52 protein-coding genes and 1 riboswitch (1 of these 53 running past the window's edge) are annotated in these 56774 nt (G+C 62.1%); of the genes, 33 read left to right on the top strand and 19 right to left on the bottom strand.

From position 1 onward, the window contains the following. Window positions 1–496 carry the 5' end (the start) of a TolC family outer membrane protein gene (locus tag NA647_RS07600; RefSeq protein ID WP_256057127.1) on the bottom strand. Its footprint begins 944 nt before the window's first position, so the window shows 496 of its 1440 coding nt (coding positions 1–496); its start codon is at window positions 494–496; its stop codon lies beyond the left edge, outside the window. A 197-nt stretch (window positions 497–693) separates the two neighbouring features. After that, window positions 694–800: riboswitch (TPP riboswitch) on the top strand. Between the two features lie 102 nt (window positions 801–902). Between NA647_RS07600 and thiC the strand changes: the two genes are divergently transcribed. Both thiC and cytX read left to right on the top strand, forming a co-directional pair. Further along, the gene (gene thiC, locus NA647_RS07595; RefSeq protein WP_272889601.1) at window positions 903–2783 is read left to right on the top strand and encodes a phosphomethylpyrimidine synthase ThiC; all 1881 of its coding nucleotides are present in this window, start codon (window positions 903–905) and stop codon (window positions 2781–2783) included. 440 nt (window positions 2784–3223) lie between these two features. Then, window positions 3224–4525: a putative hydroxymethylpyrimidine transporter CytX gene (cytX, locus tag NA647_RS07590; RefSeq protein ID WP_256057126.1), complete on the top strand. Its 1302-nt coding sequence runs from the start codon at window positions 3224–3226 to the stop codon at window positions 4523–4525. On the opposite strand, the gene NA647_RS07585 is transcribed toward cytX, so the two are convergent. Next, on the bottom strand, window positions 4491–5231 hold the full coding sequence (locus NA647_RS07585; RefSeq protein WP_256057125.1) for an RsiV family protein: 741 nt from the start codon (window positions 5229–5231) through the stop codon (window positions 4491–4493). The two genes, cytX and NA647_RS07585, sit on opposite strands and share 35 nt — an antisense overlap. Window positions 5232–5447: 216 nt before the next feature. Here NA647_RS07585 and nudF point away from each other — a divergent pair, with 216 nt between their 5' ends. From nudF to NA647_RS07535, 10 genes are all read left to right on the top strand, one after another. Beyond that, on the top strand, window positions 5448–6065 hold the full coding sequence (nudF, locus tag NA647_RS07580; RefSeq protein ID WP_256057124.1) for an ADP-ribose diphosphatase: 618 nt from the start codon (window positions 5448–5450) through the stop codon (window positions 6063–6065). Continuing rightward, the gene (locus tag NA647_RS07575; RefSeq protein ID WP_256057123.1) at window positions 6062–6508 is read left to right on the top strand and encodes a DUF1249 domain-containing protein; all 447 of its coding nucleotides are present in this window, start codon (window positions 6062–6064) and stop codon (window positions 6506–6508) included. Before nudF ends, NA647_RS07575 begins: the two co-directional genes overlap by 4 nt. Before the next feature lie 197 nt (window positions 6509–6705). After that, entirely contained in the window at window positions 6706–7515 is an 810-nt protein-coding gene (gene cpdA, locus NA647_RS07570) for a 3',5'-cyclic-AMP phosphodiesterase (protein ID WP_256057122.1), read from the top strand. Between the two features lie 187 nt (window positions 7516–7702). Further along, window positions 7703–8320, top strand: a complete 618-nt coding sequence (locus NA647_RS07565) for a YqiA/YcfP family alpha/beta fold hydrolase (protein ID WP_256057121.1) — start codon at window positions 7703–7705, stop codon at window positions 8318–8320. Between the two features lie 18 nt (window positions 8321–8338). After that, on the top strand, window positions 8339–10225 hold the full coding sequence (gene parE, locus NA647_RS07560; protein ID WP_256057120.1) for a DNA topoisomerase IV subunit B: 1887 nt from the start codon (window positions 8339–8341) through the stop codon (window positions 10223–10225). Beyond that, a complete protein-coding gene (locus NA647_RS07555) occupies window positions 10222–11205 on the top strand; it encodes an esterase-like activity of phytase family protein (RefSeq protein ID WP_256057119.1) in 984 nt (327 codons plus the stop codon). Before parE ends, NA647_RS07555 begins: the two co-directional genes overlap by 4 nt. Further along, on the top strand, window positions 11202–11729 hold the full coding sequence (locus NA647_RS07550; protein WP_256057118.1) for a retropepsin-like aspartic protease family protein: 528 nt from the start codon (window positions 11202–11204) through the stop codon (window positions 11727–11729). The genes NA647_RS07555 and NA647_RS07550 overlap by 4 nt, the downstream gene beginning before the upstream one ends. Further along, a complete protein-coding gene (locus NA647_RS07545; RefSeq protein WP_256057117.1) occupies window positions 11726–12106 on the top strand; it encodes a bleomycin resistance protein in 381 nt (126 codons plus the stop codon). The genes NA647_RS07550 and NA647_RS07545 overlap by 4 nt, the downstream gene beginning before the upstream one ends. Next, on the top strand, window positions 12106–14358 hold the full coding sequence (gene parC / locus NA647_RS07540) for a DNA topoisomerase IV subunit A (protein ID WP_256057116.1): 2253 nt from the start codon (window positions 12106–12108) through the stop codon (window positions 14356–14358). Before NA647_RS07545 ends, parC begins: the two co-directional genes overlap by 1 nt. Before the next feature lie 193 nt (window positions 14359–14551). Beyond that, window positions 14552–15238: a PqiC family protein gene (locus NA647_RS07535; RefSeq protein ID WP_256057115.1), complete on the top strand. Its 687-nt coding sequence runs from the start codon at window positions 14552–14554 to the stop codon at window positions 15236–15238. Window positions 15239–15424: 186 nt separating this feature from the next. Here the strand turns inward: NA647_RS07535 and NA647_RS07530 are convergent, their stop codons facing one another. Beyond that, window positions 15425–16987 (bottom strand): AhpA/YtjB family protein, encoded by a 1563-nt coding sequence (locus tag NA647_RS07530; protein WP_256057114.1) that lies wholly within the window; start codon window positions 16985–16987, stop codon window positions 15425–15427. A 195-nt stretch (window positions 16988–17182) separates the two neighbouring features. On the opposite strand from NA647_RS07530, the gene serB reads away from it, so the two are divergent. Continuing rightward, window positions 17183–18397 (top strand): phosphoserine phosphatase SerB, encoded by a 1215-nt coding sequence (serB, locus tag NA647_RS07525; RefSeq protein WP_256057113.1) that lies wholly within the window; start codon window positions 17183–17185, stop codon window positions 18395–18397. Window positions 18398–18480: 83 nt separating this feature from the next. Here the strand turns inward: serB and NA647_RS07520 are convergent, their stop codons facing one another. The 5 genes from NA647_RS07520 to NA647_RS07500 form a co-directional block, all read right to left on the bottom strand. After that, on the bottom strand, window positions 18481–20547 hold the full coding sequence (locus NA647_RS07520; RefSeq protein WP_256057112.1) for an EAL domain-containing response regulator: 2067 nt from the start codon (window positions 20545–20547) through the stop codon (window positions 18481–18483). 62 nt (window positions 20548–20609) lie between these two features. Continuing rightward, a complete protein-coding gene (locus NA647_RS07515; protein WP_256057111.1) occupies window positions 20610–22439 on the bottom strand; it encodes a molecular chaperone in 1830 nt (609 codons plus the stop codon). Between the two features lie 149 nt (window positions 22440–22588). Further along, entirely contained in the window at window positions 22589–23491 is a 903-nt protein-coding gene (asd, locus tag NA647_RS07510) for an archaetidylserine decarboxylase (RefSeq protein ID WP_256057110.1), read from the bottom strand. Between the two features lie 11 nt (window positions 23492–23502). Continuing rightward, entirely contained in the window at window positions 23503–24318 is an 816-nt protein-coding gene (locus tag NA647_RS07505) for a rhodanese-like domain-containing protein (RefSeq protein WP_256057108.1), read from the bottom strand. Window positions 24319–24591: 273 nt separating this feature from the next. After that, the gene (locus NA647_RS07500) at window positions 24592–26106 is read right to left on the bottom strand and encodes an HDOD domain-containing protein (RefSeq protein WP_256057107.1); all 1515 of its coding nucleotides are present in this window, start codon (window positions 26104–26106) and stop codon (window positions 24592–24594) included. A 161-nt stretch (window positions 26107–26267) separates the two neighbouring features. Here NA647_RS07500 and motA point away from each other — a divergent pair, with 161 nt between their 5' ends. Both motA and motB read left to right on the top strand, forming a co-directional pair. Beyond that, window positions 26268–27119 (top strand): flagellar motor stator protein MotA, encoded by an 852-nt coding sequence (gene motA / locus NA647_RS07495; protein ID WP_256057106.1) that lies wholly within the window; start codon window positions 26268–26270, stop codon window positions 27117–27119. An 8-nt stretch (window positions 27120–27127) separates the two neighbouring features. Then, window positions 27128–28120 carry a flagellar motor protein MotB gene (gene motB, locus NA647_RS07490; RefSeq protein ID WP_256057105.1) on the top strand — a complete coding sequence of 331 codons (993 nt, stop codon included), beginning with the start codon at window positions 27128–27130 and terminating at the stop codon, window positions 28118–28120. A gap of 65 nt (window positions 28121–28185) precedes the next feature. On the opposite strand, the gene rsgA is transcribed toward motB, so the two are convergent. Beyond that, a complete protein-coding gene (gene rsgA / locus NA647_RS07485) occupies window positions 28186–29208 on the bottom strand; it encodes a small ribosomal subunit biogenesis GTPase RsgA (protein WP_256057104.1) in 1023 nt (340 codons plus the stop codon). 127 nt (window positions 29209–29335) lie between these two features. Here rsgA and NA647_RS07480 point away from each other — a divergent pair, with 127 nt between their 5' ends. Both NA647_RS07480 and orn read left to right on the top strand, forming a co-directional pair. Then, window positions 29336–30145: a class I SAM-dependent methyltransferase gene (locus NA647_RS07480; protein ID WP_256057103.1), complete on the top strand. Its 810-nt coding sequence runs from the start codon at window positions 29336–29338 to the stop codon at window positions 30143–30145. Between the two features lie 28 nt (window positions 30146–30173). Continuing rightward, window positions 30174–30716: an oligoribonuclease gene (gene orn, locus NA647_RS07475; RefSeq protein WP_256057102.1), complete on the top strand. Its 543-nt coding sequence runs from the start codon at window positions 30174–30176 to the stop codon at window positions 30714–30716. A gap of 76 nt (window positions 30717–30792) precedes the next feature. Here orn and NA647_RS07470 read toward each other — a convergent pair whose 3' ends face one another. The 3 genes from NA647_RS07470 to NA647_RS07460 form a co-directional block, all read right to left on the bottom strand. Beyond that, on the bottom strand, window positions 30793–31434 hold the full coding sequence (locus tag NA647_RS07470) for an oxidoreductase (protein ID WP_256057101.1): 642 nt from the start codon (window positions 31432–31434) through the stop codon (window positions 30793–30795). A 20-nt stretch (window positions 31435–31454) separates the two neighbouring features. Then, entirely contained in the window at window positions 31455–33134 is a 1680-nt protein-coding gene (locus NA647_RS07465; protein WP_256057100.1) for a C13 family peptidase, read from the bottom strand. Between the two features lie 74 nt (window positions 33135–33208). Beyond that, window positions 33209–33664 carry a MaoC family dehydratase gene (locus NA647_RS07460; RefSeq protein WP_256057099.1) on the bottom strand — a complete coding sequence of 152 codons (456 nt, stop codon included), beginning with the start codon at window positions 33662–33664 and terminating at the stop codon, window positions 33209–33211. 167 nt (window positions 33665–33831) lie between these two features. Here NA647_RS07460 and NA647_RS07455 point away from each other — a divergent pair, with 167 nt between their 5' ends. The 3 genes from NA647_RS07455 to NA647_RS07445 all read left to right on the top strand — a co-directional run bounded on the left by NA647_RS07455 (window position 33832) and on the right by NA647_RS07445 (window position 35714). Next, the gene (locus NA647_RS07455) at window positions 33832–34194 is read left to right on the top strand and encodes a CidA/LrgA family protein (RefSeq protein ID WP_256057098.1); all 363 of its coding nucleotides are present in this window, start codon (window positions 33832–33834) and stop codon (window positions 34192–34194) included. Continuing rightward, complete coding sequence (locus tag NA647_RS07450; RefSeq protein ID WP_256057097.1) at window positions 34191–34910, top strand: LrgB family protein; 720 nt, start codon at window positions 34191–34193, stop codon at window positions 34908–34910. Before NA647_RS07455 ends, NA647_RS07450 begins: the two co-directional genes overlap by 4 nt. Before the next feature lie 213 nt (window positions 34911–35123). After that, window positions 35124–35714, top strand: coding sequence for an LON peptidase substrate-binding domain-containing protein (locus NA647_RS07445; protein ID WP_256057096.1), 591 nt, complete (start codon window positions 35124–35126; stop codon window positions 35712–35714). A gap of 10 nt (window positions 35715–35724) precedes the next feature. Here the strand turns inward: NA647_RS07445 and NA647_RS07440 are convergent, their stop codons facing one another. Further along, window positions 35725–37044: a bifunctional DedA family/phosphatase PAP2 family protein gene (locus NA647_RS07440; protein WP_256057095.1), complete on the bottom strand. Its 1320-nt coding sequence runs from the start codon at window positions 37042–37044 to the stop codon at window positions 35725–35727. Window positions 37045–37302: 258 nt separating this feature from the next. Here NA647_RS07440 and NA647_RS07435 point away from each other — a divergent pair, with 258 nt between their 5' ends. The 11 genes from NA647_RS07435 (at window position 37303) to lipB (ending at window position 47440) form a co-directional block, all read left to right on the top strand. Beyond that, window positions 37303–38568 (top strand): glutamate-5-semialdehyde dehydrogenase, encoded by a 1266-nt coding sequence (locus NA647_RS07435; protein ID WP_256057094.1) that lies wholly within the window; start codon window positions 37303–37305, stop codon window positions 38566–38568. Beyond that, complete coding sequence (nadD, locus tag NA647_RS07430; RefSeq protein WP_256057093.1) at window positions 38568–39227, top strand: nicotinate-nucleotide adenylyltransferase; 660 nt, start codon at window positions 38568–38570, stop codon at window positions 39225–39227. Before NA647_RS07435 ends, nadD begins: the two co-directional genes overlap by 1 nt. Window positions 39228–39241: 14 nt before the next feature. Then, window positions 39242–39601, top strand: coding sequence for a ribosome silencing factor (gene rsfS, locus NA647_RS07425; RefSeq protein ID WP_021209688.1), 360 nt, complete (start codon window positions 39242–39244; stop codon window positions 39599–39601). 9 nt (window positions 39602–39610) lie between these two features. After that, window positions 39611–40078 (top strand): 23S rRNA (pseudouridine(1915)-N(3))-methyltransferase RlmH, encoded by a 468-nt coding sequence (gene rlmH / locus NA647_RS07420; RefSeq protein ID WP_025243223.1) that lies wholly within the window; start codon window positions 39611–39613, stop codon window positions 40076–40078. Window positions 40079–40094: 16 nt separating this feature from the next. Further along, a complete protein-coding gene (gene mrdA / locus NA647_RS07415) occupies window positions 40095–41984 on the top strand; it encodes a penicillin-binding protein 2 (protein WP_256057092.1) in 1890 nt (629 codons plus the stop codon). Beyond that, complete coding sequence (gene rodA, locus NA647_RS07410; RefSeq protein WP_272889599.1) at window positions 41981–43126, top strand: rod shape-determining protein RodA; 1146 nt, start codon at window positions 41981–41983, stop codon at window positions 43124–43126. The genes mrdA and rodA overlap by 4 nt, the downstream gene beginning before the upstream one ends. Before the next feature lie 47 nt (window positions 43127–43173). Further along, a complete protein-coding gene (mltB, locus tag NA647_RS07405; protein ID WP_256057294.1) occupies window positions 43174–44157 on the top strand; it encodes a lytic murein transglycosylase B in 984 nt (327 codons plus the stop codon). Continuing rightward, a complete protein-coding gene (locus NA647_RS07400) occupies window positions 44154–45146 on the top strand; it encodes a septal ring lytic transglycosylase RlpA family protein (protein ID WP_256057091.1) in 993 nt (330 codons plus the stop codon). Before mltB ends, NA647_RS07400 begins: the two co-directional genes overlap by 4 nt. Before the next feature lie 61 nt (window positions 45147–45207). Then, entirely contained in the window at window positions 45208–46365 is a 1158-nt protein-coding gene (locus NA647_RS07395) for a D-alanyl-D-alanine carboxypeptidase family protein (protein ID WP_256047521.1), read from the top strand. A gap of 60 nt (window positions 46366–46425) precedes the next feature. Next, window positions 46426–46710 carry a DUF493 domain-containing protein gene (locus NA647_RS07390; protein ID WP_256057090.1) on the top strand — a complete coding sequence of 95 codons (285 nt, stop codon included), beginning with the start codon at window positions 46426–46428 and terminating at the stop codon, window positions 46708–46710. A gap of 73 nt (window positions 46711–46783) precedes the next feature. Continuing rightward, on the top strand, window positions 46784–47440 hold the full coding sequence (gene lipB / locus NA647_RS07385) for a lipoyl(octanoyl) transferase LipB (protein ID WP_256057089.1): 657 nt from the start codon (window positions 46784–46786) through the stop codon (window positions 47438–47440). 94 nt (window positions 47441–47534) lie between these two features. Here lipB and lipA read toward each other — a convergent pair whose 3' ends face one another. From lipA to leuS, 6 genes are all read right to left on the bottom strand, one after another. Further along, the gene (lipA, locus tag NA647_RS07380; protein WP_256057088.1) at window positions 47535–48587 is read right to left on the bottom strand and encodes a lipoyl synthase; all 1053 of its coding nucleotides are present in this window, start codon (window positions 48585–48587) and stop codon (window positions 47535–47537) included. 390 nt (window positions 48588–48977) lie between these two features. Next, the gene (locus NA647_RS07375; protein ID WP_256057087.1) at window positions 48978–50282 is read right to left on the bottom strand and encodes a lytic murein transglycosylase; all 1305 of its coding nucleotides are present in this window, start codon (window positions 50280–50282) and stop codon (window positions 48978–48980) included. A 60-nt stretch (window positions 50283–50342) separates the two neighbouring features. Continuing rightward, window positions 50343–50492, bottom strand: a complete 150-nt coding sequence (arfA, locus tag NA647_RS07370) for an alternative ribosome rescue factor ArfA (RefSeq protein ID WP_256047526.1) — start codon at window positions 50490–50492, stop codon at window positions 50343–50345. A gap of 240 nt (window positions 50493–50732) precedes the next feature. Next, the gene (gene holA, locus NA647_RS07365) at window positions 50733–51761 is read right to left on the bottom strand and encodes a DNA polymerase III subunit delta (protein ID WP_256057086.1); all 1029 of its coding nucleotides are present in this window, start codon (window positions 51759–51761) and stop codon (window positions 50733–50735) included. A gap of 39 nt (window positions 51762–51800) precedes the next feature. Then, window positions 51801–52406, bottom strand: a complete 606-nt coding sequence (lptE, locus tag NA647_RS07360) for an LPS assembly lipoprotein LptE (RefSeq protein ID WP_256057085.1) — start codon at window positions 52404–52406, stop codon at window positions 51801–51803. A 44-nt stretch (window positions 52407–52450) separates the two neighbouring features. Further along, on the bottom strand, window positions 52451–55057 hold the full coding sequence (gene leuS / locus NA647_RS07355; RefSeq protein ID WP_256057084.1) for a leucine--tRNA ligase: 2607 nt from the start codon (window positions 55055–55057) through the stop codon (window positions 52451–52453). Window positions 55058–55311: 254 nt separating this feature from the next. On the opposite strand from leuS, the gene NA647_RS07350 reads away from it, so the two are divergent. Together NA647_RS07350 and NA647_RS07345 are read left to right on the top strand one after the other, a co-directional pair. Continuing rightward, a complete protein-coding gene (locus NA647_RS07350; protein ID WP_256057083.1) occupies window positions 55312–55764 on the top strand; it encodes a hypothetical protein in 453 nt (150 codons plus the stop codon). Between the two features lie 69 nt (window positions 55765–55833). Next, window positions 55834–56607, top strand: coding sequence for a YdcF family protein (locus NA647_RS07345; RefSeq protein WP_256057082.1), 774 nt, complete (start codon window positions 55834–55836; stop codon window positions 56605–56607). The last annotated feature ends 167 nt before the right edge of the window (window positions 56608–56774 follow it).

Genomic DNA, 56774 nt, shown 5'->3' with positions numbered 1-56774 from the left:
AAGCCGATTCCTCGGCCTTGGCGGCGGCGAGATTATCCTGTGCACGCAGTACCGCGAAATAGCCCTGAGCGGTCAGGCGGATCAGGTCCTGCTCGGCAATGGAATACTCCAGCGCTGCCTGCTCGCTGATGGCTTCGGCCGCTTGCAGCTGGAACCAACGCTCGGCGCGGAAGATCGGCTGGCTCAGGGTGGCCTGATAGACGGTGCCACTGCGCGACAGAGAGCGTGAGCCGATGTCGGTGTCGACATCGGTGCGGGTATTGCTCATCTCCGCGCCCGCGCTGAGATTCGGTAGCAAGCCGGCACGAGCCTGCGGTACGACTTCCTGAATCGCCTTGAACTGGGCGCGCGCCGCCGCGAGATCGGCATTGTTCTCCACGGCCTGGCGGTACACGCTCACCAGATCGGTGCGATTGGAGAGCGGAGGCGCGGTCTCGGCCCAAACCAGGCCCGACGAGGCGGCCATGGTCAGTGCCAGCGTGAGTCTACGCAGCATGTGCGTCTTTCCCTGAAGCGGAGTGATGGGCAAGGCTATGCGCGGTCTTGCGGCCGGTCAAGCGGCTTGGCGGCGCCCTCCGCCTGCCCGCTATGGGCGGTCTGGCAGGCTCGGTGAGATGTGGCAAATGTGACCCGGCGGTCGCGACATTCGCGGCTCGGCGTGGCTTTCCTCCGGACTCTTGTTTAGACTCGGTCGCGTTCTTGTCGGGGTGCCTTGAAGCGAAGGCTGAGATCGGAAAGTTCCGGATCCCGTTGAACCTGATCAGGTTAAGGCCTGCGTAGGGAACAAGATGTGCTCGCCAGTTCTCCAGCGAGTCTCTCGGCGCCAATCCCGGCGCACCCCGATGCCCTTTTCCCGCCGTGTTTTTCAGGTTCGCTCCGACAACTATCGAGGAGCCAGTCTGATGCGTGCAGAACAACAACATCTCAGTGAGTCCGCCCAGGTCGACCAGCAGTCGATCCAGCCTTTTCCCCGTTCGCAGAAAATCTACGTGCAGGGCTCGCGTCCGGACATTCGCGTGCCGATGCGCGAGATCAGTCTCGACGTGACACCTACTGCGTTCGGCGGCGAGATCAACGCCCCGGTCACCGTCTATGACACCTCCGGTCCTTACACCGATCCCAATGTGCAGATTGACGTGCGCAAGGGCCTGGCCGACGTGCGCAGCTCCTGGATCGAGGATCGCGGCGATACCGAAAAGCTGCCGGGGCTGAGCTCCGAATTTGGCCAGCGTCGCCTGGACGATGCCGAGCTGACTGCCATGCGCTTTGCTCACGTGCGCAACCCGCGCCGTGCCAAGCCGGGCAAGAACGTCAGCCAGATGCACTATGCGCGGCAGGGCATCATCACACCCGAGATGGAATTCATCGCCATCCGCGAGAATATGAAGCTGCAGGAGCACCGTGCCGCCGGCCTGCTGGATCAGCAGCACGCGGGTCAGAGCTTCGGCGCCAGCATTCCCAGGGAAATCACGCCTGAGTTCGTGCGTGACGAAGTGGCGCGCGGTCGCGCCATCATCCCCGCCAACATCAACCACACCGAGCTTGAGCCGATGATCATCGGCCGCAACTTCCTGGTGAAGATCAACGGCAACATTGGCAACTCGGCGCTGGGATCGAGCATCGAGGAAGAAGTCGCCAAGCTGACCTGGGGCATCCGCTGGGGCTCGGATACGGTGATGGACCTGTCCACTGGCAAGCATATCCACGAGACCCGCGAGTGGATCATCCGCAACTCGCCTGTGCCGATCGGCACGGTGCCGATCTACCAGGCGCTGGAGAAGGTCAATGGCGTCGCCGAGGACCTGACCTGGGAGCTGTTCCGCGACACCCTGATCGAACAGGCGGAGCAGGGCGTGGATTACTTCACCATCCACGCTGGCGTGCTGTTGCGCTATGTGCCGCTGACCGCCAAGCGCGTCACGGGCATCGTTTCGCGCGGCGGCTCGATCATGGCCAAGTGGTGCCTGGCGCATCACCAGGAAAACTTCCTCTACACCCACTTCGAAGACATCTGCGAAATCATGAAGGCCTACGACGTCAGCTTCTCGCTGGGCGACGGCCTGCGTCCGGGCTCCATCGCCGACGCCAACGACGCTGCACAATTCGGTGAGCTGGAAACCCTCGGCGAACTGACCAAGATCGCCTGGAAGCACGACGTGCAGTGCATGATCGAAGGTCCCGGCCACGTGCCCATGCACCTGATCAAGGAGAACATGGACAAGCAGCTCGAATGCTGCGACGAGGCGCCGTTCTATACCCTCGGCCCGCTGACCACTGACATCGCGCCAGGCTACGATCACATCACTAGCGGCATCGGCGCCGCCATGATCGGCTGGTTCGGCTGCGCCATGCTCTGCTACGTCACGCCCAAGGAGCACCTGGGCCTGCCGAACAAGGATGATGTCAAGACCGGCATCATCACCTACAAGATCGCCGCGCATGCCGCCGACCTCGCCAAGGGCCATCCTGGCGCGCAGATCCGCGACAATGCCCTGTCCAAGGCACGTTTCGAATTCCGCTGGGAAGATCAGTTCAACCTGGGCCTGGACCCGGACACTGCGCGTGCTTTCCATGACGAAACCCTGCCTAAGGATTCGGCCAAGGTCGCGCACTTCTGTTCCATGTGCGGGCCGAAGTTCTGCTCGATGAAGATCACCCAGGAGGTGCGCGAGTACGCTGCGGAGAACGGCCTGACCGACGAGCAGAAAGCCATCGAGGCAGGCTTTGCCGAACAGGCCGAGCGCTTCAAGGATGAGGGTTCGGTGATCTACAGGCAGGTTTAAAAGAAGTAGAAAAGCGCTGAAGGCTGGAGGCCGGACGAAAGCGCAGGGTGCGTTGTACGCCCCCTGCGAACCGCCCCCGATCTGCTGGTCGTAGGAGCGAGCTTGCTCGCGAACAGACTTGATCGTTCGGCGCAATCAAGCTTCGCGAGCAAGCTCGCTCCTACGATTTTGTGCCGGACAGCGGCATAGCTCCGAGATAGGGACACGACGCTCCAGCGTCACGGAGGGCGCTGGAGTGTCCGCGATAGGCAGTCCCACGCAGAGCGTGGGACTGATCAATCTGCATGTCGTAGGCGCGAGCTCGCTCGCGAACAGCTTGAAAGCTCCGCGCAGTAAGGCTTCGCGAGCAAGCTCGCTCCTGCACGGCAACGATTTTTTCGCTTGCCTGGCTGGGTGAATTTACCCGCCAGGTCATCAACGATCCTTTGAGAATTCCATCCGTGAACACGCCTGGCCGTTATTCCCCCCATCAAAGCGTTGCCCCTGAACACCGTGTGTTCGGCGGTCGTGACATGTTTTCCCTGTGGTTCTCCCTAGGCGTCGGCCTGATGGTGCTGCAGCTGGGTGCTTTGCTGGCGCCGGGGCTGGGTATGAGTGGCGCGCTGCTGGCAATCGCCTGCGGAAGCGCGGTCGGCGTGTTGCTGCTAGGGGCGGTCGCGGTGATTGGCACCGATACCGGCCTGTCATCGATGGCTGCCCTGAAGCTCACGCTGGGCAGTCGCGGTGCGGTGCTACCGGCGTCGTTGAACCTCGTTCAGCTGGTCGGCTGGGGTGCGTTCGAAATTATCGTCATGCGTGATGCAGCCAGCGTGCTGGCGACTCGCGCATTCGGCGAAGGCAGCCTGCTGAACAGTCCAGCATTGTGGACTTTGTTCTTCGGCGGCCTCGCCACGCTGTTGGCCGTCACCGGCCCTCTGACCTTCGTGCGTCGGATATTGCGCAAATGGGGCATCTGGCTGCTGCTCGGCGCCTGTGTCTGGCTGACTTGGAACCTATTCGACAAGGCCGATTTGGCCGCGCTCTGGGCGCGTAAGGGCGACGGTTCGCTGCCCTTTGCCTTGGGATTCGATATTGCCATTGCCATGCCGCTCTCCTGGTTGCCGCTCATTGCCGATTACTCGCGCTTCGGCCGCGCGGCTGTGCGTGTTTTCCGCGGCACGGCGCTGGGGTTCTTTGCCGGCAACTTCTGGCTGATGAGTCTCGGTGTTGCTTACACCCTGGCGTTTGCCAACAGCGGTGAAGTCAACGCATTGTTGCTGGCGTTGGCCGGCGCAGGACTGGGTATTCCGCTATTGCTGATACTGCTCGACGAGTCTGAAAACGCCTTTGCCGACATCCATTCGGCTGCGGTTTCGGTCGGCGTCCTGTTGCCGCTCAAGGTCGAACACCTGGCGCTGGCGATCGGTGCGGTCTGCACGCTTATCGCCTGGTTCGCGCCGCTCGCTGAGTATCAGAATTTCCTGTTGTTGATCGGCTCGGTATTCGCGCCGTTGTTCGGCGTAGTGCTGGTCGATCATTTCATTCTTCGGCGTCGAGGCCGCTTGGCCGCTCCGGCTGCCGGTCTGCGCTGGGAAACCCTGTTGGCCTGGGGCTGCGGAGCGGCTACTTACCACGTGCTCGCCAGTGCCTGGCCGGAAATCGGTGCCAGCCTGCCGGCGCTATTTCTCTCCGGCGGGCTGCTGCTTGTGCTGAGCCGACTCGGTCGCGCTACGGCAGGTATTGCGGTTTCAGAATCGCGCTGAGTTCGGAGTAGGAAATTTCCAGTTCTGGATGGCCGCTCGAATAGGGCGCGATACTGTAGACGTCATATTTGAGCAGCACTTTGTCGCTTAGCAGGGCGACATTCGCGGTTCGCTGGAACGGCCATTGGCGAGAAAACTCGACATCGTGCTCGTTCGCCAGCAGCCACTGCTGATGCGCTTTCGCGGCGGCGCGCCAGAAAGCGCCTTCTTTGCCGGGAAGCAGAACGTCTGCCAATTCCAGTTCGCGGTCCTGCTCCCGATCATAGTTGATGAATCCGCGACCGGGCATGCCATGGGCGCCCCCGGTATACAGATAGCTCGACAGCTCGACCACAAGCAGCGAGCCATGCTGTTCTCGCAGCTTGGCCTGCAGATAGCTGCTCCAGCTGCGCTCCGCGCTAAGCAAGAAGTCATCCTGGTACAGCTCCAGGGTCGCTGGAATCTGCGCGTCCGGGCTGTTGATCGTCATCCTGCGCAACCGCTGATCGATCAGCGCGTTCAATGCCGGCTCGTCGGCGAACAACAGGGTGTCGATGTTGACCAGTGGGCAGCGATCGTCCTGCTCGGGGCAACCGGCGGGGCGCTGCTCGCTGACGATCTGCCGAACCTCGACGGGTGGCTCGCTCCGAAAATGCTGACAGGCGCTGAGTAGCAGGCTAAGAACGGTCAATACGAAGACGTGGCGAAAAGGCTTCAATGGGTTCATGGCTCTTGTGTTGGCTGCAGTGCGGTTTCGAGTACCGGCGGGTTGTGAAGTTCGTAACTGGGCATTTGGTAATTTTTCCGCGTGCGAGCGGTCTGCAAAGGGCTGCGCCTGAATAAACGGCGCGCTAGGATGACAACAGAGAGACCGCTCACGCCGTGACGGTTGTAGTCTTCTGGCGCCAGGCTGGCGCTGGACAATCCGATATGTGAGTGATTCATGACTGATATTTTCAAATCCGGCCCGGATGATGTCGAGATCGTAGAGCGAGAGCAATGCTTCAGCGGTTTCTATCGTCTGGACCGCCTCCAGTTGCGTCATCGCCTGTTCAATGGCGACATGGGGCGGCAACTGGAGCGTGAGCTGTTCGTTCGTCACGATGCGGTCTGCGTGCTGCCGTACGATCCTCGTCGCGACGAGGTCGTGCTGATCGAGCAGTTCCGGGTCGGAGCGGTGGGCAAGGTCGATAACCCTTGGTTGATCGAGCTGGTCGCGGGACTGATCGACAAGGACGAGCAGCCTGAAGAGGTGGCGCGTCGCGAAGCGATGGAAGAGGCGGGGTTGGAAGTGGCTGATTTGTGGCCGGTGACCACCTACTTCCCGTCGCCTGGTGGCAGCACTGAGCGAGTGCACCTTTATTTGGGGCGTTGTGACAGTTCCAATGCCGGTGGGGTGTTCGGCCTGGATGAGGAAGGTGAGGATATCCGTGTGCATGTTTGGTCGTTGCAGCGTGCATTGCAGGCCGTACGCGATGGCGGTATCGACAACGCCGCGAGCATCATTGCATTGCAGTGGCTGGCCCTGAATCGCGATGAAGTCAGGGAGGCGTGGGCATGAGACGAACACCTGAACGCTACCGTGTCGACCTGTTGGAATTGCAATCGGCCTGCGAGGCGAACTACCTGCGGCTGATGCGGCTGCTGCCCGATATGCGCATCCAGCCTGACGTTCGCCGTATCGCCATGAGCCAGGGCGACCGGCTATTGGGCGTACTGGCATTGAAGGTAGTGGAAAGCTGCCCCTATACCACGACCGTGCAGATCAGCCAGCAGGATTGCCTGCCCTGGCTGCCGGTGCCACAGATGGAGGTGCGGGTCTACCACGATGCGCGCATGGCTGAAGTCATTCGCGCCGAGAATGCTCGACGGTTCCGGGGCATCTACAGCTATCCCAACGCGCAGATGCACCAGCCCGACGAGAAAAATCAGCTCAACCTATTCCTCGGCGAATGGCTTGGCCACTGCCTGGCTTGCGGTCATGAGCTCGAGCCCGTGCTTTAAAAGCAGCCATAAGCTTCAAGGAAAAGCAGGAAAGCTTGACAGCCCTTCGGCGCCAGCCCGGACTGATTCGCTTGCAGCTTGCAGCTTGCAGCTTGCAGCTTGCAGCTGATCTGTGATGCATGCCCGCATCGCGCGGTTTACCCCCGCAACCGCCAGCCACCATAATTCTGTTGCGATTTCGCCAAAGGAGACGGGTCTTGGCTGCGCCCCTCATTGAAAAAGACTCGGTGCTGCTGGTGCAGCTGACCGACAGTCATCTGTTCGCCGAGGCGGGCGGCAAACTGCTAGGCATGGATACGGGCGAAAGTCTGCAGCGCGTGGTCGATCGGGTGCTTGCCGAGCAGCCTTGCGTTGACCTGATTCTGGCCACTGGCGATCTATCCCAGGATGGCTCGCTTGCGTCCTACCAGCGTTTTCGTCAGCTGTCCGAGCGTATCGATGCACCGGCACGCTGGTGTCCGGGCAATCATGACGAGCTGCCGGCCATGCGGGAGGCCGCTCGCGGCAGCGAAATGATGGAGCCAGTGCTGGATATCGGTGCGTGGCGGGTCATCATGCTCGATACGCTGGTACCGGGTTCGGTGTTCGGCATGCTTCACGATGATCAGCTGGAATTGCTCGAACGGACCCTGCGGGACGCACCGAAGCGTCATCATCTGGTCTGTCTGCATCATCACCCGGTCACCATCGGTAGCCGCTGGATGGACAGTATCGGGCTGCGCAACCGCGACGCGCTGTTCGCAGTGCTCGACCGCTTCCCTTGTGTTCAGGCCGTGCTTTGGGGGCACATTCACCAGGAATTCGACGACCAGCGCGGCGACATCAGGCTCCTGGCAACGCCGTCGACGGGCGTGCAGTTCGCTCCGGGCAGCGAGGAATTCCAGGTCGATACGCTGGCGCCGGGCTATCGCTGGTTGCGTCTCTATGACGACGGACGTCTGGAAACAGGCGTCTCTCGAGTGGTCGGCATGACCTTCAAGGTAGATCACAGCATCAAAGGTTATTGAATCAGCTACAAGCTGCAAGCCAAAGCTACAAGCAGGGACGAATAGAAAGCTTCGGCACCAGCCCACACACTGATTCGCTTGCAGCTTGCAGCTTGCAGCTTGCAGCTTGCAGCTTGCAGCTTGCAGCTTGCAGCTTGCGCGCCTCGCCTAGTAGCCTTTCCGTCTTTTGCCAGCTCAGCGAACCAGTATGATCCGCACGCAACCCGCCATCCTCTATATGCACGGCCTCAACAGCTCCCCGCTGTCGCAAAAGGCCAGCCAATTATCCGTTGCGCTGCAGCGCATTGGTATGAGTGCTTGGCTGCGAGTGCCGGCGTTGCATCATCATCCGCGCCAGGCCATTGCCCAGCTCGAATCGGCAATCGCCGAGCTGGGACGTCCCGTGCTGGTCGGCAGCTCCCTCGGCGGATACTATGCAACGCACCTCGCCGAGCGCCACGGGCTCAAGGCGCTGCTGATCAATCCGGCCGTGACGCCGCACCGTCGCTTCGATGGTTACCTCGGGCCGCAGACCAACCTCTACACGGGCGAAGTCTGGGATCTGACCGAAGATCATGTCGTTGCCCTGACCGAGCTGGAAGTGGCGCCGCCGCGGGATGCCGATCGCTATCAGGTCTGGCTGCAGACGGGCGATGAAACGCTGGATTACCGCCACGCGGCGGATTTCTACAAGGGATGCGCGTTACGCATCCAGGCCGGCGGCGATCACGGTTTCCAGGGGTTCGCTGAGCGAATCCCCGCGTTGCTGGCCTTCGCCGGCTTCGATCCGGGCATCTTTGCAGAGCTCGATTTCTCCGAATCATAAGGACATCAAGAGACGCACATGTCTTATACCGCCGAAGCCATTGAAGTCCTCTCCGGCCTGGATCCGGTGCGCAAGCGTCCGGGCATGTACACCGACACCTCGCGGCCCAATCACCTAGCTCAGGAAGTCATCGACAACAGCGTCGACGAAGCGCTGGCGGGCCACGCCAGCTCCGTGCAGGTGATCCTGCACCAAGACAATTCTCTTCAAGTGATAGACGACGGTCGCGGCATGCCGGTGGATATCCATCCCGAAGAGGGTGTCTCGGGCGTCGAGCTGATCCTGACCAAGCTGCATGCCGGCGGCAAATTTTCGAACAAGAACTACCAGTTCTCCGGCGGCCTGCATGGGGTGGGTATTTCCGTGGTCAACGCGTTGTCGACGCGGGTAGAAGTAACGGTCAAGCGCGACGGCAATGAATACCGTATGGCCTTCGCCGACGGTTTCAAAGCCAGCGAACTGGATGTCATCGGTACGGTTGGTAAGCGCAACACCGGCACCAGCGTGCATTTTTGGGCGGACCCGAAATATTTTGATTCTGCGAAGTTTTCGATCAGCCGGCTCAAGCACGTGCTCAAAGCGAAAGCGGTGCTTTGTCCTGGGCTGAATGTCAGCTTCGAGGATAAGAACACCGGGGAGAAAGTTGTATGGCATTACGAGGATGGGCTGCGCTCGTATCTGACCGATGCGGTTAGCGAGTTCGCCCGTCTGCCTGATGAGCCTTTTTGCGGCAGTCTGGCCGGTAACAAGGAAGCGGTCGATTGGGCGCTGTTGTGGTTGCCGGAAGGTGGCGACAGCGTCCAGGAAAGCTACGTCAACCTGATCCCGACGGCGCAGGGCGGCACTCACGTCAATGGTCTGCGCCAAGGGCTGCTGGACGCCATGCGCGAGTTCTGCGAGTTCCGCAATCTGCTGCCGCGCGGCGTCAAACTGGCGCCGGAAGACGTCTGGGAGCGGATTGCCTTCGTCCTCTCGACGAAAATGCAGGAACCGCAGTTTTCCGGTCAGACCAAGGAGCGCCTGTCTTCCCGCGAAGCGGCGGCATTCGTTTCCGGCGTGGTCAAGGATGCCTTCAGTCTGTGGCTCAACGCTCATCCCGAACTGGGCCTGCAGCTGGCCGAACTGGCCATCAGCAACGCCGGTCGCCGACTCAAGGCCAGCAAAAAGGTCGAACGCAAGCGCATTACTCAGGGGCCGGCGCTGCCTGGCAAATTGGCCGACTGCGCTGGGCAGGACCCGGCGCGCTCCGAGCTGTTTCTGGTCGAGGGTGATTCGGCTGGCGGCTCCGCCAAGCAGGCGCGAGACAAGGAGTTTCAGGCGATCCTGCCGTTGCGCGGCAAGATCCTCAATACCTGGGAGGTGGACGGCGGCGAGGTGCTGGCTAGCCAGGAAGTGCACCACATTGCTGTGGCCATCGGACTGGATCCGGGTTCGTCCGACTTGTCGCAACTGCGTTACGGCAAGATCTGCATCCTGGCCGACGCCGACTCGGACGGCCTGCACATCGCCACGTTGCTCTGCGCGCTGTTCGTTCAGCATTTCCGCCCATTGGTAGAGGCCGGCCACGTTTATGTCGCCATGCCGCCGCTTTACCGCATCGATCTGGGCAAGGATATTTTCTATGCCCTGGACGAGGCCGAGCGCGATGGCATCCTCGACCGTCTGACGGCAGAGAAGCGCCGCGGCAAGCCACAGGTCACCCGCTTCAAGGGCCTCGGCGAAATGAATCCACCGCAGCTGCGCGAAACCACCATGGACCCGAACACGCGCCGGCTGGTGCAGCTGACGCTCGATGATTTCAACGGTACCCGTGAAATGATGGACATGCTGTTGGCCAAGAAGCGCGCGGGCGATCGCAAGAGCTGGCTCGAATCTAAGGGCAACCTCGCCGAGGTGCTGATTTGAACAAGCGCTGGATCGCTCTGTTGTTTGCGCTGACGACGCCAGCCTGGGCCGTCGCCGCCGCTCCCGAACTGTCGCTGATCAGCGAGCACCCTGTCGAAGGGATCGCTCAAGGCAACTTGTCCGGGCTGGCCTGGTGCGGCGATGGGCTGTGGGCGGTATCGGACCGTGAGGACGACGTCCTGTATCGCCTCGATGCCAGCGATACCGTCTGGCGGGCGGAAGCCGAGCGCTTTGAGTTGCCGCCCGTGCCGAATACCGGTTTGTCATGGGGGGTGCGCATGCGTGCCGCCGTTACCGGCCTGTTGCGCGGTGGCGAAATGGATTTTGAGGGCCTGAGTTGCGACCGTCTGGGCAACCGCTATCTGGTTAGCGAAGCGCACGCCGCTGTGCTGCGTGTCAGTCCGGCAGGCACGGCCGAGTGGCTTAACCTGCCCGCCGGTGTCGTTCGTCAGGCGCGCGCGAGTGGAATGCTGCTCCAATTCAACGCCATGTTCGAGGGTGTCGCTGTCGATCCGGATGCCAATCGCCTGTGGCTGGCGGCCGAGCACAGTCGCCGTGGCCTGCTGGTGATGCATCGCAAGCAGAGCGTCTGGGAGTGTACCGGCGGCTGCGTATTGCTGGCCGAAGGAGGGCGCGAGTCACCGCCAGCGGCGAAGAACGAAACCGATCAGCCACGAAGATTCTCCGGCCTCGCGTTCCACGCGGACAAGTTGTTCACCCTGGAACCTGTCCCCCACCAGATCTGTCGGCGTAAGCCGGCAACCGGCCATAGCGAGGCGTGTTGGTCCTATGCCGCTACGGCGTTGGCAGACTCCCGTCGCTACAACACACCGTTCGGCAATGCCGAGGCCCTGTCGATAGATGCCGAAGGCGCCTGGATCGGTGTCGACAATAATCAGCTCACGCGCGCCGATGGAGAAAAGCGTCCCATCGTCTGGCGCTTCGCCGCGCCCAAAGGCGGCTGGGGTGTCAAGCAGTGACACAGCCTGCCGGTCGTCGCGCCGGCCGCGTCATGCTGGTCCTGGCGTGGGGTGCGGCTCTGTTGCTGGCCACTCGTTTTTTTGCCGACTGGGAACAAAGTCGCTTCAACCCCAACCGCGAGCCTGTTTCCGTCGTGCAGGGCGGCCAGATCGAGGTTCACTTGGAGAGCAATATCCAGGGCCACTTCGTCGCTGATGGGCTGATCAATGGCGAGCCGGTTACCTTCCTGCTGGATACCGGCGCCACCGACGTTGCCATACCGGCAGAACTGGCCGAAGCGTTGGATCTCGCGCGCGGCGCGCCGGTGCGGTTGCAGACAGCCAACGGTCAAACCACTGGCTATCGCACGGTGCTCGACAGCCTTGCACTTGGCGATATCGTTCTGAAGGACGTGCGTGCGCTCATCGCGCCAGGCTTCGGCGGCGAGCAGGTGCTGCTCGGCATGAGCGCCTTGAAACAACTCGAATTCACCCAGCGCGCCGGCACTCTGGTGCTGCGCCAACACGCCACGGATCGACCATGAGCCCACTCATACAGGCGATAGTACCGGTACTGGCCTCGCTGGACCTAGATGAAAGCCGGGCCTTCTACAGCTCCTTCCTGGGCTTTCGCACGCTGCTGCAAGCCGCTGATTACCTGATTCTGGAACGCGACGGGTCCGAACTGCACTTCTGGCTCTGCGCCGAGCGGCACCTGGCGGAAAATACCTCCTGCTACGTGCGTACCGGCGATTGCCAGGCGTTGTATGAAGAGTTCAGCCAGCGCGGCCTGGCCTTGAAGGCCCCGGTGCTGCGGCCCTGGGGCATGAAAGAACTGTACGTTATCGACATCCACGGCAACCTGCTCAAGTTCGGCGAGACAGCCGTGAGTCATCCAACTTTTTCTGAAGAAAACTGCTGATGAGCGAAACTATCGACCTGAGCCTGGATGGCGTGGAGCGGCGCTCCCTCGCCGATTTTACCGAGCAGGCCTACCTCAACTACTCCATGTACGTGATCATGGATCGCGCGCTGCCGCATATCGGCGATGGCTTGAAGCCGGTGCAGCGGCGCATCGTCTATGCCATGAGCGAGCTGGGACTGAACGCCGATTCGAAACACAAGAAGTCGGCGCGTACCGTCGGCGACGTACTCGGTAAGTTCCACCCCCATGGGGATTCGGCCTGCTACGAAGCCATGGTGCTGATGGCGCAGCCGTTCAGCTATCGCTACACGCTGGTCGATGGCCAGGGCAACTGGGGTGCGCCCGACGATCCGAAGTCGTTCGCCGCCATGCGCTACACCGAGGCACGCTTGTCGCGCTATTCCGAGGTGCTGTTGTCCGAGCTTGGGCAGGGCACCGTCGACTGGGTGCCGAACTTCGACGGCACACTCGACGAGCCGGCGACCCTGCCGGCGCGCCTGCCCAACCTGCTGCTCAATGGCACGACGGGCATCGCAGTGGGCATGGCCACCGACGTGCCGCCGCACAATCTGCGCGAAGTCGCCGCGGCCTGTGTGCGCTTGCTCGACGAGCCCGGCGCGACTGTCGAGCAGCTCTGCGAACACGTTCAGGGACCGGATTATCCGACCGAGGCGGAAATCGTCACGCCGCGTGCGGACCTGTTGAAGATCTACGAAACCGGGCGCGGTTCGGTGCGCATGCGCGCCGTGTACCGGGTCGAGGATGGCGATATCGTCGTCACCTCGTTGCCGCATCAGGTCTCCGGCGCCAAGGTGCTGGAACAGATCGCCACCCAGATGCAGGCCAAGAAGCTGCCCATGGTCGCCGATCTGCGTGACGAATCGGATCACGAGAACCCGTGCCGGATCGTCATCATCCCGCGCTCCAACCGGGTCGATGCCGATGAACTGATGCAGCACCTGTTCGCTACTACCGAGCTGGAGTCCAGCTACCGGGTCAACACCAATGTCATCGGTCTTGATGGCCGGCCACAGGTGAAAAACCTCAAGACGCTGCTGTCAGAGTGGCTGACTTACCGCATCGGCACCGTTCGCCGCCGTCTGCAGTTCCGGCTGGACAAGGTCGAAAAACGCCTGCACCTGTTGGAAGGCTTGCTGGTTGCTTTCCTCAACCTCGACGAGGTGATTCACATCATCCGCACCGAGGATCAGCCCAAGCCGGTGCTGATGGCGCGTTTCGAACTGTCCGACCTACAAGCCGACTACATCCTCGACACTCGCCTGCGGCAGTTGGCGCGGTTGGAAGAGATGAAGATCCGCGGCGAGCAGGACGAACTGGCCAAGGAGCGCGACAAGCTGATGGCGCTGCTCGGCAGTGAGACCAAGCTGAAAAAGCTGGTTCGCAAGGAGCTTTTGGAAGACGCCGAAACCTACGGCGACGACCGCCGTTCGCCAATCGTGGCGCGGGCCGAGGCCAAGGCGTTGTCGGAAAACGAACTGCTGCCGTCCGAGCCGATCACCGTGGTGATTTCCGAGAAGGGCTGGGCGCGTTGCGCCAAGGGCCACGATATCGATGCGACAGGGCTGTCCTACAAAGCCGGCGATGGTTTCAGGGCGTCCTCCGTTGGTCGCTCCAATCAATATGCTGTGTTCATCGACTCCACCGGCCGTAGCTATTCGCTGGCAGCGCACTCGCTGCCGTCTGCGCGCGGTCAGGGCGAGCCACTCACCGGGCGGCTGACGCCGCCGCCGGGCGCCAGTTTCGAATGCGTGCTGTTGCCCGATGACGAGGCGTTGTACGTGATCGCGTCGGATGCCGGTTACGGCTTCGTGGTCAAGGGCGAGGATCTGCAGGCCAAGAACAAGGCGGGCAAAGCGCTGCTGTCCTTACCGGCAGGCGCACGCGTAGTCGCGCCGCGCCCGCTGAAGAGCAGGGATCAGGATTGGCTGGCGGCCGTCACCACCGAAGGACGGCTGCTGGTGTTTCCGGTCCGCGACCTTCCGCAATTGGGCAAGGGCAAAGGCAACAAGATCATCAGCATCCCTGGCGATCGTGTTGCAAGTCGTGACGAGTACCTGACCGACCTTGCCGTGCTGCCCGAGGGGGCGACCCTGATATTGCTGGCCGGCAAGCGCACTCTGTCGCTCAGGGCTGATGACATCGAGCATTACAAGGGCGAACGCGGGCGGCGTGGAAACAAGCTGCCGCGCGGCTTCCAGCGTGTTGACTCGCTGCTGGTCGAGGTGTGACGGGGTCAGCAGCGCTAGAGGCTGGCTTCCGCTGGCTGTTTAACGGAAGATAGCGGCCTCCAAAATTCATCCTTCTCGATGCACTGCAATCGTCGGTCGCATCGAGAGCCGAAAAGACAATCGGCACTGTGGGCCAACCATTGACGGCAGATGTGTGCTGGCGGGCGGGCCCGGTGCAAAGAAAGAGACGAACGTGCGGCGTTTCATAACTGTATTGCTGCTGGCCGGCGCCAGCCTCACTGGCTGCGTCACTCAACCTGTACCCATGTACCGCCTGGATAACGGAGTCGTCGAACTGCCGACAAAGGACGATGGCGCTGCGGTGATGCTAGGTCCGGTTGTGTTGGCAGATTACCTGCAGCGCGATGTGCTGTTGCAGCGTTTGCCCGACGGCAGTCTGGCCACCGAAGGGCAGCAGGCGCGTTGGGCCGGTAGCCTGCAGGACGATATCGATCAGCTGCTGTTGCGCCAGCTGGCCTCGCAGCTGAAAACCCAGCGTTTGGAGCTGAGCCCGGGTAGCAAGGGCTTCGCGCCGGATGTGCAGGTTGGAGTGGAAATCACGCGGCTGGATTCCGGCCCAGAGCATCCTGCCGTGCTGGAGGCTCAGTGGCGTCTACTGGACAAGCAGGGCAGGCGGCAATCCAGTCGTCTGGTGCGGCTACAGGAAGAGCACCAGGGCAGCACGATCGACCAGGTGCGCGCCCAAAGCCTCCTCTTGCAGCGGCTGAGCGAAATGATGGCGAGCGCTATCGAGCCGGTAGTTGTCGCCCAAACGCGTGTGAGGCGTCAAATCAAAGCGCCGAGCAAGGCCGAGCCCGCGCCACCGACAATCCCTGCGGCCGAGCCGATCAGGACCGATTTGGAAGTATTTCGCTTCTAGTTATTCAAGTCAGTCGTGTAGACCAAAGGCCGAGCTTGCTCGGCCTTGATGAATCGATGGCCGAATGAATTCGGCCCTACGGGATCGGTCGTTGTGAGGTTGTCCGTCGGACGATCTGCAACTGTTCGTAGGGCCGAACTTGTTCGGCCTTGAAGGGCCGCGCCCGTCCTACCAGTACCCGTGATTTCAGCTACCGCGATTGCGCAACTCGTGCATGCGCGCGAGCTGACGCTCGAGCAGGGAGGGATAGGGTTCGAGCAGGCGCTCGACGCAGCAGGCGCCCTCTGGGCTGGCGATCGGGCGGATGCGTGCGCGTTGCCGGATCAGGTTGTCTTCACCGATACCGCGCTCGACCAGCAGCAGGTTACGGCTGTGCTGCGACATGGCCAGCGCTGCTTGTGCCGGCTCGCTGAGCAGCAAGTCGCCCTGGCTGAGGTCGTAGAGCCCTTCGCCTTGGGTCAGGCCCAGTTGCAATTGCAGTGTGATGCCGCTGTCGGCGACTTCGATCTGCAAGGCATGCCCAAGCGCGCGCATCAGCTCGCCGCAGCACAGCGCGTGGGTCAGGTAGTTCTGTTCGTCGTCCTGACTATGGAACAACATCAGGCTGCTGCCATCGTTGAGCGTGTGCAGCTCGGCCTGGTAAAGGGTCGCGGCCTGTTGCAGGCAGTCCCGGTAGCGTTGCAGTAACTCGGTAAGCCGTGCGCGCGGCAGGCGGCGAAGTTGCTCCTGAGCGCCGAGCTGAATCGCCAGCACGCCGCTTTTGGCCGCTGCGACTGGCGCTGCGGGTAATGCTGTTGCAGGTGCGCGAGTCGGCGTAGATGCCGCTTCTGGCTTGGTTTCTTTCAGCGGCGGGTCGTCATGGAGGGGGTCGAAGTCATCGGATTCGATAGGCGCGTCTGGCCGGTAGTCGTCGGCGCGCGGGTAGTCATGTTCATTTTCGAGACGATCATCCTCGAGATGCTCGTGGTCGGCATCAACGATCATCACCGGCAGGTCGATATGCGCCGAGTAGATATCCTGCATGCTGTCGTCCAGCTCGATCTCCGGCTCGGGCTCTTCCGGCACCAGGCGGGCCTGCAGTTGCCGCGCGAGATCACCGATCTCATCCTGCCGGCCCGCACCGGGAACGGGATCGTCCGGATCGCGCAGCCATAGGCGCAGCTGCATCAGAGGCAGCGAGAGTTGCCGGCCCAGGCGCATGCTGAGCATCAGGGTCAGCGCCAGCAGGATCATGCTGAGCAGGCCCATGCTCTGCAGGCTGATGGTCATCGGTTGCTGAAGCTGGCGCATGTCGAGGCTGATGCGCAGATGCCCGGCGATCACTTCCTGGAAGCTGATGGGGGTGGAATAGAGGCCTTCCTCATCGCCCAACAGGTTTCGCGGCGGGCGTGTGCCAGACTCCGCCAATATGCGGTTGTCGACGCTGTAAACCGCCGCGTGCGCCACCAGGGGGTTTTTCACCAAGTTACTCAGCAGCACGTTGAGGCTGAGGATGTCATTGGCCACCAGCAGATCGGTCGCCGAGGCGGCTGTCTGGGTGATCAGGCTCTGACCCAGCGCATCGGTATGCTGCTCCATGGCGTGCTTGAACTGCATGCCCATGACCCAGGCATAGATGATCAGCGCCAGGGTGAGCAGCAGCAGCGTGTGGCTGACCACTCGCAGCACCAGCGGAACACGCCGCTGGCGCAAAGCGCGGTAGATCAGCAAAAAGAAATTGTCGGGTTTGACTGATGCGGGCCGGTTCACAGAGCGCGGCTCTACTCTTGAGGAAAGTGCCGCGCAGTATACGGAAAGCGCACTGGCGGCTGAAGGTCCCTCGGCCAAAGCAGACGAATTGCAGGATGCCGGCGTCGACTCGTAGGAGATGGCAGTCCAGCGCGGCGCGCTGCGGTGGGCCGGCTGTTGTAGAATGCCGGCCTTCTTTGCCATAGGAGTTGAGCCTTGCGCGAAATCGTCCTGATCAACATCACCGGGGAAGACCGCCCCGGGCTGACCGCGGCCATTACCGGCGTGCTCGCCCAGGGGGGCGTGAATATCCTCGATATCGGTCAGGCCGTGATTCACGACACCCTGTCGTTCGGCATCCTGGTCGAGATCCCGGATACCGAGGGCGCTTCCTCGGTGCTCAAGGACGTGCTGTTCATGGGCTACAAGCATGATCAGCAGGTGCGCTTCACCCCGGTTGCTGAGGAGGACTACCAGCAATGGGTCGCCGGCCAGGGCAAGTCGCGGCACATCGTCACGCTGCTGACCCGCAAGGTCACCGCTGAACAATTGCAGCGAGTCAGCTCAATCACCGCCAAGTATGGCCTCAACATCGATCACATCGACCGTCTCTCCGGTCGCCAGCCATTGGATATGCCAGAGGAGCTTGGTAAGGGTTGCATCGAGTTCTCGGTGCGCGGTGAGCCCGCCGATACGGCAGCCCTGCGTGCGGAGTTTCTTAGCGTGGCGCAGGAGCTGAACGTCGATATCGCCTTTCAGCGCGACTCGGTGTTCCGACGCAATCGCCGGCTGGCGGTGTTCGACATGGATTCGACGCTGATCGAGGCGGAAGTGATCGACGAACTGGCCAAGGTAGCCGGCGTCGGCGATCAAGTGGCGGAGATTACCGAGCGTGCGATGCGCGGCGAACTGGACTTCCGCGCCAGCTTCACGGAGCGCCTGGCGCTACTCGAGGGTCTGGAAGAGCGCGCGCTGGCTGAGGTCGGTGCTAGCTTGCGGCTTACCGAGGGCGCCGAACTGCTGTTTGCCGAGCTGAAGCGGCTGGGCTACAAGACCGCGATCCTGTCCGGTGGCTTCACCTATTTTGCGCGCCAGCTGCAAGCTAAGCTTGGCATCGACTACGTGTACGCCAACGAACTCGAGATCGTCGATGGCAAACTTACTGGCATCGCCCAGGAGCCCATCGTCGATGCTCAGCGCAAGGCCGATCTGCTTCGTGAACTGGCCGAGCGGGAAGGCTTGCGCCTGGAACAGACCATCGCCGTGGGCGACGGCGCCAACGATCTACCCATGCTCGGATTAGCCGGGCTGGGTGTGGCGTTCCGGGCAAAACCCTTGGTCAAGCAGTCGGCCAAGCAGGCGATTTCTACCCTGGGGCTGGACGGGATTCTTTACCTGCTGGGGTTCAGGGATCGGGAAGGGACGGAGTAAAGGCAGCTGGAAGCCAGAAGCCAGGATAGGTAGTTGGGCGGCTTGACTGATTACTGACAGGCCGCAAGCTGACCAGCTTCCAGCTATTCGTCGTCCGAAGAGAAATCGTAGTCCATCGACTGGCTCGGGCCTTGCAAATACTGCCCTTGAATGTAGCCGACACCGGCTTGCCACAGCGTGGCCAACACGGTGGCGCTGTCGACGAAGGGGACAACGGTCTGTTTTTTCTGTTCGTGAAGGTCGGCCAGCAGCTGCTTGAGTGCTTCCTGGTTTTCCTGGCGGCTCAGGTCCTGCGTGTAGGAGCCGTCGATCTTCACGAACTCGACATCGAGGTGCTTGAGCGTGTTGAACGGATTCAGCACGCAGCCGAACTGATTCAGGGCGATGCGACAGCCCAGTCCGGTCAGCCCCTGGTTGAGCGCCTTTGCCTGCTTCAGATAGGCGACAGCGTCGTTTTCATCGAGCTGGAACACCAGCGAATCAGGTGGTAGACGCGACGCCTTGAGCGCAACCCCGAGCCAGCTGAGTAATGACGGATCCTGCAAGCTGGCGCTCGACAGGTGGACGAACAGTCGTGTGCTGTGGCCTTTGCTGCGGTGCTCGGCGAGCAGCTTGATCGAGTTGAGCAGTACCCAGCGGTCGATCCGAGTAGCCAGTCCTGCCTCTTTCGCGGCGCCGAGGAAGTCCGCCGGCGGTACTTCCACACCTTGCGGGTCGAGCAGGCGCAGCAGGACTTCGTAATGCTCGTGGCTGTCACCACGCAGGCTGATGATCGGTTGAAATAACAGACGGAAGCTGTTCTTTTCGAGCGCCTGCTGCAGCATCGCCAGGACGTTGCCGCGGCTGGCGGCGGCGGCCAGCTCGTCGGCCGGATTGTAGATGCTCAGCGCATTGCCATCGGTGAGTTCTTCGGCACAGCGGTGGGCACGGTCGATCACGTCGCGAGCCTTGGCTGTCTGTTCATCGAGCGCGGCGGCACCGATGCTGAGGCTGGTCTGCACGGTGCGACCGCCGATTTCGAAGAGATGGCCCTCGACCTTGCGCAGCAATTTAGTCAGCGGTTGCTCGAGTTGCTGCGGCGTAGTCTCGGGTGCCAGCACCGCAAACGCATCGTCACCGAAGCGAGCCAGCTCGGCCGTCTCTTTGAATTGCTCACGCAACAGCTGGGCCAACTCGGCCAGTAGACGGTCCGAGTCGCCCAGGCCGATCTCGGCTTGCAGACTGGCGAAGCGGTCGACGCGGATGTAGGCGAGGCTCGAACGCTGGCCGGCATTTACCGCGCGCTCGATAGCGGCATCCAGCGATCCGAGGAAATGGTTGCGGTTGTACAGTCCCGTCACCAGATCCTGGCTGCTGATCTCGCGCAGTTTTTCCAGCTCGGCATTGTCGCCTTCTGCACGGATGACCACCTGTATGCACGGTTCGCCGTCGTAGCTGGCCGGTGAAAAATGCATGCGCGCCTTGAAGTTGCCGCCATCGGCGCGAATGCCGCCACACACCAGTTCGGCGCTGCCTTGCAGGCTTTGATAGTTCTTCAGAAAGCCTTTGAATTCTCCCTGATCGCAGGAAGCGATCAGGTCGATCATCGGCGTGCCTTCGAGTTCGTCCACATCTTCGTAGCCGAACAGGTCGAGGTAGGCTCGGTTGGCGTAGATATGCATGCCGTCGTGGACGTAGGCGATGGCGTCCACCGAGCTGTCGAGCAACAGCTGGCAGCGCTTCTCGGCTTCACGCAGTGCCAGCTCCGCGGAGCGGCGTGCGCGGCGTTCTTCGAGGTTTGCCAGTTCACGTTTGGCGATCAGGATCAGCCACTCGTCCTCACCCTGAGGCAGTGCGCCTTGCGCACCCAGCGCGAGGGCTTCGGTGATCGCGTCGGCATCGTTACCGTCGATCAGCTGGATGATCGGGATGTCCTTGGCTTGCTTGCGGATGGCGCCTATGGCTTCAGCGGGGTCGAGGTTGACGCTGGTGGGCGCGTTGATCAGTAGATCCCAGGTCTGCTGCAGCGCATCGGCAAGATCCTCACTCGATGTGAGACGGTGCACGCGTGTCGCCTGGCCCGCGTTGCGAAACAGGCTGACCAGTCGCTCGGCTTCATTCTGCGAGTCCTCGAGGATCAGCAGGCGGATGGTTTTCTTTTGCGGGGCCATGGCAGCAGCTTTGGAACGCGCCGTAGACGGGGCGTGGGGGCTAAATAACGATGAGCCGCAATCTACAGCGTGTTCCAGAGTGAGTCAAAATCTTCACCCCGTGGCGCTGCCTGGGTTGTCTTGGCTGTGATCGGCTTCTCCTGGGGAGTGGTCCCCAGGCCTACTCGCTGGAATTCGAACTGGTTGTAACTGCTGGTCCCCGACTGGCGGCGGCAGAGGAGCGCGCGCTCCTCGTCGCCATTCTGGTTGATCTGCACCTTCTGCCCTTCCTGAAACGGCAGGCGCGGCACGATGAGGGCTGCCGGTCGGGAGATCACGCTGATTTCCGGTAGCAGCAAGGCGCGCAGATACTCGCTGCCCTGCTCGGTCTTGCGCAGCAGACGCAGGCCGCAAGGTTGGGCATGCGGCGCGATGAGCTCAACGCCCATCTGTGGTCCGTGTCCGCGGACTTGGCGGATCCAGCGCACCACCGCGACGCTCCAGGCCTGGCTGGTCGAATCCTGCAGGCCGAGCAGTTCGCCTGCCTGGAGTTGCGCTGGCACCTCGCCCGGCCAGGATAGGCAGTAGCCGCCGGGGCTGTGGTCAACCAGCTGCACCTCGAAAGTCGGGTACGACGCGTCTGCCGGCGGCTTTTCAGGTTTGTCCTCGGGGGTCGTAGGCGCAGCGGTGTTTGCCAGGACGGGGCGGACGAACTCGATGTGGTCGCTCGGCAGAATGCCGTCCTCGTTGATCGCCTGCGCGTCGAAAGCGACGGCCCAGACATCGGGCGCCGCATTGTTCAGTTTGTACTTGGCGGACTGAGCGGCTTCCGGCCGTTTCAGCAGATCGGCGAACGACCGTTGCCCCGCCAGGTGGTAATGCAGTGCACTCATACCGATGCACAGTTTCATCCGGCCTTGCGCTGGGGTGCGCTGGAAGCTGCGCTCGGAAATATCTCCCCAGGCGGCGCATAGATGTTGCAGGAGATCGGGGCTCAAGCCTTCAGGCATTGCAAGCGCGCTGTTCCCGGGCGGCTGCGATGGGGATTGCAGGTATAGCTGGATGGCATTGACCAGGCCATGCGGATCGATGCCGAGCAGGTGGAGCCGCTCTTCGGCGGCAAACAGCGATCGATAGCGCGGCGGGTGATCGACGCGCGACGACAGGCAGAACAGGCTCGACGGACTTTGCCCGGACTGCAGAAGAATCAGTGCGCTCCATGGCTCTAGCACCTCAGCCAATTGCGCGATGTTCTGTTGGCGCATCTGGTTGCAGCGGGCGCTGCCAATCATGAGCGCGACGATGTAGCTCTGTTCGATGCTCAGGCCTTTGACGCGATAGCCGAGGTCGTCACGCACGAGGGTGCGGTGCACGCCACGCTCGCTAGCGATGGCGTACAGCTGGTGAAGTTCGAGCCATAGCCCATCGGGTGTCGGGCTGTACAGCTGCGTCGAGCGAACCAGCATCGCGCAGAGGCTGCGGACCGCCCGCTGCAGGGCAATAGTGAGCAGTTGCTGGGATTCGCGTCCGGGCTGAGACGATAGCTCGACGGAGATCAGCTTGTAACCGGTGGCGAGGTGGTTCTGCAGCGCCTGGCACAGGCTGGCGACCTTACGCGGCTGTTCACTGAGGACGATCGGCTGATTGACGAAGTAACGTTCCAGGGCCTTGCAGACCATATGGATTTCCGGTCGCAACAGTTCGAGCAGTTGCAGCCGGCCCTGGGCGGTGGTGCGGAGTCGGTTGAGTTCCTGGATGGCCTGGTACAACTGTCGCGCGGTTTCGCCCAGGTTTGCCTTGGGCAGGCCGGAAAGCCAGCGCCGGACGCCGCGTATGCTGGGTTCGCAGAAAGACAGCCCCTGGCAATCCGGCGTCGGTACGCGCAACAGCGATGGCTGACTCTGGTTATCCAAACGGTGAACTCCGTGGCAAATCCGACGCACTGCCTGGGCTCGGCAATGATGACAGGATTTGCTACCTGTGATGTCAAAACGCAATCTTCGGCTGACATCATAACGAACACAGAGACGTTGGCTAGCCGCAACCGACCATTGGTTTGGCTTTAAGGCTGTGTGAAATCGTCCACTGGAGTGACGACCGAGGGTATTGGCTTGGCCTGTCCCAGGCCTTCGCCCATGCATACCGGCGTCAGTGCCGTAAGCTGTTCGGCCCAGCTGACCTGATCCGGACCGAACAGCAGAATCACCGTGGAGCCCAGTTTGAAGCGGCCCATCTCCGCGCCTTTTTCCAGATGAATCGGCGCGCGTGCCGTTTCGTCGTAACGGGTGGTCTTGAGGGTGCGTTTGGGCGGCGTGACCAGCCCGGCCCATACAGTCTCGATACTGGCGACGATCATTGCGCCGACCAGCACCATGGCCATCGGCCCGCGGTCGGTATCGAACAGGCAAACCACGCGCTCGTTGCGCGCGAACAGCTCCGGTACGCCTTCGGCGGTCACGGTGTTCACCGAGAAGATGCGGCCCGGTACGTAGACCATTTCGCGCAGGGTGCCGGACAGCGGCATATGCACGCGATGGTAATCCTTGGGCGACAGGTACACGGTGGCGAAGTCGCCGCCCATGAAGGGGGCCGCGCGCTCATGGTCGCCGCCGAGCAGCTCCATCACGCTGTAGCTGTGGCCCTTGGCCTGGAATATCCGGCCCTGCTCGATCCGGCCCAATTGGCTGATGGCGCCATCGCAAGGGTTGAGGATCGCGCCTGGCGTCGGATCCAGCGGGCGGGCGCCGTCTTTCAAGGCGCGGGTGAAAAACGCGTTGAAGTGCTCATAGGCCGTCGGGTCTTCGGTCTGTGCCTCACGCATGTCCACCTGAAAATGCCGTACGAACCATTTGATGAAGGTGTTCTTCACCCATGGCAGGCGGCATTCGGCGAGACAGCCGGCGAGGCGCGAGATCAGGTGGTGCGGGAGCAGGTACTGACTGAATACGAACAAGCGATCTTTCATGGATGACCTTTTCATTGCTGAATCGGGGTGTCGGGCAGGTTGCCCCATTCGCCCCAGGAGCCTGGATATCCCTTGACCTTTGGATAGCCCAGGGCTTTGGCCAGAAGGTAGGTGAAGCCGGAGCGGTGATGCGTCTGGCAGTGGGTGACGATTTCCTTGTCCGCGGTGATGCCGAGCGCGACCAGCTGCTCGGCGATGTCTTCGCGAATGCGCATGGCGCGGGACGGGTCCATCGCCGCGGTCCATTCGAAATTGATCGCACCGGGGATATGGCCGCCGCGTGCCGCCAGCACCTTTTCGCCGCGGTACTCTTCGGGCGAACGCGCGTCCCAGACAACCAGGTCCGAAGCGCCGAGCCGGCTCTCGATGTACTCGCGGGTCGCGCTCGGGCTTTCATTGAGCTGGAGAGCGGCTGAGTCGCCTGCGGTGTCAGGAACCTCTTGCGACAGCGGGCGTTGTTCGGCCAGCCAAGCATGTAGGCCGCCGTTTAGGTAGTGGTGGCCTCGATGGCCGATGACGTCCAGCAGCCAGATGAAACGCCCGGCCCAACCGCCGCCTTCATCGTCATAGACGACATAAACCGCATCGGCGCGATGCCCCAGCCCGCCGAACAGCGATTCCAACTGGTCCTTGCCGGGCAACTTTCCCGGTGCTGGCGGCAGGCCGAGCTGGGTCCGCTTGGGATCGACGAATCGCGCGCCGGTGATGTGGCCTTCGGCGTAGCGGTTCGCACTGGTCAGGTCGACCAGGATCAGCTCGGGGGCATCCAAACGTTCGGCCAGATCGACCGGTTCGATTACCAGAGGCAGGTTTGAAAAGGCGGACACGGTAAGTCTCGGGCTGTCAGAAAGGAGCCAGTCTACAGGCTGTTGAAAACGTAGGCGAGGCAGGCAATACAAGGCGCAACGACCAGCGGGAGTAACAGCCGCAGGCTGGCCCGAAGGGTGAGCACAGCCAATCAAAACAGCCGAAGAAGCGGGCCGGGCTCGCGTACGAGTTTAGGTGTTCTAAATGAGCATTTTGACTGGGCTCGCAACCGAGGCTGTTTTTAACGCCGTATTGCCAACGCAGGTAGTTTACAACGGTCTGCTGGCGAAAAATCAGCGGCCGCGCTTGCTAAACGTTGCCAGGGCGCGCTCGATGCACTGGACGGTCTTGGTGAACGCCTGCACGCCCGTTTCGCTGAACGCGGTATTGCCCTGATCGGCCACCACCAGCATGACCACCCGACCCTCCTGACCCACGGAGCGCAACAGGACATGCTCGCTGGGAAACAACGCTTTCAGCGCGCCCGGTAGCAAGGCGGAGAATTGCGCCACGTTGTCGGGCGTAAGTCGCAGCAGGGCGGGCTTTTCCAGCAGCCTGCGCAACACCTGGCTCTGATCCGGCTCGAGAATAAGTCGGGAGGCCTCGCGCGGCAGGCCACTGGCTTGCTGGCTGACCAGGCGCTGTTGCCTGCGGTCGACGATCATCAGCAGCACCCGCTGCATGCCGGCACAGGTCAGTGCTTTGCACGCAGTGGCGGTGAGCTGGATGACATTGTCGTATGGGCAGGGCTCGCTGAGCAGTTCACGGCAATGCGTGCGCCATTGGGTCAGCGCTTCGGTATTGGGCAGTTTGGAAACCTTTTCGACCTGAAACACCGTTTGCCACGGCCACAGCAGGGCCTGGGCCGGATGCCAAAGGTCGGTCTTCCCGATCATCTGCGCACTGGCCGCGGCCTGCTGGTGCACCATTTGCTGCAGTTCGGTCAGCGGGACCTGCAAGTACAGCCCGGCGAGCCGCTGCCAGCGCAGGCTGTGAATGCCGCTCCAGCTGTGGTGTGCCGAAAGCGCCAGGCCGTTGGCCAGCACGATGGTATTGCTCGGCAGCGTGAGCCAGCGACGCAGCTCCGGATCGGCATCTAGCATTTGTTGCTGATGCAGCGGATGTTCGTTATCGCGGGCGACGTGCAGCGCCTTGATCAGCATTCGTCGATTTTGGCTGAGCAACCGATAACCTTGGGCGATCCATCCGGGCAGCCCCCAGTGCTCGGCGACCGCCACGCAAAGTTCCAATAACGGGATGCCCAGCAAGGCCTGTTCGACCTGAGGCGCCGGCTCGCGCCTGATCAGCACGCGCTGTTCCCAGGCTTCGAACAGTTCCGGATGAGCCGCGACGAGCGTCCATACGGGAGCGAGGAATAGCAGGCTGCTCCAGTGTATTTCCTGCCAGAGCCGTGCGAGGCGGGCGGCGAACAGTCCGTTGGCCTGTTGGCTGGCGTGTCGGCTGATGAGCACCATCTGCCGCAATGGCGCAGGGATTTCGCTGGGCCGGGCTGCTGGAATCCCCGCGATCAGTGCTTCGGCTCGTTTCAAGCCGATGCGGCTGAGCGCGACTTCGAGGCTCTCTGCCGGCTTGCCGGCCGCCGCCGCGCTGCGGTTGGCTTCGCGAATCACGCTGAGCGCCAGGATCGGACTTTCCTGAATCAGCTCGGCGATCTGGCGCATGGACTTGCTGCTGTCGCGCATTGCCCGCTGAACTCTTGCATGCGGGTCGGCGAAGGCAGGCAGCACAACGGCGTCCAGTGCCTTGATCCAGTCGGGGAGAGTGCGTGGGAGAGGGGGTGTGGTCATGGCGCTACCGAACTGGCATTTCATCGGGTTGGCCTTTAGTCTGGCGCAAAAGCTCCGATAACCAGAACAATTCTTTCATACGCCCCGCCTGTGACCCCGGAGCGCGCGATGTCGCGTGGCTTGTTTCAGGTGCCTTGTGATCAGGTTTAGACGTACCTCTTATGGCAAAGATTATTGGCATCCTCGTAGTAATCGGCAGCGTGCTCGGCGGTTTCATCCTCTCCGGCGGTAAAGTCGGCGCGCTTATCCATCCATTCGAGGTGATGATTATTGGCGGCGCCGCGCTGGGTGGCTTCTTGCAGGCCAACCCCGGCAGCACCACCAAAGTGGTGTTCAAGAAGTCGCTGCAGATGTTCAGCACACGATTCACTCACAAGTACTACCTGGAAGTGCTGGGGATGCTTTATGAAATCCTCAACAAGAGCCGCCGCGAAGGCATGATGGCGATCGAGGCCGATATCGAAGACCCTAGCGCCAGCCCTATTTTCAGCAAGTACCCAGCGATCCTGAAAGACGAGCGAATGATGGCGTTCGTTTGTGATTACCTGCGCATCATGTCGTCCGGCAACATGGCTCCACACGAACTGGAAGGGCTTTTCGACATGGAGTTGAATAGCCTAAAGGAAGAACTCGAACATCCTTCGCATGCCGTAGCCAAGATCGCCGACGGCTTGCCCGCGATGGGGATCGTGGCTGCGGTTCTCGGTATCGTGATCACCATGTCCATCTTGGCATCCGCCACTAACGCAGAAATCGGCGAAAAGGTCGCCACGGCGCTTGTGGGTACTTTTCTTGGGATTCTCGCCTCCTATGGCTTTTTCGGTCCGCTGGCCGGGGCGCTCGAGCATGATGCCAAGGAAGAGCTAAATCTTTACGAAGGCATTAAGGCTACCCTGGTCGCTTCCGCATCCGGCATGCCGCCGACGCTGGCTGTGGAATTCGGTCGCAAGGTGCTCTTCCCTGCGCACCGGCCAAGCTTTGCCGAGCTTGAACAAGCGATGCGTGGCAGCTAAGCGCAATCATGGACAATACCCAACCAATCATTGTCAAGCGGGTCAAGAAGGTCGCGGGCGGCCACCATGGTGGCGCCTGGAAGGTCGCTTTTGCCGACTTCGCGACTGCCATGATGGCGTTCTTCTTGGTGATGTGGCTGATGTCCTCGGCGACGCCGGAACAGAAGCGCGCTATCTCCGGCTATTTCCAGGACCCGATCGGCTTTACCGAAAGCGCCAGTCCACATGTGATCGATCTGGGCGGTACGCCGACGCCGGCGCCGGACCGCACGCTCAATGATGTGGTCGACCCGGCCATGCAACAGACCGAAGCGGCGCTCGACGCTGATCAGGCGCAAACCTTTGCCGAGCAGTTGGAGCGCGAGCGGCTAGAGCTACTGTTGCAGGAGTTGCAGAACAAGATCGATGAAAATCCCGACCTGACCCGTTTCAAGGACCAGATCCTGTTCGAAATCACCCAGGACGGCTTGCGGATTCAGATCATGGATGCTGCTAATCGCCCGATGTTCGCCCTGGGCAGCGCCCAGTTACAGCCTTACTTCGAGGACATTCTGCTGGCGATGGCCGACACCATTCATGCAGTGCCGAACAAGATCAGCATCAGCGGGCACACCGATGCCAAGCCTTACTCGGGGCGAAGTGACTTCGGCAACTGGGAGCTGTCGGCAGGGCGTGCCAACGCGGCGCGGCGTACGCTTGTCGCCGGTGGCTATCCGGAGGATCAGCTTGCACGCGTGGTGGGTTATGCCTCATCGGCCCTGTTCGATCGGGATGATCCGCTGAACCCGGTCAATCGCCGCATCGATATCTTGGTGCTGACCAAGAAGGCCCAGCGCGACATCGAGGGGGAGCAGTCGGATGCGGATGTGTCGGGCGCTGCGGCAGAGGGTCCGGCTCCGGCCATCGAAGTACCCGATCCGCTGCCGCCGGCGCAATTGCGCGAACGATTGAATATCTTCGAGGAAGGCGTGCTGCAGTTCGATGAGCCTGGGGAGCGGTAAAGCAGCTCCAAGCTGCAAGAAAAGCCGTCCGGCCTAGGCTTCAAGCTTCAAGCTCAGAGCTGATTTTATTCCGTCAGCCCGCTGATGATGTAGCGATAACTGGCCATGCGTTGTGGCTGGATCTGTCCTTGTTCCAGCGCCTTCAGCAGGGCGCAGCCTGGCTCGCGGTCGTGCTTGCAGTCGCGAAACCGGCAACGCCCCAGAAGGTCCTGGAACTCTACGAACCCGGCTTCCACGTCGGCTCGGCTGACATGCCCCAGGCCGAATTCGCGGATGCCGGGTGAGTCGATCAATTCGCCGCCGCCGGGAAAATGGAACAGCCTTGCGGTGGTCGTAGTGTGGGTGCCTTTGCCGGTCATTTCCGACAGTGCGCCTACGCGGGTGTCGACGCCCGGCAACAGACTGTTCACCAACGATGATTTACCCACTCCTGACTGGCCGACGAACACGCTGACATGGCCGTCGAGCCGCGCTTTCAGTGCATCCATGCCCGCGCCGTCGTGGGCGGAGACTTCCATCAGCGGGTAGCCCAGTTCGCGATAGACCGAGAGCAGCGCGTTGAGTGCGCCTTCGTTTTGCACATTGATCAGATCCGCCTTGTTCAATAGCAGCAGCGGCGTGATGCCTGCGTGCTCGGCGGCAATCAGATAGCGATCGATGAGATTGGCGTGCGGTTCGGGCAACGGGGCGAAGACGATCACAATCAGATCGACGTTAGCCGCGACCGGCTTGAGTTGGCCACGCGTATCGGGACGGCAGAGTTCGGATTGGCGCGGCAGCTGCGCAACGATGACGCCGATGCCCTGATTGCCCGGCCGCCAGACCACACTGTCGCCCGTGACAAGGGCCGGCAGGTTGGCGCGTAGATGACAGCGAAATACCTGGCCGCGGTGCTCGCCTTCTTGCGCCTCGACTTCGACCTGCACGCCGAAGTGCGCGATGACCAAGCCCGTCTGCTCCGGCCCCAGGTCGCCGCCTTCCAGTTCTTCCACTGCGCGTGATTCCCGCCGCGCCGCACGCGAGGCGCGCTCTTCCTGGATCTTCTCGATGCGCCAGCTTTGCCGGCGGTTGAGTTGGCGTTTGGCCATTTGCGTAGGGTGCCCAGGCTTGGAAAGTAGGCGAGTCTAGCATGCCGGCAGTTGCGTGCCTTGGGCCTGTATGGCGCGGTTCGGGACGGTTAGACTCAACCCAACACCTCGCTCGTGACATGTCCTCATGCCTGCCTTTTCATCTGCGCGATTTCCCGCCTTGTTGGCGTTGCTCAGCCAGCTGTCGTCGCTGCTCATCAGCTGGCTGCTGTTGCTGGCACTGGCTCGGTTCGCGGGCTGGCATGTCAGTCTGCTGACTGCCGCCTGGCTGCAGGGTTCGCTTGCCGCGCTGCTCGGGCATTTACTCGGCCTGTCACGCTGGTGGCTGCCGATCAATCTCGCCTTCGTGCCGGGTTTGGTGCTGTTGCAGGACCATTCTCTGCCGCCCTGGTCGTTGCTGGTCGGCTTCCTGATGTTGCTCTTGCTCAACGGCAATGCGCTGATCGAGCGAGTGCCGCTGTACCTGACCGGCACGGCGGCCGAGCGCCGCCTGGTCGAGCGACTGGCGGGACTGCCGGACGGCTTCCGCTTCATCGATCTGGGCAGCGGGCTCGGCGGTACGTTGGTACGGCTGGCGCGGGCTTACCCGTCGGCGCACTTCGTTGGCGTCGAGACCGCGCCGCTAACATTCGCGCTGTGCTGGCTGCGCTGTCTGTTCCAGCGCAACTGCCGGGTGCGGTTTCGCAGTTTCTGGCGCGAGCCGCTGGACCGCTACGATGTGGTCTATTGCTTCCTGTCGCCCGCGCCCATGCCGGCGCTGTGGCGCAAGGCGTGTGCGGAGATGCGGCCGGACGCGCTACTGATCAGCAACAGTTTCGAAGTGCCGGGGATCGAGGCGCAGGAGAGCCTCCCGGTCGATGACTGGCGCCACTCGCGCTTGCTGATCTGGCAGCCCGGCGCCGTTGCGCAGCCTGACGGGCGCCCCGTCAGCGGCTAAACTGCGCGCCACAGCCAAGGAGCTCATTATGCAGAATCCGCAGAATCTCATCTGGATCGACCTAGAAATGACTGGTCTGGATCCTGATAACGACGTCATCATCGAAATGGCTACTATCGTCACCGATAGCCAGCTAAATGTACTGGCCGAAGGGCCGGTCATCGCCGTTCACCAGAGCGACGAGATTCTTGCCGGTATGGATGAATGGAATACGCGCCAGCACGGCGGTTCCGGGCTGACTCAGCGAGTACGCGACAGCAGAATCTCTACCGAAGAGGCCGAGGCGCAGACGCTGGCGTTTCTCGAACAATGGGTACCGAAGGGCAAGTCGCCAATCTGCGGTAACAGCATCTGCCAGGACCGGCGCTTTCTGTACCGCCGGATGCCTCGCCTGGAAGCCTATTTCCACTACCGCAACCTGGACGTCTCCACCCTCAAGGAGCTGGCCGCGCGCTGGGCCCCGGACGTTCTGGCCAGCTTCAAAAAGGGCAACACGCATCTGGCGCTGGACGACATTCGCGAATCGATCGCAGAGCTGCGTCACTATCGGGAGCATTTCATTCAAGGCTAAAAGTAGCTTGAAGCTTGAAGAAAAGTTTGACATGGCATTTGCAGTGCTCTGGACTCTTCCAGCTTCCAGCTTCTTCTTACCGCCCCAATCGCCGCAATTCGTCCGACTCGACCACTCGAGTGCCTTCTCCGTCTTCCAGCGCCAGGCGCCAAAGTGCGCGGGCGAGGATGCAGGCGGAGATGCCGCGATACTTGCCGGGCAACAGATAGGAGAGCGGGGCGGTCAACCGTTCCATGGGGCGCACTTCCATGCGCGGACCCAGCAATTGGGCTGGGCGGGCTATGGTCAGTTGCGGCCAGTTCTGAGCGCGCAGCGCTTCTTCCATCTCGCCTTTGACTTGGCAATAGAAGATCGAGCTGTCCGGGTTGGCGCCTAGTGCGCTAATCACCAGCAGGTGCCGTGCGCCTAGTTCGCGGGCGCGTTTGGCGAATTCCACGACCAAGTCGTGATCGATGGCGCGGAAGGCGTCCTGGCTTCCCGCTTCCTTGATGGTACTGCCCAGACAGCAGAACGCGGTATCGAGCTCGCCCGACAGCTGCGGCAAGAGTGTCTGCAGAGGGCCGACCGGGTTTTCCAGCCGAGGGTGCTCGGCCAGCGGCTTGCGGCTGGGGGCCAGAACGCACTCCACCGTGGGTTCGTTGAGCAGGCGGTCGAGCAGATGCTCGCCGGTCAGCCCGGTGGCGCCGGCAAGCAAAATACGCTGTGGCGTCAAATACATGGTTTGGCTTCCTGTAACGATCAGTCGGTCGACGTGGACGGTTGTTGGGTCAGTACACGCCAGTGTTCGACAACCTGCTCCGGTGCCCAGATTTGTGGTTCCGAAGCATGATAGTGGTCGGCTTGCTCCCGTTCGGCAACCTTCGCCTGCGCCAGTGTGAACGCTTGCAGAATGTCGCTGGTTTCCTGCAGGGCTTCGGCGAACAGGGCACGGCCGAAATAGGTGAAGTCGCTTTCCTCGGAGCAGCCGAAGGACACCCGGTCAGCACGCGCGGCGGTGATCACCAGGGTGTTCTGGCTTTTCAATGGCTCGATGAAACCGCCGGAATAGCAGGCGGAGATCACCACCAGCTTGTTGCGATCGGCGAGCGGGGCCAGCAATCGTGCCAGCTCGGCTGCCGGCAGGTCTTCCAGCGCCAGCCGCGGCTGCGCTACCGCAAGCTCGTGATCAGCCGAGCCGTGGCTGGTGAGGTAAATGAAGATCAGGTCCTCTGTACCGCTGCGCTCGGCGAGCGTCTGGATGGCCCGTGAAAGATTCTCGCGCGTGGCCAGTGGACGGTCGGCGATATGGTCGCGGTGGTTGGCCAGGCTGGTTTGGCCTCGGGCGGCGAAACGCTCGGTTAGCAGCTTGTCGATGTAATCGACTTCGCGAAGGAACACGCTTTGCCTGCCGTCACCGGCGAAGGTCAGGCTGTAGAGCTCGACGGCCGGCGTCGAGGGCGGAACCGCGTCGAGCGCCTCGGCGAGTAAACGCCCCTGATTCAACAGGCCCAGCTCTAGCGGGTCGCTCAGGTGCTTGCCGTTGCTGTCCTCGATGAGGCGGCCGGTGCGCCATGTGCCGGATTGGCTGGTGCCGTCGGCACGGGTAAGGGTGCCGGTGCCTTCGAAACGTCCCGTACGGAAATCGCCCTGGTAGAGGCTGCCGTCCGGCTGCTCCAGACGGCCCTTGCCGTGATACTGCCACTGTCTGAACTCACCGCTGTAGCGCGTACCGTCGATGCTGGCGTACTCACCTTTGCCGCTCAGTTCGCCCTGCTTGAAGGTGCCTTTCCAGACGTCGCCGTTAGCGTCCTCATAGCGGCCTTGCCCATGAAACAGGTCGTTCTCGAATCCGCCCAGGTAGTGCTCGCCGTTGCTGTCGCGATAGGTGCCTTCACCGTTCAGGCTGCCATTGACGAAGGTGCCGATGAACACCCCGCTCGCGTCACTGCGGGTACCTTCTCCATGGGGATGGCCGGCGGCGAATTCACCTTCGTACGTGACGCCGTCGGCGCTCTGCAGCTTGCCCGTGCCGTGATAGAGGTCGTTTTTGAATTTACCTTCGTAGCTCAGGCCCGGCTCGCTATAGCGGCCCGTGCCATTGAGGCTGCCGCGCTCGAAGCGGCCTTCATACACGCCGCCTGTCGCATAGCTGAAGCGCCCTTGGCCATCGAACAGCCCCTGTTTGAATTCACCGTCGTAGCGGTCACCATTAGCGCCTTGCCAGCGGCCCTGGTCGTGCCATTGGCCGTCCTTGAATGTGCCGGCGTAGTAGCTGCCGTTGGGGTAGTCGATGCGTCCCTGGCCCTGCAAAAGACCATCGACGACTGCGCCCCGGTAGCGCCCTCCATCCGGCAGCACGGCATCGGCGGGCAGCAGCGGTTCGCCCTCACCGCACGCGGTGAGAAAGCTGATAAACAAGAGCGGGATGAGGTGGCGCATGCGGTCATCCATGGACGAGATGCCCGCAGTATGCCGCAAACGGGACGGGGTGCGGACCGGCGCACCCCGTCGGGTCAGAGGACGCAGAGCGCCAGGGTTTCGGCGATGTAAGCGGGTTTTTCCACGCCTTCGATCTCCATCACGGCGCGGCATTTGAGCAGCCATTGCCCCGGGTTCTTCTCGTGCGCGTCCAGCAGTGTCGCCGCCACGCGAACCCGCGACCCGACCCTGACCGGCTGGATGAAGCGCAGGCTGTCGAGGCCATAGTTCACGCCCATCTTGATGCCTTCGGGCCGGATCATCAGGTCCTCCATCAGCATTGGCAGTAACGACAGCGACAGGAAGCCATGCGCGATGGTCCCGCCGAACGGCGTCTGTGCGGCCTTCTCGGGATCGATATGGATGAATTGGTGATCGCCCGTGCAATCGGCGAATTGGTCGACTCGCTGCTGGTCGACAGTGAACCATTCGGAGCGGCCAAGCTCCTTGCCAATGTAGTCCTTGAGTTCTGCTACGGGTACCTGCGGCATATGTCCTCCGGGTTTTTGTTCTAGTTGAGTTAGATCAGCACGAGCCTAGTGACGAATCAACCAAGCATGGTTGCCGCGAATGGTGGGTCATAGGCCGAGTCGGCCAGTGACAGGGCTCGTTGTGGAAGCGGACGTATAATCCGGCGTCTTTTGCTTCGGAGGCTTTCATGCTGCTACGCGGGCTAACCTGGCTGGTGCTGTTTCAATTGCTCGGCACCGCACTCAACGTGCTGATGCTGCCGATATTGCCGGGGCCGATCATTGGTCTTCTGCTGCTGTTCGTGGCGCTGCTGATGCGCGGCCAGGCCGGCGAGTCGCTGCAATTGGCGGCCAGGAGTCTGTTGCGTTATCTGCCGCTGCTGCTGGTGCCGCCAGCTGTGGGCGTGATGGCCTATACCGAGGCGATCCTCGAAGATTTCTGGGCCATAGTCGGGGTGTTGGTGGTTTCTCTGGTGGTGTCGCTGGTATTCACCGGCTGGTTGATGCAAACACTGATTCGCCGCCAGCAGCGCAAGGCGGAGCGGGCATGATCGCTCTGCAATGGCAGGCGGCCTGGGAGGCGGTGATTCACCATCCGCTATTCGGCGTGGCGATTACCCTGGCGGCTTTCCAGTTGGCGTTCGCCGCCTACGAAAAGACCCGCTGGGTGTTTTTACAGCCTGTGCTGGTGTCGATGGTGGTGGTTGTCGGCATACTGCTGGCCTGTGGTCTCAGCTATGACGAATACCGTGACAGTGCACAGATGCTCACCGTGCTGCTCGGTCCCGCGACGGTGGCCCTGGCCGTGCCGCTGTATCTCAATCTGCGGCGGATTCGCGAGCTGTTCGGACCGATCATGCTCACCCTGCTGTTGGCCGGCACTGGCGCTACGGCGCTGGGCATGGCGCTGGCTTGGGCCTTTGGCGCCGATCAGATGATCCTGATGACGCTGGCGCCCAAGTCGGTGACCTCGCCCATAGCCATGCTGGTGGCCGAGCAGATCGGTGGCGTGGTGGCGCTGGCGGCGGTGTTCGTGATGATCACCGGCATCATCGGCGCGATTGTCGGTCCGGAACTGTTGCGTCGATTCGGCGTTCAGCATCCAGCAGCCCGTGGCATGGCGATGGGCTTGACCGCTCACGCGGTAGGCACCGCGCAGGCGCTGCAGGAAGGCGACGAGTGCGGTGCTTTCGCGGCGCTGGCCATGAGTCTGATGGGTGTCATGACGGCGGTGCTGCTGCCACTGGCCGTGTTGCTGTTGTCATAGGGTCTGTTGACGTTTCGTCGCGAGCCGCGTTGCTGTGACAAATGTCGCCAGGCCGGGCGGCGTTCCGCAAGGTGCGGGACGCAGGTAATGGCCTGGCCGGCCGCGTCGTTCCCTTGCCAAGCCCCGCAACGCCGTATGGCGTCATTCGTCGCGCAACCCGAACCGGCGCCGCCGCGGCCGTGACGAAACGCCAACAGACCCTAAGGAGTTCGAATGAAGCTGCCGTTGTTTCCGCTCGATACCGTGTTGTTCCCCGGCTGCACCCTGGATTTGCAGATATTCGAGGCACGCTATCTGGACATGGTCAGCAGTTGCCTGAAAGCGGGGCACGGCTTTGGTGTGGTCCGCATCATCGAGGGCAGCGAGGTGGGCCTGGCGGCGAGCGAATACGCGCTGACCGGTTGCGAGGCGCTGATCCGCGACTGGCAGCAGCGCCCCAATGGCTTGCTCGGCATCCGCGTCGAGGGTGGTCGTCGTTTCGATGTACATTCGGCCGAGGTGCAGCGCGACCAGCTGACGGTCGCCGACAACAGCTGGCGTGACGAAATCGATGAGCGCCCCTTGGGCGACGAGCATGCCGATCTGGTGACGTTGCTCGAAGCCCTGGGTCAGCATCCCGTGGTCGAAACGTTGGGCATGGGTGGAGCGGTGCAGGGGCAGTGTTCGCTGGCGCATCAACTGGCCTATCTGTTGCCTTTTCAGCCAGAGCAGAAAGTCGAGCTGCTGCAGCTGGACGATCCGCGGTTGCAACTACAGCGCATTCAGCGTTGGCTCGAACAACTGCAGGGTGATGCCGGCGAATAACGGCGGTGCGTTATAGATAGCGATATAGCAGCATGGCGCCTGGCAGTGCCCAGATGGTGAATGCGCCGATCAGTCCTAGTGTCGCTGGCAGAATCAGCCACCAGACTTTAGGCGCGAGCGCCGCCATGGGCGTACGCCATTGCACGATGACCAGGCTCGCCGCGCAGAAGGCTGAGGCGAGTAGGGCGCCGGCGATCACATCGGTAGGCCAGTGCACGCCCAGGTAAACCCGTGACAGCGCGATGGCGGTTGCCGGCAGTCCGCCCAGCAGGACCCAGGCAAGACGCAGGCGCGGCGGCTGTCCGCGCCCGGCGAGTACTCCAAGGGTAAGGAAGAACGCGAATGCCGCCGAGCTGTGCCCGCTGGGAAAGCTGTAAGTGCTCAGGGGCTCGACCAGAATGTCCGGTCGGATCCGCCCGAACGTCGCCTTCAGCGCGCCGTTCGCCAGCGCGGTGCCCAGCAGCGTAAGAATGGCGAAAACTGCCGCGCGAGTCTGTCTCAGGGCGAGCAGCAGCATGCTCAACAGCACTGCCGCCCACAATTGTGTGTGGTAATCACCAGCACGGGTTACCACCACCATGAAACGGTCGAATATCGGGCTGCGCTCACCCTGCACGACCGCCATCAGACCCTCGTCGAACTCGACCAGGTAAGGCCAGCCGATGAACAGGCCGATCAGGATTGCAGTGCTCAGGGCGGCAGCCAGCGGCGTAACCCAGCGCACCTGATGCAGGCTGCAATGCACCACGCCGCCGATGAGCAGCAACAATGCGCCAATGACGATCCCTGCCTCGCCCCAGAAACCATCCGGTAGTGGCAATCGTACGGCGGCGCCGGCCGTCCAGCCTGGCAGCAAATAGGCCATCGACCAGCCGGCCGCGGCGAACAGGCTCACCAGCAAAAAACGCCCGAACGGCATGTCCAGCATGCCAGCGGTAAGCGGCAACATGGGCCGCAGGGGGCCGATGAAACGCCCAACGAGAAGGCTGGCAATGCCGTAACGGCCAAAATACAGCTCGGCTCGGGTCAGCCATTCCGGATGGTTGCGCAGGCCGCGCATGCTGCGGATGTTCTGGTGATAACGGCGTCCCAGTCCGTAGGACAGCAGATCGCCCAGCAGGCCGCCGGCGTAGCCCAGTAGCAGTGTCTCGCCGAGACTCAGAACGCCACTACCGGCAAGCACGGCGATGGCGAACACCAGCACGGTGCCGGGCATCAGCAGACCGACCACGGCCAGACATTCCAGGCAGGCCACCAGAAACAGACTCAGCCCCAGCCATTGCGGATGTTCGGAAAGCCAGCTGGTGAGCGCGGTGAGCCATTCGGGCATCGAAGGTTTTCCTTTTTGTCGAGACGGTTTCGACCCGGTTGTGGGTGTTCCGGTTTCAATGCGTTGCATGATAACGCCGGAGGTGTGAGTGCTCGGTTCCGGCCAGCGACGGCTTGATCTCGGGGCTGCTGGCCAATGAGCGGCGGTGGATTGTGCAAGCACTGATGCGCTTGCCTGCCATTCGCCCGGCGCCGCTGTGCGCGGGGCGCGTGGGTGGCTATAATCAGCCGCTTTCCCTCCAGTCAGGCCAGCCAGACTATGACCGAGTCCGTAATCGACTACATGACCCGCCTCGGTCGCGCCGCGCGAGAGGCGTCGCGCGTGCTCGCCCGTGCCACTACCGCACAGAAGAATCGCGCACTGCATGCCGCCGCCGCCGCGCTCGACGCTGCGCGCAGCGAGCTGGTCGAAGCCAATCAGCGAGACCTGGCGGCAGGGCGCGCCAATGGTCTGGACGAGGCGATGATCGATCGCCTAGCGCTGACCCCAGCGCGTATCGACGACATGATCGAGGGCCTGCGCCAGGTCGCGACCCTGCCGGACCCCATCGGCGAAATTCGCGACATGCGCTACCTGCCGTCCGGCATTCAGGTTGGCAAGATGCGCGTGCCGCTCGGGGTGGTCGGCATCATCTACGAATCGCGGCCGAACGTGACCATCGACGCCGCCAGCCTCTGCTTGAAATCCGGCAACGCCACCATCCTGCGTGGCGGCTCGGAGGCGATCCATTCGAATCAGGCGATCGCTCGCTGCATCCAGCTGGGTCTGGCCGAGGCCGAATTGCCGGCCGCTGCGGTGCAGGTCGTTGAAACCACCGATCGTGCCGCTGTCGGTGCGCTGATCACCATGCCGGAATTCGTTGATGTGATCGTTCCGCGTGGCGGCAAGGGCCTGATCGAACGCATCAGTCGCGACGCCAAGGTCCCGGTGATCAAGCACCTGGACGGCATCTGCCATGTGTTCATCGACCAGGCCGCCGATATCGACAAGGCTATCCGCGTCGCCGACAACGCCAAAACCCAGCGCTACGCACCCTGCAACACCATGGAAACGTTGCTGGTACACGCTGCCATTGCCGGCCGCGTACTGCCGCCGCTGGCCGCTATCTACCGCGACAAGGGTGTCGAATTGCGCGGCTGTCCGCGCACCTGCGAGCTGCTCGGTGGTGATGTGCTGGCCGCGAGTGAGGAAGATTGGTCCACCGAATACAACGCGCCGATCCTGTCGATCCGGCTGGTCGATTCCCTGGGTGAGGCCATCGAACATATCAACCGTTACGGCTCGCAGCATACCGATGCGATCGTCACGGAAAACTTCACCGATGCCCGCCGTTTCCTCACCGAAGTCGACTCGGCGTCGGTGATGGTCAACGCCTCCACGCGTTTCGCGGACGGCTTCGAATACGGTCTGGGTGCAGAAATCGGCATTTCTACCGATAAGCTGCACGCACGCGGACCGGTTGGTCTGGAAGGGCTGACCAGCGAGAAATACGTGGTCTTCGGCGACGGCCACGTGCGTACTTGATGAGCATTGCCCGCACGCCACGGCGCATCGGTGTTCTCGGTGGCACCTTCGACCCGGTGCACATCGGGCACCTGCGCGGGGCTGTGGAAGTGGCCGAAACGATCGGGCTCGACGAGGTGCGCCTGGTTCCGAATTTTCGCCCACCACACCGGGAAACGCCGAACAGCTCCGCGCAAGACCGGCTGGCCATGGTCCGGCTGGCTGCGCAGGAATTGCCGCCGCTCACTGTCGACTCGCGCGAACTGGAGCGCGACAAACCGTCGTACACGCTCGACACGCTGGAGTCGCTACGTGAAGAGCTGGAAACTGAGGATCAGCTTTTTCTCATCATGGGTTGGGACGCGTTCTGCGGCTTGCCCAGCTGGCATCGCTGGGATGAGCTGCTCGACCACTGCCACATTCTCGTCATGCAACGGCCTGACGCCGACAGCGAAGCCCCTGAAGCTCTCCGTGATCTGCTGGCGGCGCGCAACGTGAACGATCCGCTGGCGCTGGCCGGCAGCAGCGGGCAAATCGCCTTCGTCTGGCAGGCACCTCTCGGGGTCTCTGCCACGCGAATTCGTCAATTTCTGGCCAGTGGTCGATCGGTCCGTTTTCTGGTTCCCGACGCCGTACTGGCCTATATCAACGCGCACGGACTTTACCGGGCGTCGAACTGAGGTTGTTTCAAGTTATGCAAAATGATTCGTTAGTCCAGCTGGCCGTGAGCGCCCTGGAAGATCTGAAAGGCGCCGACATCACCACTATCGATGTTCGTGGCAAGACCAGCGTCACCGATTTCATGGTCATCGCTAGCGGTACGTCCAGCCGCCACGTGAAGTCGCTGGCCGATAACGTACTCGAGAAGGTCAAGGAGCAGGGCGTGCGCCCGCTGGGCAGCGAAGGTCTGGACGGCGGCGAGTGGGCGCTGCTCGACCTGGGCGATGTCGTCGTTCATGTCATGCAGGTACCGACTCGTCAGTTCTATGACCTTGAACGCCTTTGGCAGGGCGCCGAACAGAGCCGCGCCCAGCATGCGGGTGAGCAGGAATAAGGTAGATCCGTGCGAATCAAGCTGATCGCGGTAGGTTCGAAGATGCCGCGCTGGGTCGAGGATGGCTGGCATGAATACGCCAAGCGTCTGCCCTCGGAGCTGCCTCTGGAGCTGCATGAAATATCGCTCAACACACGCGGCAAGAATGCCGACGTAGCGCGGTTGATTCGCCAGGAAGGCGAAGCCATGCTGGCGAAGGTGCAGCCCGGCGAGCGCATCGTCACCCTGGAAGTGACGGGCCGACCGTGGAGCACCGAGCAGCTGGCGGCCGAGTTGGAACGTTGGCGGCTCGATGCGCGCAACGTCAACCTGATGGTTGGCGGGCCGGAGGGCCTGGCCCCTGAGGTCTGCGCGCGTAGCGAACAGCGCTGGTCGCTGTCGCCGCTGACATTGCCGCACCCGCTTGTACGCATTTTGATCGGCGAGCAGATCTATCGCGCCTGGACATTGCTGTCGGGCCACCCTTACCACAAGTAGTACGGCCAAACCCAAGATGTCCCAGCCGATACCCCTCAAGGACCACGAAAAGGATGCCCGTCTGGTGCGCCAGCGCGTGCTTGTGGGTGCGGCATTCGTGCTGCTGCTCACCGGCGTGCTGATCGCGCGTATGTATTACCTGCAGGTCGTGCAGTATCAGCACCATTCGACGCTCTCGGAAAACAACCGCGTCCATGTCCAGCCCATTCCGCCGAACAGAGGGCTGATCTTCGATCGGACCGGCAAGATCATTGCTGACAACCGTCCGAGTTTCAGCCTGACGGTGACGCGCGAGCGCGCCGAGGACTGGCGCAAGACGCTGGACACCGTGGTCGAGGTGCTCGAGTTGTCGAGCGAGGAGCGCGAGCTGTTCGAAAAGCGCGTGCTGCAAGGGCGTCGACCCTTCGAGCCGGTGCCGATCATGTACGAACTGTCGGAGGAGCAGATCGCGCGCATCGCCGTCGACCAGTTCCGACTGCCAGGCGTCGAGGTCGCGGCGCAATTGGTTCGGCATTACCCGCAGCGCGAGCACTTCGCGCACTCGGTCGGCTATGTCGGGCGCATCAACGAGGCGGAGCTCAAGCGGCTCGATCCAGTCAATTACAGCGGCACCCATCACATCGGCAAGACCGGCATCGAGCGATTCTATGAAGACTCATTGCATGGACAGGTGGGTTACGAGGAGGTGGAAACGAATGCGCGCGGGCGCGTGCTGCGGGTGCTCAAACGCACCGATCCGATTCCGGGCAAGGACATCACCCTGACGCTCGACCTGGACTTGCAGGAGGCCGCCGAAGCCGCGCTGGCGGGGCGCCGCGGGGCTGTGGTTGCATTGCAGCCGGCAACCGGTGAGGTGCTGGCAATGGTCAGTCAGCCGAGTTTCGATCCTAATCTGTTCGTTACCGGCATCAGCTTCAAGGCCTATGGCGAACTGCGCGATTCCATCGACCAGCCGCTGTTCAACCGCGTGCTGCGCGGCCTGTATCCGCCTGGGTCGACTATCAAGCCGATGATGGCGGTGGCAGGTCTTGATGCCGGCGTGGTAACTGAAAACAGCAAAGTGTTCGATCCCGGTTTTTTCCAGCTGCCGAATGTGAAGCACAAGTACCGCAACTGGAACCGGGGCGGCGATGGCTGGGTAGATCTGGAAACGGCGATCTATCGCTCAAACGACACCTATTTCTACGACATGGCCCATAAGATGGGCATCGATCGGATGCACGAGTACATGACTCGTTTCGGCATCGGTCAACGTGTGTCGCTGGACATGTTCGAAGAAACTGCGGGCCTGATGCCGTCCAGGGAATGGAAGCGTGCGCGTTACCGCCAGCCCTGGTATCCGGGCGAAACCGTCATTCTGGGGATCGGACAGGGCTATATGCAGACCACGCCATTGCAGCTGGCTCAGGCGACCTCGTTGATGGCCACTCATGGCAAGTGGATTCGGCCGCATCTGGCGAAAAGCATCGAGGGCGTGTACCCGGTCGATCCGGAGCCGATGCCGGATATCGAGTTGCGTGACCCAGACTACTGGGATGCCGCCATCGACGGCATGGTAGCGGTTCTGCACGGCGCTCGCGGGACTGCGAAAAAGGTGGGCGATACGGCTAGCTATCGTATTGCCGGTAAGAGCGGTACCGCACAGGTTGTTGCCATCAAGCAAGGCGAGCGATACGACAGCGAGAAGCTTGCCGAACGGCATCGTGACCATGCGCTGTTCGTCGCGTTCGCGCCGGTGCATGACCCGCAAATTGCGGTGGCGGTGATGGTCGAAAACGGTGAGTCCGGCTCTGGTGTCGCCGCCCCGGTTGCCAAGCAGGTCATGGATGCCTGGTTGTTGAACGAGGCGGGCGAACTGAAAGCCGAGTATGCGCCGCCACTGACGGCCGAGGTGGAAAAGCCATGAGCGGGACGTTTGATCGTACGTTGTCGACCACCGATGTGATGCGCCGCCGCGCGACGCTGTTGCAGCGCATGCACATCGATGGCGTGCTGCTGTTGCTCCTGCTGTCACTCGCAGCGGGCAGTCTATTCGTTCTTTATTCGGCCGGCGGCAAGAACTGGGATCTGCTGATCAAACAGGCCTCCTCGTTCGGCATAGGTCTGACGGCCATGCTGCTCATCGCTCAGCTGGAACCGAGATTCATGGCGCGCTGGGTGCCGCTCGGCTATCTTGGTGTCGTTGCGCTGCTCTTGGCGGTGGAGTTCGTGGGCTATACGGCAATGGGCGCGACCCGCTGGATCAACATTCCTGGTGTGATTCGCTTCCAGCCGTCGGAATTCATGAAGATCATCATGCCGATGACCATTGCCTGGTACCTGTCCACCCGCGCACTGCCTCCCGGTATCAAGCACACCATCATCAGTCTCTGCCTGATCCTGGTGCCCTTCGTGCTGATTCTCAAACAACCTGACCTGGGCACCTCGCTGCTGGTGCTGGTTTCCGGTGCCTTCGTGCTGTTCATTGCCGGGCTGCGCTGGCGCTGGGTCCTAGGCGCGATTGCGGCGCTCGTGCCCATCGCTGTCGGCATGTGGTATTTCGTCCTGCACAACTACCAGAAGCAGCGTGTGCATACCTTCCTCGATCCTGAAAGCGATCCGCTGGGGACTGGCTGGAACATCATCCAGTCAAAGGCGGCGATCGGCTCAGGCGGCGTCTTCGGCAAGGGCTGGCTGCTCGGCACCCAGTCGCATCTGGATTTTTTGCCGGAAAGCCATACGGACTTTATCATTGCGGTCCTGGCCGAGGAGTTCGGCCTGGTTGGCGTCTGTCTGCTGCTATTGCTCTATCTTCTGCTGATCGCACGGGGGTTGGTCATCACGGTTCAGGCACAGACATTGTTCGGCAAGCTGCTTGCCGGCGCGCTGACCATGACGTTCTTCGTTTACGTCTTCATCAATATCGGGATGGTCAGCGGATTGTTGCCGGTCGTAGGGGTCCCGCTGCCCTTTATCAGTTTTGGTGGCACTTCATTGGTGACCCTGCTATCAGGGTTCGGGGTTTTGATGTCGATCCACACCCATCGCAAGTGGATCGCGCAGGTTTGAATAGAGTGAATTTCTTGAATCCATTACGACGTGGCTGGTTGGCACGAGTGCTCTGCGGAGCGGGTCTGTTCGGTGTGGTTGGCGGAGTTCCGGCGGCGTTAGCGGCAGACTATCAGGGCGAAAAGGTCGCCGAATTCGTGCGTGAAATGACTCATGACTACGGCTTCGCCAGCGAGCAGTTGCTTGAAATACTGGCCGAAGCGGAGCGTAAACAGGCAATTCTCGATGCCATCTCTCGCCCAGCGGAGCGCGTGAAACCCTGGAAGGAATACCGGCCAATCTTCATCACCGATTCGCGCGTGGCTCAGGGCGTCGACTTCTGGCGTGAAAATGAGGCTGCGCTAACGCGGGCCGAGCAGGATTACGGCGTGCCGGCCGAAGTGATCGTCTCGATTATCGGCGTTGAGACTTTCTATGGCCGCAACACCGGCAGCTATCGTGTCATCGACGCGCTGACGACCTTGGGCTTCGATTATCCGCCGCGCCAGCCATTCTTCCGTCAGCAGCTCAAGGAGTTTCTGCTGCTGGCTCGCGAAGAACAGGTCGATCCGCTGGCCTTGACTGGCTCCTATGCAGGTGCGATGGGGCTACCGCAATTCATGCCGAGCAGCTTTCGCGCCTACGCCGTGGACTTCGATGACGACGGTCGTATCGACATCTGGAAGAATCCGGTCGATGCCATCGGCAGTGCCGCCAATTACTTCAAGCAGCACGGCTGGGTTGCCGATGCACCTGTGGTCGCCAAGGCTACGGTCAATGGCGAGCGGTACGGTGATGGCCTGACCGAAGGACTCGAACCGGTCAAGAATGCTGCCGAGCTACGCCAGCTCGGCTGGCAGTGGCAGACCGAGGCGGAACTCGCAGACGACACGGCCGTAACCGCCTTCCGACTGGACGGCGCTGAGGGTGATGAATACTGGGTAGGCTTGCCCAATTTCTACGTCATCACACGTTACAACCGCAGCGTGATGTACGCCATGGCAGTGCATCAGCTTGCCGAGCAACTGGCCCAGGCACGAGGCGTGCAATGATTGCTCGTCTGCTGGCGGTGTCTGCCGTTCTCGTGCTCGTGGCGGGTTGCGCCTCTTCACCGACACCGCCACAGCCTTCGACGCCTGCGCCGAGCACGGGTATCAGCGGCCCTGATAACTATTCACGGCCACACAAGGACGGCGCGCCTTGGTGGGACGTCGACGTTTCGGCCATTCCGGACGCGACGCCCGTGCCGCATAACGGCCCGTTCAAAGCCAATCCCTACACCGTATTGGGCAAGACCTATTATCCGATCGGTGATGGACGCAACTATCAGGCAACCGGTACGGCATCCTGGTACGGCACCAAGTTTCACGGTCAGCCCACCGCCAATGGCGAGAAGTACGACCTATACGGCATGAGCGCAGCGCACAAGACGTTGCCGCTGCCCAGCTACGTCCGGGTGACCAACGTCGACAATGGCAAGGCCGTGGTGCTGCGGGTTAACGATCGCGGCCCGTTCTACTCGGACCGTATCATCGACCTGTCCTTCGCCGCGGCGAAAAAGCTAGGCTATGCGGAGACAGGAACCGCCCGGGTCAAGGTCGAAGGTATCGACCCCGAGCAGTGGTGGGCCGAGCGCGGCCAGTCTGCGCCGATGGTCCTGGCGCAGCCGCAGAAGGTCGCCGGTCAGCCCGCTGGTCGCTCGCTGTCACAGCCTGTCGAACAGTACACTCCTCCGCCAGCGCAGCATGCCGGCGCTACCTTGCCGGTGCAGATCGATCGCGGCAACACGATTGCTGCAGGCCAGTCCGGAGTGTTTCTGCAGGTCGGTGCGTTTGCCAATCCGGATGCCGCCCAGCTGCTACGCGACAAGCTCAGCGGCATGACTACGGCACCGGTATTCGTCAGTTCGGTGGTTCATCAGGAGCAGGTTTTGCACCGGGTGCGCCTCGGGCCGATCGACTCGCCGGATGAGGCTGCGCAGCTGGAGCAGAGCGTCCGCCTTGCCAATCTGGGAAATCCGCGGCGTGTGAGTGGCGAATGAGGCCACTCCATGTCTTGGCCAAGCGCCGTTTGTTTTTGTCTACACCACTTCTGAGAGCGCAATGACTATAACCACCTTCGTGCACCGCCTGTTCCTCCTCGCCGTGTTGGCCGTCGCGCCCGCCGCTTGGGCCGCGCCGATCATTCCGTCACCGCCGCAACTGGCTGCAAAGTCCTACGTTCTGATGGACGCGGCCAGCGGCAAGGTGCTGGTCGAAAATGCAGGTGACGAGCGTTTGCCACCGGCGAGCCTGACCAAGCTGATGACGGCGTACATCGCGACGCTGGAAATCAATAAGGGTCAGATATCCGAAAGCGATATGGTCACCGTCAGCGAGAAGGCCTGGCGTACCGGCGGCTCCCGGATGTTCATCCAGGTCAACACGCAGGTTTCGGTCGATGACCTGCTGCACGGCATCATCATCCAGTCCGGTAACGACGCCAGTGTGGCGATAGCCGAGCATATCGCCGGCAGCGAAGAAGCCTTCGCTGATCTCATGAACAGTGCGGCCCAGCGGTTGGGCATGACCAATACCCACTTCGTGAACGCCACCGGCCTGCCTCATCCGGATCACTATTCATCGGCTGCCGACATGGCCAAGCTGGCGCGCGCGATTATTTACGAGGATCCGGCGCATTACGGCATCTATGCGCAGAAAGAATTCTTCTGGAATAACATCAAGCAACCCAACCGCAATCTGCTGCTGTGGCGGGACAAGACCGTCGATGGCCTTAAAACCGGACATACCGAAGAGGCGGGCTACTGCCTGGTGGCGTCGGCAGTACGGGACGACATGCGTTTGATCAGCGTCGTGTTCGGCACCAACAGCGAGCAGGCCCGCGCCGCCGAGACGCAGAAGCTACTGACCTACGGCTTCCGCTTCTTCGAGACCCGTACCTTCTACAAAAAGGGCGTCGAGCTGGCGACTTCCCGGGTCTGGAAAGGCCAGCAGGACCAGGTCAGCGCTGGGCTGGCGAATGACCTGACCCTGACCCTGCCGCGGGGCCAGATGGACAAACTGCAGGCCGGTCTGACGTTCAATCCCGAGCTGATGGCGCCGATCCAGCAGGGCGACGTAATCGGTAAGGTCGAAGTCAGTCTCGATGGACAGGTACTACAGAGCACCGACCTGATTGCCCTGCAGCCCGTGGAAGAAGGCGGGCTGTTCAGCCGTTTCTGGGATAGCATTCGTCTGTTCTTCTTCAATCTCTTCAACTGATACCACCTGAGCGCGCTCGGCTATCCGCCGGGCGTGCTTGCGGATCACGAGTCCGTCGTCATGACCGAAAGCAAAAGCGAAACACAGCCACCCAAAATCGAATTTCCCTGCGAGCGCTATCCGATCAAGGTGATCGGTGACGCGGGCGAGGGCTTCAGCGAGGCGGTGATAGAAGTGATCCGGCGTCATGCGCCGAACTTTGACGAAACCACCTTGTTGACGCGCGACAGCCGCAACGGGCGCTTTCTGTCCGTTCAGGTGCTGATCACCGCGACCAGCGTCGAGCAGTTGCAGGCGATTCACGTCGATCTGCGCGCTACCGGGCGCGTGCATATGGTGCTGTGATGGAAAGCGCTCCATCGGCACGCAACGTTACCGACAAGACGGTATTCAATTTCTCTGAATTTGGTGTTCGCTGATGGCTCCCGCAATGCTCGGTGTTCGTGACCTCGGGCTGGTCGAGTACGAGCCCACCTGGCAGGCCATGCAGCGCTTCACCAACGAGCGCGTCCCGACCACCGAAGATGAAATCTGGCTGTTGCAACATCCTCCTGTGTTTACCCAAGGACAGGCAGGTAAGGCCGAGCATCTATTGCTACCCGGCGATATTCCGGTGGTTCAGGTCGATCGCGGTGGCCAGGTGACCTACCACGGCCCCGGGCAGCTGGTGTGTTACCTGATGCTGGACGTCAGGCGATTGAGTATTGGCGTGCGTGAACTGGTTAGCCGTATCGAACAAAGCCTGATCGACCTGCTTGCCAGCTACGATGTGCACGCCGTAGCCAAGCCCGATGCGCCTGGCGTCTACGTTAACGGCGCGAAGATCGCATCCCTAGGCCTGCGCATCCGTAACGGGCGCTCGTTCCACGGCCTGGCGCTCAATGTGGATATGGATCTGGAACCCTTCAGGCGAATCAACCCCTGCGGCTACGCCGGCATGAGCATGACCCAGATGGCCGATCTGGTCGCTGGGCCAATAGAGTTTTCCGAGGTCAGTGCCCGCCTGCGTGATCAGCTGGTCAAGCACCTCGGCTACTCGCAGCAGCAGACGCTGACGGGCGCAATAGATGGCTAAGCCGGGCGCTTGCTCATCCAATGTGTGCGGGGCATGGCGGATATGAAACGCCTGTCCCCAGGCGAAGCCTAGGGGCAGGCGCTGTTCGACCCGATCAGTTCAGATTGAGGGTCGGAATCAGGCTGCTATCAAACGGCTGGCCCGGCACTGGCACCGGGGCGGCCAGGCCCAGGTTATTCTTCTCGAACACCCGGTCGGCTCGGTAGCTGGAGCGCACCAGCGGGCCGGCGGCGACTTCCATAAAACCTTTTCCTAGACCGATATCGCGGAAACGGTTGAATTCTTCCGGGCTGACCCAGCGCTTGACCGATAGGTGGTTGCGGGTCGGCTGCAGGTACTGGCCGAGGGTGAGGATGTCCACGCCGATGGCACGCAGGTCATCCATGGTCTGCAGTATTTCCTCGTCGCTTTCGCCCAGGCCCAGCATCAGGCTGGTCTTGGTCAGCACATCCGGGCGGTGGCGCTTGGCATGTTCCAGTGCGCGCAGGGTCTTCTCGTAGCCGGCGCGGGGGTCGCGCACTTCATGGGTCAGGCGTTTGACCGTCTCGACGTTCTGCGCGAAGACTTCCAGGCCGGAGTCCACTACGCGTTCGATGGCTTGCAGGTCGCCGTCGAAGTCCGGGGTCAGGGCCTCTACCACTACCTGCGGGGTGCGCTCCTTGATGGCGCGCACACAAGCGGCGTAGTGTGCGGCACCGCCGTCGTCCAGGTCATCGCGGTCCACCGAGGTCAGCACGATATAGCGCAGCGCCATCAGCTCCACCGACTTGGCGGTGTTTTGTGGCTCCTCCTGATCCAGCCAACCGTTGGGATTGCCAGTATCCACCGCGCAGAAACGGCACGCGCGGGTGCACACCGAGCCCATCAGCATGATGGTGGCGGTGCCGTTGGACCAGCATTCGCCCATGTTCGGGCAGTGGGATTCTTGGCATACGGTGCTCAGACGGTGTTCGCCGACATTGCGCTTGACCGCTTCGAAGCGGCTGCCGCTGGGTGCCTTGACCCGCAGCCACTTGGGCTTGGGTTCGAACACTTGGGGTTCGCTTGAGGCGCGGCGCTTCTGCCCGTCCTTGATCGCGGTGATGCCCTGAGTGGTGCGGAATTTTTCGCCGCTGGCAACGGTTTTGGGCTGGGAGGTATCGGACATCGGCTTTCTGGGCTCCGCTAGAGGCTCCGGGGACGAGGCGGTTTGTGGCCGCGGCGCAGTTTATCACAGGCACTGACCGTTCAGTCCGTCTAGCGTCGTGCAGTCCAGGCCGGCAGCCAGCCGCCGAACACGCGGGTTTCAATCTTGCAACTGGCTGGCGAACTGCTCAGCTCAGCACTACGGTGAGCGTGGCGCACCGGCCACTCGGCAGCGGAGCTGGCCGATGTGTATGCCGCGCTCATCCTCGCAGCTGACCTACCGGCCAGCGCTCCGCGTGCATTATTAAGAGGCGGTACTGTCGGTCAGGAATGGGCTACCGAAGCTGCGTGATCTGCCTGGAGAGATGGGTGGCTCGGGGCAGAGCATGGCCGAGTAGTTCGGCCATGCTCGCTACGGCTCCGCCCGCAACCGACCTAGCAGCTCCTGAGTCGGATGGCCGTCAGCGGGCCAGCCGAGTTGCTGCTGAAATCCCCGAATGGCGCTGCGAGTGTTGGCGCCGATGATGCCATCCGCTGTGCCGGGATCGAAGCCTTGCTTGAGCAGGCGCTCCTGCAGCTCCACTCGTTCCGACCGGCTCAGTGGCTGTTCGCCCAACGGCCAACTGCCCCGCACTTTGCCGGCACCATCGAAACGCTCCGAAAGCAGTCCGATTGCCAGCGCATAGGAGGAGGAATTGTTGTAACGCAGGATCGAGCGGAAATTATCCAGAATCAAGAAGGCTGGGCCGCGATGGCCCGCCGGAAGCAACAGGCTGGCCGTAGCGTCATCATTGCCCGTCGGCACATCGCGCAAGCCCATGGCGCGCCAGGCAGCCAGCGACTTGCGCAGGCTGCTGTCGGCGAGGGCATAGTCGAATCCTTCCGGCAGCTGGACTTCGAATCCCCACGGCTGCCCGGCTTGCCAGCCCGACGCCTGAAGGTAATGAGCGGCTGAAGCCAGCGCGTCGGCCGAGCTGTTCCAGATGTCCCGGCGACCGTCCCCGTCGAAATCCACCGCATGGGTGTTATAGGTCGTCGGAATGAATTGTGTCTGGCCCATGGCGCCAGCCCAGGAGCCGCGTAGCTGAGAGGGCTCGACGTCACCATGCGCGAGGATGTCCAGCGCCGCCAGCAGCTGGCTCTTGGCGAACCCTGGCCGGCGACCTTCGTGTGCGAGGGTCGCCAGCGAACGGATCACCGGCTTGTCGCCCATGATCTGCCCAAAGCTGCTCTCCAGCCCCCAGATAGCAACGAGAGTGTTGCGGTCGACGCTGTAGCGCGCTTCGATCTCATCCAGGGTCTTGGTGTGCTGTTGAAGCAGGCGCTGACCACCTTGCACGCGCTGGGCCGACAGTGCGCCTTCCAGGTATTGCCATACTGGACGGGAGAACTCCGGCTGGCTGCGGTCGGCAGCAATGATGCTGGGATCGGGGGTGACGCCTTCAAATGCGCGATCAAACAGATCGGCGGACACGCCGGCTTGCAGCGCCTCGTTGCGGAATTCATCTCGCCATTCGGCGAAGGTCTGCTGCTTCGCAGGCGCGATCTGCGACTGTGGGGCTGTGGTGGCATCAGTGGCGGGCTGCGCGACTTGCTGGTCGGAGCGCTCTGCCGGGGCCTGATCGACAGGCTCGGCGGCACAGGCGACCATGATGCTCAGCGCGGATCCGGCAATCAGGGTACGCAGCAGCAGTACGGGAACGAAGGCGTAAAACATGTACCACTCTCGGCAGGTCATCGGCAGGTGACCTTATCACGCTTTGAATTGCTTGGCTTTTCACGCCGCCAGAAGGACCGAAGCCTCCCAGTGGGAGGCTTCGCGACGGTAACTACCTTTGCCTTTTTTCGGCTGTTCCTGGCGGCTGCGGAACAGGGGTTGCGCCACCAGTGACTTGGCCTTGTTCGGCCGCTTGCGGTTCTTTGTCATGGGCTTTTCTCTGCTATTTGGGACACGGCCGCATCATAGGCGTTGTGCAAGAAATGTCCAGGTGCAACAGCGGCCGAACACGTTCGGCCTACGGGTCAGATGCGTGGATGCGGTTGGTGGGTGTACGTGGACGACCGCAAGGTTGTAGGCCGGAGGGGTTAGCACTACAAGCGCCGATCGTAGGGCCGAACGTGTTCGGCCTCGTCTGCGCGGTCAAAGATACCGTCGGTAGCGAACAGGCTAAACCCCGATTCGCCGTCCGCTCAGTTGCAAGCAAAGATTCGTCAGGCCGATCCAGGGATCGCCTTCGGCCTGCCCTTTGATCTGTTCGTCGATCTGCTGTGCGTTCATCAGCAGGCGCTGCCAGCCGGCCGCGTCATGCCGCTGCAGCGCCTTGCTGACCAGCGGCTTGCGTTTGTCCCACACCGGGGGGCGGGCCTGACTGAAGGCGCGGTCCAGCGGCACGCCCTGACTGTATTGCTGGGCAATGTTGGCGAGTTGGCGAACCTCGCGAGCCACAGCCCAGAGAATGACCGCCGCCTCGACGCCTTCGCCGCGCAGGCCCGTCAGTATCTGCAGGATGTGCTCCGGCTGCCCCAGCAATGCGGCATCGATGAGGCCGAATACGTCGTAGCGGGCACTGTCGGCGACGGCGGCCTGGACGGTTTCAACGGTGACCCGATCCGCCTCGGCGACCAGTTTGAGCTTTTCAATTTCCTGGGCGGCGGCGAGCAGGTTGCCTTCGATGCGTGCTGCGATCAGCTCAACCGCGTCCTGATCGGCGGCAAGCCCGGCGCTCGACAGGCGCTGGCGTATCCACTGCGGCAGTTGCTGGGCGTCGACGGGCCAGATCTGCAGAAACTGCACCTGCTTGCCATCGATCAGCGCCTTGGCCCATTTGGTCTTCTGCGTATTGCCGTCGAGCTTGGGCAGGGTGATCAGCAGTACGGTGTCCTCGGCGGGCCGCGCGAGGTAATCCATCAACGCCGCAGCGCCCTTGTCGCCGGGCTTGCCGTTGGGGATGCGCAGTTCCAGCAGGCGCTTCTCGGCAAACAGCGAGAGGCTTGCGCCCGCTTCGATGAGCAGGCCCCAATCGAAGCCGGTCTCGACGTTGAACACCTGACGCTCGCTGAAGTCCTGCTGGCGACAGGCGTTGCGAATGGCATCGCAGGCTTCCTGGCAGAGCAGGTGCTCGTCGCCGCTGACCACGTAGACCGGCGCTAGAGGGCCTTGCAGATGTTTGGCGAGCTGGGCGGGAGGTAATTTCATCGTGAGGGCGAGAGCCAGCGCTGGCTGGCTCCCGATCGGTCACTGGATAGGCAGTTCGACGGGTGATTGCTGCGGTTGCGAGGCCTGCTCGCGCATCTGTGCTTCGATGGCTTCGGCCTCGGCGCGTTTCTTCGCCTCGGCGGTCTGCTGCAGCTGATCGAGTTGCGCGGGGGTGATGCCACGGATGCGCATGCTCAGCTGTTGCAGAAGTTCACGACGCATTTCCTGGCGCAGCTGGTTCGCTTCCTGATCCGAACTGATCAGGTTGTTGCTGTCATGGACATAGACCTTCTGCACTTCGACGCTGTCCTGCAGCAGAACGGTGCTCTGCGGGCCGCGGAATTCATACGCGAGCACGCTGGTCAGCTCGTACTCGGCACTGCGCGCCGAGCTGGTATAGCTGGCGGTGCGCTGCTGGTTCTGCTCGCGCACCAGATCAAGCGTGTAGGGCGCACCAGGATGAACCCTGACGCCATTGTCCTTGAGCAGTTCTTCGAGTTGCTTGGCGGTCTCGCCATGACTGTTGCGCGCCTGCAGATTGATTTCCTCAAGGGCAAAGCTGGTTTCGCCAGTGCCACGCAGGTGGAAACCGCAGGCGCTCAACAGCAGGGTCAGGCCGACCACCACCAGATTGCGTTTGATCATCTTGTTATCCCCTTGCCAGCCCTGGCGCCCTGCGCCAAGGCGAATCAGTTAGCGACGATGTTGACCAGCTTGCCTGGCACCACGATGACCTTGCGAATCGTCAGGCCTTCGGTGAAGCGCACCACGTTCTCGTTGGCGCGTGCACTGGCTTCGACTTCTTCGCGCGAGGCGCTGGCCGGCACTTCGATCTGGCCGCGCAGCTTGCCGTTGACCTGTACCACCAGCGTCAGGTTGTCCTGCACCAGGGCGGACTCGTCGACCGTTGGCCATTGTGCGTCGATGACGGCGCCGGATTTGCCCAGCTGTTGCCAGAGTTCATGGCAAATGTGCGGTGTGATAGGTGCCAGCAGCAGGGCGACAGTTTCCAGCCCTTCCTGCATGAGTGCGCGATCTTGCTCGTTGCTGGCGGAGGCCTTCTCCAGCACATTCATCAGCGTCATCACCTGGGCGATGGCGGTGTTGAATTTGTGGTGCTGGCCGACATCGGTGCTGGCTTGCTTGATCGCCAGATGAATGGCACGGCGCACGGCTTTCTGCTCGTCGCTCAGGCTGGCGATGTCCAGCGTACCCGGCAGGCCGGCGCTGACATGGCTATGAGTCAGGCGCCAGACACGGCGCAGGAAACGGCTCGCACCTTCGACGCCGGAGTCGGACCATTCCAGGCTCATATCCGGCGGCGAGGCGAACATCATGAACAGGCGGCAGGTGTCGGCGCCGTAGGCATCGATCATCGCCTGAGGGTCGACGCCGTTGTTCTTCGATTTGGACATCTTCTCGGTGCCGCCAATTTCAACCGGCAGGCCGTCGCTGGCGAGCTTAGCGCCGATAACCTTGGCCTTGGCGTCACGCTCGACAATGACATCGGCCGGATTGAACCAGTCCTTGCCGCCGTTGGGCAGCGTGCGGTAGTAGGTGTCGGCGATGACCATGCCCTGGGTCAGCAGGTTTTTGAACGGCTCGTTGGAGCTGACCAGCCCCTCGTCACGCATCAGCTTATGGAAGAAGCGCGCATACAGCAGGTGCAGGATGGCGTGTTCAATGCCGCCGATGTATTGGTCCACCGGCAGCCAGTGGTTGGCGGCTTTCGGGTCGACCATGCCCTGGTCGTAGTTCGGGCTGGCGTAGCGGGCGAAGTACCAGGACGACTCGACGAAGGTGTCCATGGTGTCGGTTTCGCGCCGGGCCGGCTTGCCGCAGCTGGGGCAGCTGCAGTCGTAGAATTCGGGCATTTTCGCCAGCGGCGAACCGGCGCCATCTGGCACCACGTCTTCGGGCAGTTTGACCGGCAGCTGGTCTTCCGGCACCGGTACGTCGCCGCAGCTTTCGCAATGGATGATGGGAATCGGGCAGCCCCAGTAACGCTGGCGGCTGATGCCCCAGTCGCGCAGGCGGAACTGGGTGCGCGCCTGGCCGAGGCCTTTCTTCTGCAGGGCGACTTCCATGGCATCGAAGGCGCCGTCGAAATCCAGCCCGTCGAATTCGCCGGAATTGATCAGCTCGCCGTGCTCGCCATAGGCGTCGTTCCAAGGCGTAGGCGTCTCGTCGCCTGCGCTGGTGCGCACCACCGGCTTGATCGGCAGGTCGTATTTGGTGGCGAAGGCGAAGTCGCGCTCGTCATGGGCGGGCACCGCCATCACCGCGCCTTCGCCGTAGTTCATCAGTACGTAGTTGGCGACCCACACCGGCAGCAGTTCGCCGGTCAGCGGGTGCTGCACGCGCAGGGCGGTGGGCAGGCCTTTCTTCTCCTGGGTGGCGATGTCGGCTTCGGCCACGCCGCCACGCTTGCATTCGTCGATGAAGGCTTGCAGTTCAGGATCTTTCTGCGCGGCGAGGGTCGCCAGCGGATGTTCGGCGGCCACGGCGACGTAGGTGGCACCCATCAGAGTATCGGGGCGCGTGGTGAAGACTTTCATCACGCCTTCGCTGCCGATGCTCGCCACGTCGTAGGGGAAACTGATTTCCATGCCGCGCGACTTGCCGATCCAGTTGCGCTGCATGGTCTTGACCTGTTCCGGCCAGCCATCCAGCTCGTCCAGGCTCTCCAGCAGCTCATCGGCGTAGGCGGTGATCTTGAAGTAATACATGGGGATTTCGCGCTTCTCGATCAGCGCGCCCGAACGCCAGCCACGGCCGTCGATGACCTGCTCGTTGGCCAGTACGGTCTGGTCCACCGGGTCCCAGTTCACCGTGCCGTTCTTGCGGTAGATCACGCCCTTCTTGTACAGGCGGGTAAACAGCCATTGCTCCCAGCGGTAGTAGTCCGGCTTGCAGGTAGTGACTTCGCGCGTCCAGTCCACCGCCAGGCCCAGCGATTTGAGCTGGGTCTTCATGTACTGGATGTTCTCGTAGGTCCACTTGGCCGGCGCCACCTGGTTCTTCATCGCGGCGTTTTCAGCCGGCATGCCGAAGGCATCCCAGCCCATGGGCTGCAGTACGTTCTTGCCCTGCATGCGCTGGTAGCGCGCAATCACGTCGCCGATGGTGTAGTTGCGCACGTGGCCCATGTGTAGCTTGCCGCTGGGGTAGGGGAACATCGACAGGCAATAGAATGTGTCCTTGCCGGGCTGTTCGCTCACTTCAAAGGATTTCTGCGAATCCCAGTGGGACTGCGCGGCGGCTTCGATTTCGCGGGGCTGATACTGTTCGTGCATGGCTACTGGCGTTGAATAGGGGCTGGCTGTTCGCGAAGCGGCGACGGGCTGCGGAAATGCCGGGTCGGGACCTGGCGAACGGCGGCGCAACGGGCTGGATGCGAAAGCATGGAAGCTCCGTAGCATACATGACCCCCAGCGACCGAGGGAAACCCGATTTGCCGGGAGCCACGCGGGCCCGTTTGTCGCTCGCGGTGGTGTCGTTCGAGTCTGAGCTACGCTTGTACAGGGGGCGGGACGAACGGAGGTGAATCATGGGTGGAGAGCGCGAAGCGGATGAGGGCAACCTATACGGGCGTGTACTGCAGCGGTTGACCCTGGCGCTGGAAGAGGCGGAACGAGCAGCAGGCGGTAATGCCAGTGCGGCGACCGAACTGGAGGTCGGCGGGCTGACGCCTGCCGAGTTCGAGTTGATCCGTGCCTATCTGCAACAGGATTCGCAGTGGCTGTCGGGCTGGCATGCAGCGGCCGAAGAGCAGGCGCAGCTGGTGCGCCAGGCCGAGCGCCCGGCCCTGCGCAACGTGCTGCGCCATCATCCGGGCAAGCGAAGTAAGCAGGCACCGGTGTCGCTGCAGCAGTTCATGAGCTGTGCGCTCTGTGGTGCCTGCGTGACCTGGCCTGACGGGGCGGGCCCGGTCGCCTGCTCGGCCTGCGGTTCGCAATTGCTACGGGCTCGGCAGCGGTTGCATACCTACCCAAAGCATTGATGGCGTCCGCCTTACCGGACGGACGCCTCGGCAGGTAGAGTTGCAGCAACCAGAGTGCTGGAGCTGCGTATGCCGATTCGTTATTTCTTCAAACACCTATTGCTGCCACCGGGCGGCCTGCTTCTGCTGTTGCTTGCCGCCTGGTGGCTTCGGCGGCGAGCGCCGCGGCTGGCCGCGTTCTGTTTCGTGATCGGCTTCGGCGGGCTGTGGTTGATGAGCTTGCCAGTGACCGTCGAATGGGCAGCACGGGCATTGGAGCGCGAGCAGGCGCTGGAGTGGACCGATTGGGCCGAGCTTGGTCAGCAGGCGCAAGCCATCGTGGTGCTCGGCGCCGGTCGCGAGCAGGCTGATCCAGGCTGGGGCTCCGACCAGCCCAGCCATATCGCGCTCGAGCGACTGCGTTACGCATCGCGGTTGGCCAAGGCCTCGGGGCTAACGATCCTGGCCAGCGGCGGCCTGCACTATGGGCAACCGCCGAGCGAAGCCTTGCTGGCGGCCGAAGCGCTGCAGCGCGACTTCGCCACCCCGACACGCTGGCTGGAAGAGCAGAGTCGCACTACCTGGGAGAACGCGGTGTACAGCGCACAGATGCTCAAGACCGCGGGAATCGAGCGAATCGTACTGGTGACCTCGGCCTCGCATATGCCGCGGGCGCGCTGGTGTTTCGAGCAGTTCGGTCTGCAGGTGATAACCGCGCCGGTGGGCTTCCTTGGCGTGCCCAACGGGAGGCCGTTCGGTGGCTGGCTGCCCGAAACCAAAGCCGTCTGGCAGAACGGCATGCTGCTCAACGAAGCCGTCGGGATGCTGGTTTATCCATTGATTTATACGGCCCAGGAGGGCTAGGACAACAAGAGCGCTGGAGGCGGGACGAACGGCGGCCCGTTAGGTTACGCCTTCGGAGACCCGGATTACGCCTCCGGCTAATCCAGGCTACGGTCTGGTTTAACCGATTCTTTACGGAAAAGAGGATGATTAAAAAGCGCTGGAGGGCTGGGCGAAGGGGCATCCGC

It is taken from the genome of Stutzerimonas stutzeri, assembly GCF_024448985.1.
GTDB classification, from domain to species: Bacteria; Pseudomonadota; Gammaproteobacteria; order Pseudomonadales; family Pseudomonadaceae; genus Stutzerimonas; species Stutzerimonas stutzeri_AP.
This window is presented reverse-complemented; position numbering and strand designations above follow the sequence as displayed.

Excerpts from the sequence above, each read along its gene's own strand:
- thiC (WP_272889601.1), top strand. The coding sequence starts at position 903 with ATGCGTGCAGAACAACAACATCTCAGTGAGTCCGCCCAGGTCGACCAG.
- NA647_RS07585 (WP_256057125.1), bottom strand. The coding sequence starts at position 5,231 with ATGAACCCATTGAAGCCTTTTCGCCACGTCTTCGTATTGACCGTTCTT.
- nudF (WP_256057124.1), top strand. The coding sequence starts at position 5,448 with ATGACTGATATTTTCAAATCCGGCCCGGATGATGTCGAGATCGTAGAG.
- NA647_RS07575 (WP_256057123.1), top strand. The coding sequence starts at position 6,062 with ATGAGACGAACACCTGAACGCTACCGTGTCGACCTGTTGGAATTGCAA.
- NA647_RS07565 (WP_256057121.1), top strand. The coding sequence starts at position 7,703 with ATGATCCGCACGCAACCCGCCATCCTCTATATGCACGGCCTCAACAGC.
- parE (WP_256057120.1), top strand. The coding sequence starts at position 8,339 with ATGTCTTATACCGCCGAAGCCATTGAAGTCCTCTCCGGCCTGGATCCG.
- NA647_RS07545 (WP_256057117.1), top strand. The coding sequence starts at position 11,726 with ATGAGCCCACTCATACAGGCGATAGTACCGGTACTGGCCTCGCTGGAC.
- parC (WP_256057116.1), top strand. The coding sequence starts at position 12,106 with ATGAGCGAAACTATCGACCTGAGCCTGGATGGCGTGGAGCGGCGCTCC.
- NA647_RS07520 (WP_256057112.1), bottom strand. The coding sequence starts at position 20,547 with ATGGCCCCGCAAAAGAAAACCATCCGCCTGCTGATCCTCGAGGACTCG.
- asd (WP_256057110.1), bottom strand. The coding sequence starts at position 23,491 with ATGAAAGATCGCTTGTTCGTATTCAGTCAGTACCTGCTCCCGCACCAC.
- NA647_RS07500 (WP_256057107.1), bottom strand. The coding sequence starts at position 26,106 with ATGACCACACCCCCTCTCCCACGCACTCTCCCCGACTGGATCAAGGCA.
- motA (WP_256057106.1), top strand. The coding sequence starts at position 26,268 with ATGGCAAAGATTATTGGCATCCTCGTAGTAATCGGCAGCGTGCTCGGC.
- motB (WP_256057105.1), top strand. The coding sequence starts at position 27,128 with ATGGACAATACCCAACCAATCATTGTCAAGCGGGTCAAGAAGGTCGCG.
- rsgA (WP_256057104.1), bottom strand. The coding sequence starts at position 29,208 with ATGGCCAAACGCCAACTCAACCGCCGGCAAAGCTGGCGCATCGAGAAG.
- NA647_RS07480 (WP_256057103.1), top strand. The coding sequence starts at position 29,336 with ATGCCTGCCTTTTCATCTGCGCGATTTCCCGCCTTGTTGGCGTTGCTC.
- orn (WP_256057102.1), top strand. The coding sequence starts at position 30,174 with ATGCAGAATCCGCAGAATCTCATCTGGATCGACCTAGAAATGACTGGT.
- NA647_RS07470 (WP_256057101.1), bottom strand. The coding sequence starts at position 31,434 with ATGTATTTGACGCCACAGCGTATTTTGCTTGCCGGCGCCACCGGGCTG.
- NA647_RS07465 (WP_256057100.1), bottom strand. The coding sequence starts at position 33,134 with ATGCGCCACCTCATCCCGCTCTTGTTTATCAGCTTTCTCACCGCGTGC.
- NA647_RS07460 (WP_256057099.1), bottom strand. The coding sequence starts at position 33,664 with ATGCCGCAGGTACCCGTAGCAGAACTCAAGGACTACATTGGCAAGGAG.
- NA647_RS07455 (WP_256057098.1), top strand. The coding sequence starts at position 33,832 with ATGCTGCTACGCGGGCTAACCTGGCTGGTGCTGTTTCAATTGCTCGGC.
- NA647_RS07450 (WP_256057097.1), top strand. The coding sequence starts at position 34,191 with ATGATCGCTCTGCAATGGCAGGCGGCCTGGGAGGCGGTGATTCACCAT.
- NA647_RS07445 (WP_256057096.1), top strand. The coding sequence starts at position 35,124 with ATGAAGCTGCCGTTGTTTCCGCTCGATACCGTGTTGTTCCCCGGCTGC.
- NA647_RS07440 (WP_256057095.1), bottom strand. The coding sequence starts at position 37,044 with ATGCCCGAATGGCTCACCGCGCTCACCAGCTGGCTTTCCGAACATCCG.
- NA647_RS07435 (WP_256057094.1), top strand. The coding sequence starts at position 37,303 with ATGACCGAGTCCGTAATCGACTACATGACCCGCCTCGGTCGCGCCGCG.
- nadD (WP_256057093.1), top strand. The coding sequence starts at position 38,568 with ATGAGCATTGCCCGCACGCCACGGCGCATCGGTGTTCTCGGTGGCACC.
- rsfS (WP_021209688.1), top strand. The coding sequence starts at position 39,242 with ATGCAAAATGATTCGTTAGTCCAGCTGGCCGTGAGCGCCCTGGAAGAT.
- mrdA (WP_256057092.1), top strand. The coding sequence starts at position 40,095 with ATGTCCCAGCCGATACCCCTCAAGGACCACGAAAAGGATGCCCGTCTG.
- rodA (WP_272889599.1), top strand. The coding sequence starts at position 41,981 with ATGAGCGGGACGTTTGATCGTACGTTGTCGACCACCGATGTGATGCGC.
- NA647_RS07400 (WP_256057091.1), top strand. The coding sequence starts at position 44,154 with ATGATTGCTCGTCTGCTGGCGGTGTCTGCCGTTCTCGTGCTCGTGGCG.
- NA647_RS07395 (WP_256047521.1), top strand. The coding sequence starts at position 45,208 with ATGACTATAACCACCTTCGTGCACCGCCTGTTCCTCCTCGCCGTGTTG.
- NA647_RS07390 (WP_256057090.1), top strand. The coding sequence starts at position 46,426 with ATGACCGAAAGCAAAAGCGAAACACAGCCACCCAAAATCGAATTTCCC.
- lipB (WP_256057089.1), top strand. The coding sequence starts at position 46,784 with ATGGCTCCCGCAATGCTCGGTGTTCGTGACCTCGGGCTGGTCGAGTAC.
- lipA (WP_256057088.1), bottom strand. The coding sequence starts at position 48,587 with ATGTCCGATACCTCCCAGCCCAAAACCGTTGCCAGCGGCGAAAAATTC.
- NA647_RS07375 (WP_256057087.1), bottom strand. The coding sequence starts at position 50,282 with ATGTTTTACGCCTTCGTTCCCGTACTGCTGCTGCGTACCCTGATTGCC.
- arfA (WP_256047526.1), bottom strand. The coding sequence starts at position 50,492 with ATGACAAAGAACCGCAAGCGGCCGAACAAGGCCAAGTCACTGGTGGCG.
- holA (WP_256057086.1), bottom strand. The coding sequence starts at position 51,761 with ATGAAATTACCTCCCGCCCAGCTCGCCAAACATCTGCAAGGCCCTCTA.
- lptE (WP_256057085.1), bottom strand. The coding sequence starts at position 52,406 with ATGATCAAACGCAATCTGGTGGTGGTCGGCCTGACCCTGCTGTTGAGC.
- leuS (WP_256057084.1), bottom strand. The coding sequence starts at position 55,057 with ATGCACGAACAGTATCAGCCCCGCGAAATCGAAGCCGCCGCGCAGTCC.
- NA647_RS07350 (WP_256057083.1), top strand. The coding sequence starts at position 55,312 with ATGGGTGGAGAGCGCGAAGCGGATGAGGGCAACCTATACGGGCGTGTA.
- NA647_RS07345 (WP_256057082.1), top strand. The coding sequence starts at position 55,834 with ATGCCGATTCGTTATTTCTTCAAACACCTATTGCTGCCACCGGGCGGC.